Source organism: Virgisporangium aurantiacum (assembly GCF_016863635.1).
Lineage (GTDB): Bacteria > Actinomycetota > Actinomycetes > Mycobacteriales > Micromonosporaceae > Virgisporangium > Virgisporangium aurantiacum.
The window spans coordinates 114,535-171,277 of sequence record NZ_BOPG01000017.1 but is presented as its reverse complement, the minus strand read 5'-3'; the positions used below and the strand labels follow the sequence as shown (position 1 = coordinate 171,277).

The 56,743-nt window shown below is 71.9% G+C and carries 49 protein-coding genes (2 of these 49 running past the window's edge); 23 read left to right on the top strand and 26 right to left on the bottom strand.

Annotation, left to right across the window (positions count from 1 at the left end):
- Positions 1-828, bottom strand: partial view of a MurR/RpiR family transcriptional regulator gene (locus Vau01_RS14705; RefSeq protein WP_203992263.1) — the 5' portion only. Its footprint begins 120 nt before the window's first position; the window shows 828 of its 948 coding nt (coding positions 1-828); the start codon lies at positions 826-828; its stop codon lies beyond the left edge, outside the window.
- A gap of 80 nt (positions 829-908) precedes the next feature.
- Here Vau01_RS14705 and Vau01_RS14700 point away from each other — a divergent pair, with 80 nt between their 5' ends.
- Positions 909-1,892: an N-acetylglucosamine kinase gene (locus tag Vau01_RS14700; protein WP_203992261.1), complete on the top strand. Its 984-nt coding sequence runs from the start codon at positions 909-911 to the stop codon at positions 1,890-1,892.
- Between the two features lie 221 nt (positions 1,893-2,113).
- Here Vau01_RS14700 and Vau01_RS14695 read toward each other — a convergent pair whose 3' ends face one another.
- Complete coding sequence (locus Vau01_RS14695) at positions 2,114-3,418, bottom strand: exo-beta-N-acetylmuramidase NamZ family protein (protein WP_203992259.1); 1,305 nt, start codon at positions 3,416-3,418, stop codon at positions 2,114-2,116.
- On the bottom strand, positions 3,415-5,244 hold the full coding sequence (locus tag Vau01_RS14690; RefSeq protein ID WP_203992257.1) for a glycoside hydrolase family 3 protein: 1,830 nt from the start codon (positions 5,242-5,244) through the stop codon (positions 3,415-3,417). The genes Vau01_RS14695 and Vau01_RS14690 overlap by 4 nt, the downstream gene beginning before the upstream one ends.
- A 110-nt stretch (positions 5,245-5,354) precedes the next feature.
- Between Vau01_RS14690 and Vau01_RS14685 the strand changes: the two genes are divergently transcribed.
- The 4 genes from Vau01_RS14685 to Vau01_RS14670 are packed head-to-tail and all read left to right on the top strand — an operon-like array spanning position 5,355 to position 10,539.
- Positions 5,355-7,214 carry a serine hydrolase domain-containing protein gene (locus Vau01_RS14685; protein WP_203992255.1) on the top strand — a complete coding sequence of 620 codons (1,860 nt, stop codon included), beginning with the start codon at positions 5,355-5,357 and terminating at the stop codon, positions 7,212-7,214.
- Positions 7,215-7,271: 57 nt separating this feature from the next.
- Positions 7,272-8,681 (top strand): N-acetylglucosamine/diacetylchitobiose ABC transporter substrate-binding protein, encoded by a 1,410-nt coding sequence (gene ngcE / locus Vau01_RS14680; RefSeq protein ID WP_203992253.1) that lies wholly within the window; start codon positions 7,272-7,274, stop codon positions 8,679-8,681.
- Positions 8,681-9,601 (top strand): carbohydrate ABC transporter permease, encoded by a 921-nt coding sequence (locus Vau01_RS14675; RefSeq protein WP_203992251.1) that lies wholly within the window; start codon positions 8,681-8,683, stop codon positions 9,599-9,601. Before ngcE ends, Vau01_RS14675 begins: the two co-directional genes overlap by 1 nt.
- Positions 9,601-10,539 carry a carbohydrate ABC transporter permease gene (locus Vau01_RS14670; RefSeq protein ID WP_203992249.1) on the top strand — a complete coding sequence of 313 codons (939 nt, stop codon included), beginning with the start codon at positions 9,601-9,603 and terminating at the stop codon, positions 10,537-10,539. Before Vau01_RS14675 ends, Vau01_RS14670 begins: the two co-directional genes overlap by 1 nt.
- A 58-nt stretch (positions 10,540-10,597) precedes the next feature.
- Here Vau01_RS14670 and Vau01_RS14665 read toward each other — a convergent pair whose 3' ends face one another.
- Entirely contained in the window at positions 10,598-11,107 is a 510-nt protein-coding gene (locus Vau01_RS14665; protein ID WP_203992247.1) for a hypothetical protein, read from the bottom strand.
- 208 nt (positions 11,108-11,315) lie between these two features.
- Between Vau01_RS14665 and Vau01_RS14660 the strand changes: the two genes are divergently transcribed.
- The gene (locus Vau01_RS14660) at positions 11,316-11,648 is read left to right on the top strand and encodes a PadR family transcriptional regulator (RefSeq protein WP_203992245.1); all 333 of its coding nucleotides are present in this window, start codon (positions 11,316-11,318) and stop codon (positions 11,646-11,648) included.
- 51 nt (positions 11,649-11,699) lie between these two features.
- A complete protein-coding gene (locus tag Vau01_RS14655) occupies positions 11,700-12,572 on the top strand; it encodes a hypothetical protein (protein ID WP_203992243.1) in 873 nt (290 codons plus the stop codon).
- A 46-nt stretch (positions 12,573-12,618) separates the two neighbouring features.
- Here Vau01_RS14655 and Vau01_RS14650 read toward each other — a convergent pair whose 3' ends face one another.
- Positions 12,619-13,572: an aldo/keto reductase gene (locus Vau01_RS14650; RefSeq protein ID WP_203992241.1), complete on the bottom strand. Its 954-nt coding sequence runs from the start codon at positions 13,570-13,572 to the stop codon at positions 12,619-12,621.
- A 34-nt stretch (positions 13,573-13,606) separates the two neighbouring features.
- Positions 13,607-14,752, bottom strand: coding sequence for a transcription termination factor Rho (gene rho, locus Vau01_RS14645; RefSeq protein ID WP_203992238.1), 1,146 nt, complete (start codon positions 14,750-14,752; stop codon positions 13,607-13,609).
- 296 nt (positions 14,753-15,048) lie between these two features.
- On the opposite strand from rho, the gene Vau01_RS14640 reads away from it, so the two are divergent.
- Positions 15,049-15,444, top strand: coding sequence for a hypothetical protein (locus Vau01_RS14640; RefSeq protein ID WP_203992236.1), 396 nt, complete (start codon positions 15,049-15,051; stop codon positions 15,442-15,444).
- Here Vau01_RS14640 and Vau01_RS14635 read toward each other — a convergent pair.
- The 9 genes from Vau01_RS14635 to Vau01_RS14595 are packed head-to-tail and all read right to left on the bottom strand — an operon-like array spanning position 15,422 to position 23,485.
- The gene (locus Vau01_RS14635; RefSeq protein ID WP_203992234.1) at positions 15,422-16,045 is read right to left on the bottom strand and encodes a maleylpyruvate isomerase family mycothiol-dependent enzyme; all 624 of its coding nucleotides are present in this window, start codon (positions 16,043-16,045) and stop codon (positions 15,422-15,424) included. The genes Vau01_RS14640 and Vau01_RS14635 overlap by 23 nt on opposite strands.
- Positions 16,042-16,605 carry a TetR/AcrR family transcriptional regulator gene (locus Vau01_RS14630; protein ID WP_203992232.1) on the bottom strand — a complete coding sequence of 188 codons (564 nt, stop codon included), beginning with the start codon at positions 16,603-16,605 and terminating at the stop codon, positions 16,042-16,044. The genes Vau01_RS14635 and Vau01_RS14630 overlap by 4 nt, the downstream gene beginning before the upstream one ends.
- A gap of 44 nt (positions 16,606-16,649) precedes the next feature.
- Positions 16,650-18,014 (bottom strand): alkaline phosphatase family protein, encoded by a 1,365-nt coding sequence (locus Vau01_RS14625; RefSeq protein ID WP_203992230.1) that lies wholly within the window; start codon positions 18,012-18,014, stop codon positions 16,650-16,652.
- Positions 18,011-19,159 carry a metabolite traffic protein EboE gene (gene eboE / locus Vau01_RS14620; RefSeq protein ID WP_203992228.1) on the bottom strand — a complete coding sequence of 383 codons (1,149 nt, stop codon included), beginning with the start codon at positions 19,157-19,159 and terminating at the stop codon, positions 18,011-18,013. Before eboE ends, Vau01_RS14625 begins: the two co-directional genes overlap by 4 nt.
- Complete coding sequence (locus Vau01_RS14615; RefSeq protein ID WP_203992226.1) at positions 19,159-20,010, bottom strand: TatD family hydrolase; 852 nt, start codon at positions 20,008-20,010, stop codon at positions 19,159-19,161. Before Vau01_RS14615 ends, eboE begins: the two co-directional genes overlap by 1 nt.
- Positions 20,010-20,618, bottom strand: a complete 609-nt coding sequence (locus Vau01_RS14610) for an EboA domain-containing protein (protein ID WP_203992223.1) — start codon at positions 20,616-20,618, stop codon at positions 20,010-20,012. The genes Vau01_RS14615 and Vau01_RS14610 overlap by 1 nt, the downstream gene beginning before the upstream one ends.
- Positions 20,608-21,465, bottom strand: coding sequence for a sugar phosphate isomerase/epimerase family protein (locus Vau01_RS14605; protein WP_203992221.1), 858 nt, complete (start codon positions 21,463-21,465; stop codon positions 20,608-20,610). Before Vau01_RS14605 ends, Vau01_RS14610 begins: the two co-directional genes overlap by 11 nt.
- Positions 21,462-22,343: an SCO3242 family prenyltransferase gene (locus Vau01_RS14600; protein ID WP_203992219.1), complete on the bottom strand. Its 882-nt coding sequence runs from the start codon at positions 22,341-22,343 to the stop codon at positions 21,462-21,464. The genes Vau01_RS14605 and Vau01_RS14600 overlap by 4 nt, the downstream gene beginning before the upstream one ends.
- Positions 22,340-23,485 (bottom strand): inositol-3-phosphate synthase, encoded by a 1,146-nt coding sequence (locus Vau01_RS14595; protein WP_203992217.1) that lies wholly within the window; start codon positions 23,483-23,485, stop codon positions 22,340-22,342. The genes Vau01_RS14600 and Vau01_RS14595 overlap by 4 nt, the downstream gene beginning before the upstream one ends.
- Before the next feature lie 257 nt (positions 23,486-23,742).
- On the opposite strand from Vau01_RS14595, the gene Vau01_RS14590 reads away from it, so the two are divergent.
- The 4 genes from Vau01_RS14590 to Vau01_RS14575 all read left to right on the top strand — a co-directional run bounded on the left by Vau01_RS14590 (position 23,743) and on the right by Vau01_RS14575 (position 30,462).
- Positions 23,743-27,168: a galactose-binding domain-containing protein gene (locus tag Vau01_RS14590; RefSeq protein WP_203992215.1), complete on the top strand. Its 3,426-nt coding sequence runs from the start codon at positions 23,743-23,745 to the stop codon at positions 27,166-27,168.
- A gap of 405 nt (positions 27,169-27,573) precedes the next feature.
- Complete coding sequence (locus tag Vau01_RS14585) at positions 27,574-28,476, top strand: ABC transporter ATP-binding protein (RefSeq protein ID WP_203992213.1); 903 nt, start codon at positions 27,574-27,576, stop codon at positions 28,474-28,476.
- Positions 28,473-29,666, top strand: a complete 1,194-nt coding sequence (locus Vau01_RS14580; RefSeq protein ID WP_203992200.1) for an ABC transporter permease — start codon at positions 28,473-28,475, stop codon at positions 29,664-29,666. Before Vau01_RS14585 ends, Vau01_RS14580 begins: the two co-directional genes overlap by 4 nt.
- A 25-nt stretch (positions 29,667-29,691) precedes the next feature.
- Complete coding sequence (locus Vau01_RS14575) at positions 29,692-30,462, top strand: alpha/beta hydrolase (protein ID WP_203992197.1); 771 nt, start codon at positions 29,692-29,694, stop codon at positions 30,460-30,462.
- Here Vau01_RS14575 and Vau01_RS14570 read toward each other — a convergent pair.
- From Vau01_RS14570 to Vau01_RS14560, 3 genes are all read right to left on the bottom strand, one after another.
- Entirely contained in the window at positions 30,446-31,216 is a 771-nt protein-coding gene (locus tag Vau01_RS14570) for a class F sortase (protein WP_203992194.1), read from the bottom strand. The genes Vau01_RS14575 and Vau01_RS14570 overlap by 17 nt on opposite strands.
- A complete protein-coding gene (locus Vau01_RS14565) occupies positions 31,213-31,797 on the bottom strand; it encodes a hypothetical protein (protein ID WP_203992191.1) in 585 nt (194 codons plus the stop codon). The genes Vau01_RS14570 and Vau01_RS14565 overlap by 4 nt, the downstream gene beginning before the upstream one ends.
- A 74-nt stretch (positions 31,798-31,871) precedes the next feature.
- Positions 31,872-33,149 carry a hypothetical protein gene (locus tag Vau01_RS14560; RefSeq protein WP_203992188.1) on the bottom strand — a complete coding sequence of 426 codons (1,278 nt, stop codon included), beginning with the start codon at positions 33,147-33,149 and terminating at the stop codon, positions 31,872-31,874.
- Between the two features lie 118 nt (positions 33,150-33,267).
- On the opposite strand from Vau01_RS14560, the gene Vau01_RS14555 reads away from it, so the two are divergent.
- On the top strand, positions 33,268-35,745 hold the full coding sequence (locus Vau01_RS14555) for a glucosidase family protein (protein ID WP_203992185.1): 2,478 nt from the start codon (positions 33,268-33,270) through the stop codon (positions 35,743-35,745).
- Here the strand turns inward: Vau01_RS14555 and Vau01_RS14550 are convergent.
- From Vau01_RS14550 to Vau01_RS14540, 3 genes are read right to left on the bottom strand one after another with little or no spacing between them, the layout of a single operon-like run.
- On the bottom strand, positions 35,718-36,911 hold the full coding sequence (locus Vau01_RS14550; protein WP_203992182.1) for a cytochrome P450: 1,194 nt from the start codon (positions 36,909-36,911) through the stop codon (positions 35,718-35,720). The two genes, Vau01_RS14555 and Vau01_RS14550, sit on opposite strands and share 28 nt — an antisense overlap.
- Positions 36,908-38,365, bottom strand: a complete 1,458-nt coding sequence (locus Vau01_RS14545) for a M20/M25/M40 family metallo-hydrolase (RefSeq protein WP_203992179.1) — start codon at positions 38,363-38,365, stop codon at positions 36,908-36,910. Before Vau01_RS14545 ends, Vau01_RS14550 begins: the two co-directional genes overlap by 4 nt.
- A 9-nt stretch (positions 38,366-38,374) precedes the next feature.
- The gene (locus tag Vau01_RS14540; RefSeq protein WP_203992177.1) at positions 38,375-39,565 is read right to left on the bottom strand and encodes an MFS transporter; all 1,191 of its coding nucleotides are present in this window, start codon (positions 39,563-39,565) and stop codon (positions 38,375-38,377) included.
- Between the two features lie 82 nt (positions 39,566-39,647).
- On the opposite strand from Vau01_RS14540, the gene Vau01_RS14535 reads away from it, so the two are divergent.
- Positions 39,648-40,082, top strand: a complete 435-nt coding sequence (locus tag Vau01_RS14535; RefSeq protein WP_203992175.1) for a hypothetical protein — start codon at positions 39,648-39,650, stop codon at positions 40,080-40,082.
- On the opposite strand, the gene Vau01_RS14530 is transcribed toward Vau01_RS14535, so the two are convergent.
- Complete coding sequence (locus Vau01_RS14530) at positions 40,064-42,169, bottom strand: MMPL family transporter (protein WP_203992173.1); 2,106 nt, start codon at positions 42,167-42,169, stop codon at positions 40,064-40,066. The genes Vau01_RS14535 and Vau01_RS14530 overlap by 19 nt on opposite strands.
- Positions 42,170-42,199: 30 nt before the next feature.
- On the opposite strand from Vau01_RS14530, the gene Vau01_RS14525 reads away from it, so the two are divergent.
- From Vau01_RS14525 to Vau01_RS14505, 5 genes are read left to right on the top strand one after another with little or no spacing between them, the layout of a single operon-like run.
- Entirely contained in the window at positions 42,200-42,661 is a 462-nt protein-coding gene (locus Vau01_RS14525) for a nucleoside deaminase (protein ID WP_203992171.1), read from the top strand.
- Positions 42,658-43,527: a TIGR03619 family F420-dependent LLM class oxidoreductase gene (locus tag Vau01_RS14520; protein WP_203992169.1), complete on the top strand. Its 870-nt coding sequence runs from the start codon at positions 42,658-42,660 to the stop codon at positions 43,525-43,527. The genes Vau01_RS14525 and Vau01_RS14520 overlap by 4 nt, the downstream gene beginning before the upstream one ends.
- Positions 43,528-43,581: 54 nt before the next feature.
- Complete coding sequence (locus Vau01_RS14515; protein ID WP_203992167.1) at positions 43,582-44,823, top strand: hypothetical protein; 1,242 nt, start codon at positions 43,582-43,584, stop codon at positions 44,821-44,823.
- Complete coding sequence (locus Vau01_RS14510) at positions 44,820-45,725, top strand: ABC transporter ATP-binding protein (RefSeq protein WP_203992165.1); 906 nt, start codon at positions 44,820-44,822, stop codon at positions 45,723-45,725. Before Vau01_RS14515 ends, Vau01_RS14510 begins: the two co-directional genes overlap by 4 nt.
- Entirely contained in the window at positions 45,722-46,561 is an 840-nt protein-coding gene (locus Vau01_RS14505) for an ABC transporter permease (protein ID WP_203992163.1), read from the top strand. Before Vau01_RS14510 ends, Vau01_RS14505 begins: the two co-directional genes overlap by 4 nt.
- Here Vau01_RS14505 and Vau01_RS14500 read toward each other — a convergent pair.
- A complete protein-coding gene (locus Vau01_RS14500) occupies positions 46,558-47,274 on the bottom strand; it encodes an esterase/lipase family protein (protein ID WP_239151583.1) in 717 nt (238 codons plus the stop codon). The two genes, Vau01_RS14505 and Vau01_RS14500, sit on opposite strands and share 4 nt — an antisense overlap.
- 144 nt (positions 47,275-47,418) lie before the next feature.
- Positions 47,419-48,336 (bottom strand): type IV toxin-antitoxin system AbiEi family antitoxin domain-containing protein, encoded by a 918-nt coding sequence (locus Vau01_RS14495; RefSeq protein WP_203992157.1) that lies wholly within the window; start codon positions 48,334-48,336, stop codon positions 47,419-47,421.
- Positions 48,337-48,666: 330 nt separating this feature from the next.
- Between Vau01_RS14495 and Vau01_RS14490 the strand changes: the two genes are divergently transcribed.
- Complete coding sequence (locus Vau01_RS14490) at positions 48,667-50,646, top strand: elongation factor G (protein WP_203992154.1); 1,980 nt, start codon at positions 48,667-48,669, stop codon at positions 50,644-50,646.
- 120 nt (positions 50,647-50,766) lie between these two features.
- Positions 50,767-50,970 (top strand): hypothetical protein, encoded by a 204-nt coding sequence (locus Vau01_RS14485; protein ID WP_203992151.1) that lies wholly within the window; start codon positions 50,767-50,769, stop codon positions 50,968-50,970.
- Here Vau01_RS14485 and Vau01_RS14480 read toward each other — a convergent pair.
- Complete coding sequence (locus tag Vau01_RS14480; protein WP_203992149.1) at positions 50,967-51,893, bottom strand: MBL fold metallo-hydrolase; 927 nt, start codon at positions 51,891-51,893, stop codon at positions 50,967-50,969. The two genes, Vau01_RS14485 and Vau01_RS14480, sit on opposite strands and share 4 nt — an antisense overlap.
- Positions 51,894-51,919: 26 nt before the next feature.
- Between Vau01_RS14480 and Vau01_RS14475 the strand changes: the two genes are divergently transcribed.
- Positions 51,920-53,242 carry an Hsp70 family protein gene (locus Vau01_RS14475; protein WP_203992147.1) on the top strand — a complete coding sequence of 441 codons (1,323 nt, stop codon included), beginning with the start codon at positions 51,920-51,922 and terminating at the stop codon, positions 53,240-53,242.
- On the opposite strand, the gene Vau01_RS14470 is transcribed toward Vau01_RS14475, so the two are convergent.
- Positions 53,223-55,169, bottom strand: coding sequence for a beta-galactosidase (locus Vau01_RS14470; RefSeq protein ID WP_203992144.1), 1,947 nt, complete (start codon positions 55,167-55,169; stop codon positions 53,223-53,225). The two genes, Vau01_RS14475 and Vau01_RS14470, sit on opposite strands and share 20 nt — an antisense overlap.
- 53 nt (positions 55,170-55,222) lie before the next feature.
- Here Vau01_RS14470 and Vau01_RS14465 point away from each other — a divergent pair, with 53 nt between their 5' ends.
- A protein-coding gene (locus Vau01_RS14465) for a glycosyl hydrolase family 95 catalytic domain-containing protein (RefSeq protein WP_203992141.1) crosses the window boundary here: on the top strand, positions 55,223-56,743 show its 5' portion. It continues 627 nt past the right edge of the window; only the first 1,521 of its 2,148 coding nucleotides appear in the window; the start codon lies at positions 55,223-55,225; its stop codon lies off the right edge, out of view.

Genomic DNA, 56,743 nt, shown 5'->3' with positions numbered 1-56,743 from the left:
GACGGTGAGCTGGGCGAGCCGGCTCGCCATCGCGCCGGACCGGAACGTGGTTTCCCGCGCCGCGGTGGTGAGCACGTGATCGGCCGCCTTGGTGATCGGTGACTTCGGGAAGTTGGTCAACGCGACGGTACGCGCGCCGTGCCGACCCGCCTCGGTGAACGCCTCGATCGTGTCCATCGTGGTGCCCGTGTGCGAGATGCCGAACGCGACGTCGCGCTCGTCGAGCAGCGCCGCGCTGGTGAGGGCGAGGTGCATGTCGCTCCACGCGTACGCGATGCGCCCGATCCGGTGCAGCTTCTGCTGGAAGTCCAGCGCCACGAACGCGCTCGCGCCGACGCCGTAGATGTCGACCCGCCGCGCCGCGACGACGAGATCGACCACCTGCTCCAGGACCTCGATGTCGATCTGCACGGCGGTGTCCTCGACCGCCCGCGCGTCGGCGAACGCGATCTTCTTCACCACCTGGGCGAGGTCGTCGGTCTCGCTGATGTCACCGACCGGTTCGTCGTTGCCGGCGCTGTCGTGCGCGCGTCCGGCCTCGGCGGCGAGCGTGAGCCGCAGCTCCGAGTACCCGCCGAAGCCCATCGCGCGGCAGAACCGGATCACCGTGGTCTCCGAGGACGCGGCGCGCTCGGCGAGGTCGCTGATCGTCAGGTGCGCGGCGGTGGCCGCCTCGTCGATGATCACCTGCGCCACGCGGCGCTCGGCCGGGGACAGGCTGGGCAACAGGCCGCGCGCCCGCACCGTCGTGGGCGAGCGGTCGGCGAACCTGCGGTCCGCCGGTTCTGTTGCGGGGGGACGCGGCGCGCTGCGCCTCCGGCCTGTCATGTAGGAAACTTTCCTTTGCCTCGGTTGCACGGTCAATCGGTGCCACGCCCTAGCCGTGGAACCGGTACGGTCAGCGGATTATGAGCCGAACGTTGGTGGTGGGTGTCGACGCGGGCGGCACGTCGACACGATGCGTGGTGGCGGCGCTCGACGGCACGGTCGTGGGCCGGGGTCGCGCCGGTGGCGCGAACAAGAACAGCAGCGGCGGGCGGCTCGCCGAGACGCTCGGCGCCGCGCTCGGCCCGGCTCTGTCCACAGTGGACGCCGATGCGGTGGCCCTGGGCGTCCTCGGCGCCGCCGGTGCGGCCGGCCGGGGCGGGCCGGTGTTCCGGGCCGCCGCCACCGAGGCGTGGGCGCGGGCCGGCCTGGGCGGCGAGGTCGTCACGGTCACCGACCTCGAGGTGGCCTTCGCCGCGGGTACCGCCGCGCCGGCCGGCACGCTGCTGATCGCCGGCACCGGCGCGGTCGCGGTGCGGTTCGCCGGCGGCGTGCCGGTGCACCGGGCCGACGGGTACGGCTGGCTGCTGGGCGACGAGGGCTCGGCGGTGTGGATCGGCGTCCACGCGCTGCGGGCGGTGCTCGCCGCGCTCGACGGCCGCGGCGAACCGAGCGCGCTCGTCGAGCCGGCGTGCGCGTGGCTGGGCGTCGCCCCGCCGGCCGACTGGTCGCGGGCGGCCCGCGAGGAGTGCGCGCAGGGCGTGCTCGCCGAGGGGTTCGCCCGGCAGCCGGCCGAGCTCGGCCAGTTCGCCCGCGAGGTCAGCGCGATCGCCGACGGGGGAGACGAGGTGGCGGAGCGGATCTGCCACGCCGCCGCCGACCGGTTGCTGAACACGCTGTCGACGGTGGAACCCCCGCCGGGCGCGCCGGTGGTTCTCGGCGGCTCGGTGCTGCTCTCGCCCGGGCCGGTGGCCCGCGAGGTGCGCGAGGGGATCTCCGCCGGGCTGGGCATCGAGCCGCGCGAGGCCGTCGACGGCGCGGCGGGCGCGGCCGCGCTGGCGATCGCCCGCCTCACCGGAGAACCGGTTCCGGCCGACGTCCACAAGCGACTGACCGGTTCCGGCTGACGCAACGCCCTGGACCGCGCCGGTGCTGACCCCACCGGCGCGGTCCAGGACTGGGACCGAGCCTGATGCGCGCGCCTCCGCGCGCGCGGGCCCCAGCGCCTCTGAGGCGCCGCCTTCCCTCGTCGCTCCGGTCGCTGCGCTCCCTGCACTCCTCAGTCCAGGCGGCGCCGGCGCCGAGGCCATCCGGGCCGTGAACAGGTCGGGCATCGCGAGCACGATGTTCATGACCCGAGCCGAGAGTAGATCAGATACTTCCTGCGCCGGGCGTCGAACGCGGCAAGTTCAGCCGACCAGGCGCCGACGACCTCGTCGGTGGGCGCGCCGGCGTCGATCATCGTGCGCATGCGGGTCGACCCGGTGAGCAGGTCGATCCAGTACGGCCGGCTGGTGTTGTCGACCCGCCACTGGAACGCGGCGAACTTGCGGGCCTCGACGAGCATCGCCACGCCGGTGCGGATCGGGTCGAACGCGGCCTGGTCGGTGACCTTGACCTCGATGCCGGCGCACATCTGGTTGGCGAACTTGTTGAACGTGGGCGTGAAGTACGCCTCGCGGAACTCCACGCCGGGCAGGTTCTGCGCGACGACGGCGTCGCACCAGTGGTAGTCCCACGCCGGCCCGCCGATCAGCTCGAACGGACGGGTGGTGCCGCGGCCCTCCGACAGCGACGCCACGCCCTCGAACATCCCGGTGCCCGGGTACACCACCGCCGTGTCGGGGGTGGGCATGTTGGGGCTGGGCAGCACCCACGGCAGGTCGGTGTCGCCGGCCCGCAGGCGGCCGAACCAGCCCTGACAGGTGACGACCTCCAGGTCGACCGAACGGCCCGCCTCGGCCGGCAGGAACTCGCCGTTGTAGAACTTCGCCAGCTCGCCGACCGTCATGCCGTGCTGCTGCACGATCTCCTTGCGTCCCACGCCGGACGTGTAGCCCGCGGTCATCATCGGGCCGTACGCGCGTCCACCGATGGGGTTCGGTCGATCGAGCACGATGTAGCGCAACCCCAATCGCGCGGCCGCGACCATCGAGTCGTAGAGCGTGTAGATGTAGGTGTAGAAGCGGACCCCGACGTCCTGGATGTCGAACACCACGACCTCCGCGCCCGACGCGGTGAGCATCTGCGCCCACTTTGCCTGGCTGGCGACGTAGGCGTCGTAGACGGTCAGGCCGGTGCGGGCGTCGATGCCCGTCCCCTCGCTGCCGCCCGCCTGGGCCGAGCCTCGGAACCCGTGCTCCGGGCCGAAGACGCCGCCGATGGTGATGCCGTCGGCGTGCATGCGGTCGACCAGGTGCCGGTACTCGCGGTCGACGCCGGTGGGGTTGGAGACGACGCCGACCCGCTTGCCGCGCAGCTCGCCCCAGTTCTTGGCGGCCAGCCGGTCCATTCCGGTCTTCACCGGGATGCGCGGGATCAGCCCGGGCCGGGCGGCCGCCGGCGCGACACCACCCAGCCCGCCGGCGGCCACCCCCGCGACGCCCACCGCACTCGTTTGCAGCAGGCGCCGCCTGTCGAGACCCGAACTCATGAAGTCCTCCAACTGAGACCATGGCCGAACGGGTACAGCTCGGTGCCCGGATCACCCGCGACGGGGATCGGGACCGGAAGCCTTCCGTGCGGCGCCGTGACACCGAGCAGGACCTTGGCCAACGATTCCATCGCGACCGCGGTGAAGCTGTACGTCGAAAGATAGGTGGTGACGCCCGGCAGGTGGGCGATGTCGTAGGGATCGCGCACCGCGACCACCACAACCGGGCGTCCCGTCGCCACCAGCGCCCGAATCAGCGCCTGCTGGCGTCCACCCGGATCCGCCGTCGTCGTGTCCCACGCCCGGGAGGTGAGGACGACGGTCAGATCCGTCGTGCCGGCGGCTGTGACCGCCGCGGTGATCTGTGCGTCGGTCGGCAAATTGGTGACGAGTGCCGACGCGCTGGCCCCCCGTGCGGCCAGCGAGCCGGCGAGTGCCGGCACGTTGTTGTAGACGGAGGAGTTCCATCCGGTGACGAGCACCGATTTTCCGGTGCCCGGGTAAGGCAGCAGACCCGCGTCGTTGCGGATCGCCGTGACCGTGCGGTCGGTGACGCCTTGCGCCGCGCGCTGGTGCGCCGGTTGCCCGACGGTGCGCTCGGCGGCTCCCGGGTCGAGCGGCGTCCACGACAACCGGCCGCGCTTCTGTTTGAGCGTGAGGATCCGGCGCACCGACTCGTCGATGCGGGCCTCGGTGAGTTCGCCGTCGGCGACGGCCGTGAGGACGGCGTTGTAGGCGACGTCCAGGTTCGGCGGCATCAGCAGCTGGTCGACACCGGCCTTCAGCGCCAGGACGGGCACCCGGTCGTCGCCGTACTTCTGCCGCACGCCCTCCATCGCGAGCGAGTCGGTGACGACGACGCCCCGGTAGCCGAGTTCGCCGCGCAGCAGGCCGGTGACGATCGGCCGCGACAGCGTCGCCGGATCGCCGGACGGGTCGAGCGCCGGCACCACGATGTGCGCGGTCATGATGGCGTCGACCCCGGCGGTGACGGCCGCGCGGAACGGCGGCGCGTCGACGCGGTTCCACTCCGCGCGGGTGTGGTTGATGACCGGCAGGCCGGTGTGGCTGTCGACGTTGGTGTCGCCGTGCCCGGGGAAGTGCTTGGCGGCGGCCGAGGTGTTCGCGCCGAGCTGGAGCCCGAGCACCTGGCTCGCGGTGAGGCCCGCGGTGAGGATCGGGTCGCTGCTGAACGAGCGCACCCCGATCACCGGGTTGGCCGCGTTCACGTTCACGTCGGCGACCGGTGCCCACGCCTGCCCGATGCCCACCGCGCGCAGTTCCCGCCCGGTGATCTGCGCGGCGGTGAAGGCGTCGAGCACGTTCCTACCGGCGCCCAGCGCCATGTTGCCGGGGAACTGGGTGGCCGGCGCCGGCAGGCGCGACACGACCCCGCTCTCCTGGTCGGTGGAGATCATCAACGGGACGCCGCCGGCAGCCGCCTGCAGCCCGTTGCTCAGCGCCGTGACCTGGCGCGGGTTCTGCAGGCTGTTGGTCCACGCGAAGTAGATGACCCCGCCGAGGTGGTACTTGGACACCACCTGCGCTGGCGTGTCGACGCCGTAGAGGCGACGGTTGGTCGCGGCGTCGGCGGCGGCCGGCGCGTCCGCGTCGGCACCGTAGGCGTAGACGGTGAAGAGCTGGCCGACCTTCTGCGGCAACGTCATGCCGGAGAGAAGACGGTCGATGGGGGACGCGATGGGGCCGGCCGCCGGTGTCGTGCGGTCGGCGACCGGCACAGGGGTGCCGGCCGCCGCTGGGGGCGGCGAACCGGCACCCGCCAACGCGACGGCGAGGGTGAGAACTGCGACCGATCGCGTCCGCATGGCAGCAGAACGTACTAGGGTCACCGTTCGATGGCAATAACCTTCGACCCACTTGAAACTCACGAAGGAAACATTCATCCTGGCCATCGACATGTGGAGAGGTGTTGATGATGCGTCGATGGTCGGTACCGTTGTGCGTGCTCGCTTGCCTCACCGTCGGCGTCACCGCCGCGGGCCCGGCCGGCGCCACCCCGATTCGCGAACCCGTGGGGCCTGACGTGGCCGCCGGGTTTGCCGGACCGGAGGCGGCCGCGCTCGCGGAAGGGCCGCCGACGGTCACCCCCGACGAGATCCGGTTCCGGCGCGACACGCTGCGTCCCGGCACCGCGAGAGACGCCGGCCTGCTGGCCGAGCCGGTCAACGCGCTGCGCGGCATCGCGGAGTCGTACCTGCAGCCCACGCCCGACCACCAGAACTGGCCGACCTACGCCGGCGCCGTGGTGCTCGCGGCGCACAACGGCGTTGTGGTGCAACGGTTCGCGGTCGGCGACGCGGTGCGCTACAGCGCGGTCGGCGCGCCGCCGTTGCGCGTCGGCACCGAACTGCCGGAGTCGGAGCAGATCCCGGCCCGGGTCGACACCATGTACGACCTGGCGTCGATCTCGAAGCTGTTCACCACGATCGTGCTGCTGCAGCAGGTCGAGCGGAAGAAGGTCGACCTCGACGCGCCGGTCGCCACGTACGTGCCGGAGTTCGCGGCCGGCGGCAAGGCCGCGATCACCGTGAAGAACCTGCTGACGCACACCTCGGGCCTGCCGGCGTTCCTGCCGTTCTACAGCACGTACCCGACCCCGGAGACGCGGCTCGCGGCGGCGCTGGCCACCCCGCTCGTCGCCGGCACGTCGCCCGGTAACCAGTACGTGTACTCGGACATCGGGCTCATCGCGCTGGGCGAGCTGATTCAGCGCGTCACCGGAAAAGACCTGGCGACGGCCGTGCGCGACGGAATCACCGCGCCGCTGGCGATGCGCGACACCGGCTACAACCCCGGCCCCGAGAAGCGGAACCGGATCGCGGCCACCGAGTACCAGCCCTACGTGGGGCGCGGCATGGTCTGGGGCGAGGTGCACGACGAGAACGCCTGGGCACTGGGCGGCGTCGCCGGACACGCCGGGCTGTTCTCCACCGCCGACGACCTCTCGATCCTGTGCCAGATGCTGCTGAACGGCGGCACGTACAAGGGCAGGCGGATCCTCGCCGAGGCCACCGTGCGCCAGGCGCTGGTCAACTACAACGCCGGCATCGAGGAGCGCTACCCGGAGAGCGACCGCGGCCTCGGCTTCGAACTCGCCAAGCACTCCTACATGGACGCGCTGGTGACGCCGGTGACGTTCGGGCACACCGGTTTCACCGGCACGTCGATCGTCATCGACCCGCTCCAGCATTCGTTCCTCATCGTGCTGAGCAACCGGGTGCACCCCGACCGGGGCTGGGGAACGAACACGGTCGCCCGGCGGGCGCTCGCCCGGTCGTTCGCCGACGCGCACGCGGTGCGGCCGGTGCTCGGCGGCACCGCGTGGCGCACCCAACGGCGCGACAACGCCACCGTGACGCTCACCGCGCCGCTGCGGAAACCGGCCGGCGCCGCGGCCGTCGCGTCGTTCCTGCTCTGGTACGACACCGAACCGCGCTACGACAGCGTGCTCGTCGAGACCTCGCCCGACGGCGGGCAGAACTGGGTGCCGGCCACACTGTCGCTGCGGACGTTGACGCGTCGCTTCTCCGTCACCACCGGCAGCCTCACCGGCTACGGCGGCCGGGAATGGTGGTACGTCACGGCTCCGGTGCCGACGGGCACCACCCACCTCCGCTGGAGCTACAAGACCGACGTCGCCGCACAGGGCCGCGGCGTCTACACCGACCACGTCCTCGTGCTCGACCCCCGTACATCCGGCGGTGTGTTGTTCGCCGGTGAGGGCGCCGACGCGGGCAGGTTCGTCGCCGACGGTTGGGCGCCGGCGAACTCCTGAGCCCCACCTGCAAAATCCAGACTCCCAGGAACCACCACATAGGGCAGGAGCAACGACATGGCACAAACGATCAGTCGGCGCGGCTTACTGCACGCGGGGGCCGCTGTCGGCGCGATGGCCGGCGCGAGCGCGCTGACCGGTTGCGCGATGGGCGGCGACGACAAGAAGGACGACGCCAAGGCGGACGCCAACGCCGCCAACCCGTTGGGCGTCAAGGAGGACGCGCCGCTGGAAGTGGTCATCTTCAACGGCGGCTTCGGCGAGGAGTACGCGAAGTCGCACGAGGCGATGTACAAGGAGCGCTGGCCGAAGGCCGAGATCAAGCACTCCGCCACCCAGCAGATCTCGCAGACGCTGCAGCCGCGGTTCGTCGCCGGTGACCCGCCGGACGTCGTGAACAACTCGGGCAGCAGCCAGATCGACTTCAACGGCCTCGTGTCGCAGGGCGCGCTGGCCGACCTCGGCGACCTGCTCGCCGCGCCCAGCCTCGACGACCCGAAGAAGACGGTCAAGGACACGATCCTGCCCGGCGTGGTCGACGCCGGCTCGTACGACGGCAAGTTCCTGTCGCTCAACTACGCGTACTCCGCCTACGGCATCTGGTACTCGCAGAAGCTGTTCAACGACAAGGGTTGGCAGTACCCGAAGACCTGGGACGAGATGATCTCGCTGTGCCGCACCATCAAGGCGGCCGGCATGAACCCGTGGACCTACACCGGCGTGCACGCCCGCTACATGAGCTGGCCGATCCTCATGGCCGCGGCGAAGCTCGGCGGCACCGACGTGCTCAAGGCGATCGACAACCTCGAACCCAACGCGTGGAAGCACGAGGCGGTCAAGGCCGCCGCCGACGCGTACTACCAGCTCGCGGTCGACGGGTTCCTCCAGCCCGGCGCCGAGGGCATGGACCATATCAAGGCGCAGACCGAGTGGTGCAACGGCAACGCCGTGTTCATCTCGTGCGGCTCGTGGCTGGAGAACGAGCAGAAGGCGGTGACGCCGCCCGGGTTCAACATGGCCGTCGCGCCGCCGCCCAGCCTCACCAAGGGCGACAAGCTGCCGTTCGAGGCGTTCCGGGGCACCGGCAGTGAGCCGTTCATCGTGCCGGCCAAGGCGAAGAACGGGCGTGGCGGGCTGGAGTACCTGCGGGTCATGCTGTCGAAGAAGGGCGCCTCCGACTTCACCCGGAAGGTCAGCAGCCTCACGGTGGTCGCCGGGTCGGCGGAGGGTATCGAGCTGGGACCCGGTCTCACCTCGGTGACCAAGATGATCCAGGGGGCCGGGAAGAACACGTTCAACTGGCTCTACAACTCGTACTACCGCAAGCTGGAGCGCAACCTGGTCAACTCCGCGTGCGCCGACCTCCTTGCCAAGCGCATCAACTCGGCGCAGTTCGTCGACCAGTGCCAGAAAGGCGCCGACGAGATCGCGAAGGACGACACGATCAAGAAGTTCAAGCGGGTCTGATGTCGGTCAGGAACAGGTGGAGCAGGCGGCTGTTCGTCGCGACCTTCCTCGTGCCGCCGCTGCTGCTGTACGGGATCTTCGTGGTGTCGCCGTACGCGCAGGCGTTCCAGATCGCCGGCACGAACTGGGGCGGGCTGTCGCCCGACTACGACTTCGTCGGTCTCGACAACTTCCGGCGGATCGTCGACGACAAGTACTTCTGGAACGCGTTGAAACACAACGCGATCCTGCTGGTGCTGCTGCCGGTGGTGACGATCGTGCTCGGCCTGTTCTTCGCGTCGATGATCAGCGTCGGCGGCCGGCGGGACCGGGTGGGAGTGCACGGGGTGCGCGGTGCCGGCGTGTACCGCGTCGTGTACTTCTTCCCGCAGGTGCTGTCGGTCGCCATCATCGGCGTGCTGTGGAAGGAGATGTACTCGCCGAACAGCGGCCTGATCAACGGTGCGCTGGAGGCGGTGGGGCTGGGCTCGTTGGCCCAGCCCTGGTTGGGTGACCCGCGGTTCGCGTTCTGGTGCGTCGCGCTGGTCCTCCTGTGGAGCAACGTCGGGTTCTACGTGGTGCTGTTCAGCGCCGCGATGCAGTCGATCCCGCGGGACATCTACGAGGCGGCCCTGCTCGACGGCGCGAACCGCGTCACCACTCTGCTACGGGTCACCGTTCCGCTGGTGTGGGACACGATCCAGGTCGCGTGGGTGTACCTGGCGATCCTCGCCATCGACGCGTTCGCCGTGGTACAGATCATCACCGACGGCGGCCCCGGGTTCTCCTCCGACGTGGTGGGGCTCCGGCTGTACGACACCGCGTTCAAGGAGGCACACTTCGGATACGCGTCGGCGATCGGGGTCGCGATGTTCTTCCTCACGCTGACGGTGGCGGCGATGTTCTTGCGGGTCACCCGCCGAGACCGGGTGGAGCTCTGATGGCTGAAGCAGTTGATTTGTCGCCGAAGGAGGCGACGGGGCTCACGACGTCCACAAAGGACGAACAGACGGAGCGCGAGCCGACCCCGAAGCCGGCGCGCGACGGCGGCCGTATCGTTCCCCTTCTCTCGCACGGTTTCCTGATCGCCTGGGCGCTGCTCACCACGCTGCCGCTGCTGTGGGCGGTGCTCAGTTCGTTCAAGAGCGACCAGGAGATTCTCACCGACCCGTGGGGGCTGCCGGGCGAACTGCGGTGGGAGAACTGGGGCCGGGCGTGGAACGAGGCGCACATCGGCCGGTACTTCCTCAACAGCGCCATCGTGGTGATCGGTGCGCTCTTCCTGACGATGCTCTTCGGCGCGATGGCGGCGTACGTGCTGGCGCGGTACCGGTTCCGCGGCAGCCGCGTGGTGTACTACGCGTTCGTCGGCGGCATGATGTTCCCGGTGTTCCTGGCGCTGGTGCCGCTGTTCTTCGTGGTGAAGAACCTCGGGCTGCTGGGCACGCTGCCGGGGCTCATCCTCGTGTACGCGGCGTACTCGTTGCCGTTCACCGTCTTCTTCCTCACCGCGTTCTTCCGCACGCTGCCGAACTCGGTGGCGGAGGCCGCGATGGTCGACGGCTGCGGCCACTATGGACTGTTCTTCCGCGTGATGCTGCCGATGGCCCGGCCGGGGCTGGTGAGCGTCGGCATCTTCAACTTCCTGTTCCAGTGGAACCAGTACGTGTTGCCGATCGTGCTGATGCAGGGCGAGGGCGCGGAGAAGCGTTGGGTGCTGGCGCAGGGGCTCACGGCGCTCGCGGTGAACGAGGGCTACCAGGGCGACTTCAGCGGCCTGTTCGCGGGAATGTCGATCGCGATGCTGCCGGTGCTGATCGGGTACATCGCGTTCCACCGCCAGGTGCAGAGCGGGCTGGCGGCCGGCCAGTTGCGGTAGCCGGTTCGCGGTGTGGGGCGGAGCACCTGCTCTGCTCTGCCCCACACCGAACATGCGTTCAGTTGTTGGAGAACTGTCCGAGGGAGGTGATGCTGTAGTTCTCGTACGAATAGCGGTAACCGCCCGACACCTGCTTGAGGGTGTCCTCTACCCAGTCGAAGTTGCACATGACCCAGAGGTTGTGCCCCAGTGAGTTGCGGCACCACCGGGCATTGACGTTGCCGCTGCCGCTGTGGATCCTCGCCAACGCCGAGTTGCCGTCGGCCTCCAGATCCTGGACGTACACGAAGTCACCGGCGTAGACGATGCACACCTTGACGCGGAAGATTGCGTTGGAATAGCACCTCGCGTCGCTCGGTGGTGCGGTCGTCGCGACACCGGTCTGACACGACACCGACGCGTACACGCATTCGGGCAGGTAGTTGTCACCGGAGGCCATGCTCGGTGCGGGTGTGGCGAACACGGCGGCGGCGGTGGCCACCAGAGCGAGGAAGGCCGCCCGGACCGGGCGGCGGCGGCCGAGCCGAGACCGGGAGGGGGTCGTCAGGGCCGTTTTCACATGACTCACTAGCAAGAATCCTCCACGAATTCGGGTGAGGGCACCCCCGGACCCTCGGCGACAGAGAGGGACATTCTCGTGCGGAACGGCCATTGATAGTGCGTTTTCGATGTGTGAGATGAGCCGGTGTGCCGGCGCCCGGTGATCAGCGACGAGCGGCCGTCTGGCATGATCATCTGCGGCTTGCATAGTCGCGTAACGCGTATATAGTTCTCGCATGAGTATAAGTTTGCGGGCGCCGAGCTACTTCGTGCTGGCGGCGCTGCTCGACGGGCCGCGGCACGGCTACGTGATCCTCGGTGCCGTGGAGGCGTTGTCGGAGGGGTCGGTGACGCTGGCGACCGGCAGTCTCTACGCGGTGCTCGACCGGCTCAGTGGCGCGGGGCTGGTCGAGGTCACCAGCGAGGAGACCGTCAACGGGCGCACCCGGCGCTACTACGCGCTGACGTCCGCCGGGCGCGAGGCCGTCACCGCCGAGGCCGCGCGGCTCGCGTCGGCCGCGAAGATGGTGACGGACCCGAAGGCCCGGGCCCGGGTGGCGTTCGCATGACGCGCGACGACACGGATCCCTGCCTCCACGACCGCGGAGCGGGGTGCGGTCATGAGTGACGTCCTCGCCCGCCGGTACCTGGCCGTGATGCGCGCCTATCCGGAGGGCTACCGCCGGGAACGTGGCGAGGAGATCCTCGCGACCCTCATGGAGCGCGCCGGGCACCGGCGCTGGCCACCGGCCCGGGAGGTGCTGGGACTGTTGTCGGGCGCGCTCCAGGCCCGGTTGTCGCCGGGCGGTCCGGTTGTCCGCGCATGGGCCGGCGGACTACGCGTGGCCGTGCTCGTGTTGCTCGCACTCGAACTGGCCGAGCACGCCGTCCGGTTGACGGATGCGTACCCACGAGGGCGGATCAACCTGGTACTGCTGGCGTGCGGCCTGGTGGCGTTCCACGCGGTGCTGCGCGGCCGCGGCGTCGTGGCCGTGCTCGCCACCGTGGGCTGGCAGGCCGCGGTGATCCGGGCCGGACACTGGTCGCCCGCGTTGGCGGTCGCGACGGTCCTCCTTCTGGCATTGATCGCGGTCGGGCTCCGGGAGCGGCCAGCCGCGCTGAGTGCGGGGTGGTGGTCCATGGTGCCCGCCGCCACGCTGGTGCTGCACTGGCCGGAGCTCTCGTGGCCGGAGCTCGCCTGGGTGGGCTCGATGAACGGTTGGGACTACCGGCAGGCGGTGACGATCACGGTGATCGCGCTGCTCGCCGTGGCGACGCTGCTCGACACGCGGGCCGCGTTCGTGGCGGCCGGGCTTGCGGTGTGGCAGAGCGTGCAGGAGGTGCTGCTCATCACCTGGGCCGGCGACAACCCGGCGAACACCATCTTCACCGACCTGTACGTCACCACCTGGGGTGTCGTCGCGGCCCTCCTGGCCGTGGCCCTGCTCCTGGGTGGGCACCTGCTCGCCCGTCGCCGGGCGTCGCTGGTCTGAGTTCGCGGCGGGCGGGCCGTCCACTGTGGACCGGCCCGCCGCCGTCCTACCCGCGCAGCGCGTTCACCGCAGCCAGTTCGTCGGCCGACAGTGGACCCTGCTCGGCGGCGGCCACGCACTCGGCCAGCTCCGCCCGGTTCTTGACGCCCAGCACCACGGTCGCCACGCCGGGAACGCTGAGGGCGTAACGGTGGGCGAGCACCGCCGCCGGTTGGCCGAGTTCGGCGGCCAGCTTGCGGAACGGCTCGGCCCGGGCGAAGTCGCGCACCGCGGGGTGGTCCGTCTCCAGTGGACGGTCGAGAGCGGCGCACAGGGAACCCGCTGCCACCGCGCGGATGGCGATCACCGGCACGCCCGCATCCGTTGCGGCTGAAGCGATCTCGGGGTTGCGCGGCCTGTCGACGTCACCGTACGGCCACATGTCGCCGCTCATGTCGAGCGCGTTGACGATCACCTGTGCCGCGTCGGGTCTCGGGTCGGTGCCGACCGCGTCGAGGACCTGGCGCGGAACACCGACCCCGGTGATGCCCCACGCGCGGATCGTGCCCGCGGCGCGCAGCCGCTCGAACTCCGGCACCACCACGTCGCGGTAGCGGCTCCAGCCGAGGTTGTCGGGCGCCGACACCGACCGGTCGTCGGGGTCGAGCTGGGTGTGCAGGAGATACAGGTCGAGGTGGTCGCGGCCGATGCGCTTCAGGCTCGCGCGAAGGCTCTCCCGCATCTCGGCGACCGGGTCGTCGATCCGGCGTTCGGAGAGCTGCACCTTCGTGGTGATCAGAATATCGGACGCGGGACGCGCGTCGCCGACCACGCGCTCCGACTCGAAGTCCGTTCCGTAGCTGGGCGCCAGGTCGAGATGGGTGATCCCGGCGTCGATCGCCGCGTGCACGGTCGCCACCGCCTCCGCGCGGTCGGTGGTTCCCCACACCTGACCGATGCCGCCACCGCCGAGGGTGAGCGCGCTGACCGTGCCGAGCCGTCCGAAGTTCCGCGTCTCCATGCCGGAGACGGTAGGACTTCGAGTTCGCTCGAAGTCAAGCCGCGATGAGGCGGTACAGGAACTCGGCGTTGGATCCGGTGCGGCGCAGGCGGTCGAGCAACTGGTCGAGGGCCTGGGCGGGGGGAAGCTGGGCGAGCGCGCGCCGCAACGCGTGGGTGGCGGCCAGCTCCTGCGGGTCCATCAGAAGGTCGTCGCGGCGGGTGCCGGACGCGGTGATGTCGATCGCGGGGAACACGCGGCGTTCGGCGATGCGGCGGTCGAGCCGGAGTTCGGCGTTGCCGGTGCCCTTGTACTCCTCGAACAGGACGCCGTCGCCGACCGAACCGGTGTCGACGAGCGCGCTGGCGATGACCGTCAGCGAACCGGCTGATTCGGTGTTGCGCGCGGCGCCGAGCAGCCGCTTGGGTGCCTGCAGCGCCGCGGAGTCGATGCCGCCGGTGAGCGTGCGGCCGCCGCCGGGCGCGGCGTTGTTGTGGGCGCGGCCGAGCCGCGTGATGGAATCGACGATGACGACGACGTCGCGGCCGAGTTCCACCATGCGCTTGGCGCGCTCGATGGTGAGGTCGGCGACCGCGATGTGGTCGGCCGGCGACCGGTCGAACGTCGACGCCACGACCTCGCCCTTGACGACCCGCCGCATCTCGGTGACCTCTTCGGGCCGCTCGTCGACGAGCAGCACGATGAGGTGGCACTCGGGATGGTTGCGCGACACCGCGTCGGCGATCTCGCGCAGCACCGTGGTCTTGCCCGCCTTGGGCGGCGACACGATGAGCGCGCGCTGGCCCTTGCCGAGCGGCATCACGAGGTCGATGACGCGGGTGGACATGAGGTGCGCGTCGGTTTCGAGGCGGATCCGCTCGTCGGGGTGGGTGGCCGACAGCGACTCGAACTCGGGGCGCTTGCGCCCGCCGGGCTCGCGGCCGTTGATCGACCGTACCTCGGTGAGGGTGTGGTCGGTCGCGGTGCCCGCGACGTGGTCGCCGGGACGCAGGTCGAGGCGCTCGACGAGAGCCGGCGGGACGCGGACGTCGCCGGGCTCCGGGAGGTAGCTCGTGGTGCGCAGCGACGCCTTGCCGCGGTGCAGTGCCAGGGTTCCGGTGACCGGTGTGGCACCGGTGGTTTCGGGTGGTGCGGCGGTGGGCCGGGTGCGGCGCCGCCGGGGAACGTCGGTGATTGTCATACGGTTCTCCGTTGCGCGTGGGTACGGTGAGCCAGCCGTGCGCCTCTCGACGGTCGCACGGTGTCGTTTCAGGGCGGTTTCGCGAAACAGAGGATTTTCGCTGCCCGGCTCAAGAGAGATGACCAACCCGGGGGAGCGCTCAACACGCGCTGAACATCCGGTGGTACTGGCAACTGCTGATTTGTCGCCGAGAGAGGCGACTGCGCCGAGAGTAGCTCGCCGATCGCGGGTTGTCCAGTTATGTAAGTGCGGACACGCGTCGGCTGTGCGACGGTTGCGGCGTGACGGATCCTTTCGTGACAGAGCCGCCCGCGCCCGTCATGGTGCCGCTCGCCGAGCCGCGGCCGCCCACCCCGGCCGAGGCCGCGGTCGTCACCGCGCTGGTCGCGCACACCGGTAACGCCGCCCTGCGCGCGCAGGGCGAGTCGGTCACGGTCGTGTCGACGTGCTCGTGCGGCTGCGCGTCGGTCGGGCTACGAACCGACGGCCCGCCACTGTCCACCGTCGACATGCTGGCGCTGAGCGGCCTCGGCCGCGACGACTGGTTCGCCGTGCGCGCGTCCCATGACGGCACAGACGTCGTGGTGCACGTGCTGAGTGGCCGGCTGGGCGAGCTGGAGGTGTACGCGGGGGACGGGGTCGCGGTCCCGTTGCCGGAACCGGCCGGGCTCACCGACGTCGAAGTGTACTGACGCCGTCGCCGGTCAGCCGGGCCAGACCCGCCGGGCGGCCGGTGAGCAGCAGCACCACGGCGTCGATCGGGCCGCGCACCTCGGCGCCGTCGCCCACCGTCCAGTCCACGTCGGACGCCGCGATCCGGTAGCCGGCCAACCGTTTCCGGGCGTGGAACGGCCAGCCCAGCCGCCACACCCGGTCGGCCACCGCCCGCGTCGCCGCCGGATCCGTCTCCAGTGGACGGTCCAGCGGCACGGCGATGTCGAGCCCGTGCACGGTGATGTCGATGAGCGTCTCGCGGAACGTCACCCCGACGTTGTGCCGCCGCGAGCCGACCATCGCGCGGATCCCCGCGACGAGGTCGCCGGTGGGCAGCTTCGCGCGGTCGCGGGCCATCTCGAGCGTCAGCCGGGTCACGCCGGTCCGGTGCCGGAGCAGTGCGCGGAGGCCCTGTCCGATGGTGATCTGCTGCAGGGTCAGGTGTGCGGCCACGTCGCGGACGGTCCACCCGTCGCACAGCGACGGCCGTCGCCACTCGTCGTCGGTGAGCGATTCGAGCAGGGCCATCACGCGTAGCCGCTGTGCGTCGATCGCCGCCCAGCCCTCGTCCTCGTTCATGGTCTCTCCTCGATGAGCGCGGTCAGGAGCGCGTCGAGCCGGGGGAACGGGTCGAACGCGGGGTCCGGGATCGCGAGCTCGTGGAGCACCACCCCGGTGTAGTAGTTGGCGACGAGGTGCATGTCGCGTTCCGGGTCGGTGGAGCCGGCCAGCCGCAGCCACGCCATCACCCACGTGTTGATCCGCGCGCCGGTCTCCATCAGCTGGGCGCGCAGTTCCGGGCGCCGGGCCGCTTCCACGAGCATCGAGTACCGGCACAGCGTCAGGGTGCGGTGCGTGCGGGTGGCGTCGTGGGCGACGCGGGCCAGCACCCAGGCCAGTTCCGCGGGCGTGGTCGGCGGGGTGCCGGCGCTCACGGTGTCCCAGTGGGCGCGTTCCCGGGCCGCGACCCGCTCGACGATCCCGTCGAACAGCGCGTCGCGGCTGCGGAACACGTTCGACGTCGACCCCGCGGGCAGCCCGGCGGCGGCGTCGACCGCGCGATGGGTGACGGCCCGCACGCCGCTGTCGCCCAGCAGGGAGATGGCGGCGTCGAGCAGTTCCTCGCGGCGGTTACCCACGAGGTGAGACTACACTTGTAGTCCTGTTAACAACAGGTGTAGTTTCAGATGAGACCCAGGAGGAGATCCTTCACCTCGGTCGCGGCCACCGACCCGCGCGGGTTCGCTGGATCGGAGCAGATGATGACCGGCGCGTCCCGCGGGTCGTCGGGTAGGCGGCCGTGCGACCCGCGGACCGCACGGGCGCCCGCGTCGAGACCGACCACCGACATCAGGTAGCGCATGCCGATCTTCTTGCGGAGCAACGCCTTCGCCGCGCGGGCCTTCGCCGCGCCCGGGTTCGCCGGGTCGAAGAACAGCTCGGCCGGGTCGTAGCCGGGCTTGCGGTGGATCTCCACCAGCTTCGCGAAGTCGGGCGCGCGGTCGTCGTCGAGCCAGTAGTAGTACGTGAACCACGCGTCGGGCTCGGCCACCAGCACCAGCTCGCCGGACCGTTCGTGGTCGAGGCCGTGCGCCGCCTTTCCGTCCGCGTCCAGTACTTCCGCGACGCCCGCCACGCCCGCGCACAGCTTGGCCACGGCGGGGACGTCGGCCGGATCCTTCACGTACACGTGCGCGATCTGGTGGTCGGCGACGGCGAACGCGCGCGACGTCCACGGGTCCAGGTACTCCATTCCGGCCTGGGTGTAGACGGTCAGCAGCCCCTCGGCGCGCAGCGCCCGGTTGATGTCGACCGGCCGCGACACCGGCGTGATGCCGTACTCCGACAGCACCACGACCGTCGCGTCCGTGGCCGAATCGAGCAGCGGCGTCAGCGTCTCGTCGAGATCGCCGGCCGCCTTCGCCGCGGCGGGGGAGTCGGGGCCGAACCGCTGCAGGTCGTAGTCGAGGTGCGGGACATAGACCAGCGTCAGGTCGGGGTTGTGCGTGTCGCGGATGCGCCGGGCCGCCTTCACGATCCAATCGGACGACGCGATGCCGGCGCCCGCGCCCCAGTAACTGAACAACGGGAACGTGCCCAGGGCGTCCGTCAGGTCGTCGTGGAGCGACGGTGGATCCGTGTAGCAGTCGGGATCCTTGCGCCCGTCGGCGTGGTAGACGGGACGCGGCGTCACGGTCCAGTTGACGTCGGCGCCCATCGCGTACCACCAGCACACGTTGGCGACGGTGAAGTCGGGCTTCCGCCTGCGCGCCGCGTGCCACAGCTTCTCGCCGCCGACGAGCCCGTTGTGCTGGCGCCACAGGAAGACCTCGCCGAGGTCCCGGAAGTACCAGCCGTTGCCGACGATCCCGTGTTCGGCGGGCAGCGCGCCGGTGAGGAACGTCGACTGCACCGAGCAGGTGACGGCGGGCAGCACCGTCCCCAGTGGAGCCTGCCACCCGCCGTCGGCCAGTTTCCGCAGCCGCGGCATGTGTTCCAGCAGTTTCGGCGTCAGGCCGACCACGTCCAGTACGAGCACGGGCGTCACGACGGCAGCTCCTTCAGGTCGAGGTCGGTGAGGCGGTCGCGGGCCCACGCCAGTTCGGCGGCGATCCCGGCGGCCAGTTGGGCCGGCGTCTCCGGGCGCGAGCCGGGTGGCAGCACGTGCCAGGTGTAGGTCTCGACGTCGAGGTGGTCGCAGCCGGCCACGGAGCCGCCGACCAGTTCCTCCAACGCCTCCGTGAGGACGCCGGTGGTCGCCCGCAGCGGCGGCACGGGATCGGCGTGCAGGGGGACGTGGTAGTGCACCCGCCACGGCGATCGCGCCGCCTCACCCAGTGCTTCCGGCAGGTCGTCGGTCGACAGCCCGTCCCAGCCGCGGGTCTGGTGCAGGAACCGCGGTTCGACGTAGCCGCGCAGCGCGTCGAGGTCGCCCGCCGGGTCGGTGCTCTCCAGCGCCGCCGACACCTGGGTCTTCACGACGGGAAGCCCGGCGGCGCGCAGCCGGCCCAGCGCGGCCGCCGGTTCCTCCCACGCGCACGCCAGGTGCGCGAGGTCCAGACAGACACCGATGTACCGGGTGTCCACATCGGACAGTTCGGTGACGGCCTGCGCCGTGCTCTCCACGACGCAGCCGGGTTCGGGCTCGACCGCGATCCGGATGAGCCGGCCGGTGCGGCTCTCCAGCGCGGCCAGTTCGCGGGCCAGCATGCCGAGGGACCGTCGGCAGGCGTCGGAGCGCTCCGGTGACCACGGCTGCCGCCAGGCCAGCGGCAGCGTCGAGATCGAGCCGCGGGCGGCGTCGGCCGGCAACAGGTCGGCCAGGACCGTCGCCAGGTTCACCGTGTACCGCAGCCGCTGCGGCTCGGTCCAGTCGGGCCGGTACACCGCGTACTTGACCACCGGGTCCTGGAACGCGGCGTAGGGGAATCCATTGAGCGTCACCACTTCCAGGCCGCGCTCGTCGAGCGCGGTCCGCAACCACCGGCGGGCGGCCGGATCGGCCGCGAGTTCCGCCGCGACCGGTGCCGCGAGCCACAGCCCGAGCCCGAGCACCGCGCTGCCCAACCGCAGCCGCACCGGTAGCGCGTACGTGTCGAGCTGGGCGACGATGCCGGCGAGATCCTCCGCGGCGTGCACGTTGGTGCAGTAGGACAGGTGCACCACGGTGCCGTCGCGGTGGTGCAGGCGCATCAGCCGCCGCCGCGGGCGATGGAGCTGCCCGCGAACGTCGCCGCCGGTGCCTCGATGTCGGAGAGGTCGAGCCGCCCCGACTGGCCGTAGAACTCGACCGGGTTGCGCCACAGCACGCGGTCGACGTCGTCCTCGCTGAACCCGGCGGCCAGCATCGCCTTCGCGGTCTCGACGGTGAGTAGCGGGTCGGAGTGGCCCCAGTCGGCCGCGGAGTTCACCAGCATCCGCTCCAGGCCGTGCTCCTTGAGGATCTGCACCATGCGCGGCGGCGACATCTTGGTCTCGGGGTAGATCGAGAAGCCCATCCAGCACCCGGTGTCGCGCACCAGCGGCACGGTGACCTCGTTGAGGTGGTCGATCAGCACCATGCCGGTGTCCATCGTGGACTCGTCGACGACGTCGAGCGTCCGCCGGGTGCCGGCGGCCTTGTCGCGGTGCGGGGTGTGCACGAGCACCGGCAGTTCCGACCCGAGCGCCATCGCCAGCTGGGTGGCCAGCGCCTTGTCCTCGGCCGGCGTCATCGAGTCGTAGCCGATCTCGCCGACCGCGACCACACCGTCCTTCTCCAGGTAGCGCGGCATCAGGTCGAGCACGCCGAGGCACCGCGGATCGTTGGCCTCCTTGGGGTTCAGCGCGATCGTCGCGTGGTGGCGGATGCCGAACTGCGACGCCCGGTACGGCTCCCAGCCGATCAGCGAGTCGAAGTAGTCGACGAACGAGCCGGTGTTGGTGCGCGGCTGGCCGAGCCAGAACGCCGGCTCGACGACCGCGCGCACGCCGGCGTCGGCCATCCGGCGGTAGTCGTCGGTGGTGCGGGAGGTCATGTGGATGTGGGGGTCGAAGATGCGCATCACCGCTCCTTTTGCAGTGCGAGCCGGTCGAGCAGCGCCACCGCGTCGGCCGGCATGGTGCGTCCGGCGGCGAGGCGCTCCTCCGCGAGCGCCGCGAGCATCGCCGCGAGTTCGCCGTCGGCGCGTTCGTCGAGGGCGTCCACATGGGACAGCGGGACGCCCATGAACACGCACTTGATCACACCCTGCCGCCAGGTCGCGACGTCGAGGTGCGTGGCGTAGGGGCCGAGGGCGGCGGCCACGAGCCGGGTGTCGTTGGTGCGCAACGCGTCGTGCAGCACGGGCGCGGCGGCCGCGCCGATCGGCAGCAGCGGCAGGGCCAGCAGGACCGCGAGCCGCTCGGCGGCGTCACCCTGCTGGTACACGGCGACGATCCGCTCGACCTTGTCGGGCGTGCCGGTGAGCGCGGCGAGCAGCAGCGCGCGTCCGGCCCGGCCACCGGTCCATTGTGGACACCCGGGTAACGGCTCGCGGCCGAGCCGGCGGTCGGCCTGGGCGAAGAAGCGTCCGATGGTGTCGGGGTCCGCGCGGACGCTCGCCTCCGCGCCGGTGAGCCAGGAATAGTTGGGGACGCCCGAGAGCGTGGCCCGCAGGTCGTCAAGCGTCATGCGCACCTCCTGCTTGTCTCAGGAACTCCAGCGACCGGCGCGCGACCTCCGGTGCGGCGTGCGAGTGCCGGGGGAGTTCCACCGCGACCAGGCCGCGGTACCCGCCCTCGCGCAGGGCACGCAGCACCGGCGGGAAGTCGATCTCGCCGCTGCCGAACTCCAGGTGCTCGTGCACACCCCGCACCATGTCGTCGATCTGGACGTTCACCAGATGCTCCGCCACGTCTGCCACGCACTCGGGAACACCGATCGGCTCCAGGCACCGGCAGTGTCCGATGTCGAGGGTCAGCCCGAACGCCGGTGGCGCGCCGAGGTCCGCGCGCAGCCGCCGCCAGCCGGCGATGTCCTCGACCAGCATGCCGGGCTCCGGTTCGAACCCGATCGGCACGCCTGCGCCGGCCGCCGCGTCGACAACCTCGGCGACGCCGTCGACGAGCCGCTTCCACGCCGTGTCGGCGTCCACATCGGACGGTCGCACCCCGGCCCAGCACGAGACGGCCTCGGCACCGAGGTCGGCGCCGATCGCCACCGCGCGGCGCAGGAAGTCGATCCGCACGGCGCGGTCGTCGTGCAGGAACGTCGGTGCGTGCTTGCGCCACGGGTCGAGCAGGTACCGGGCCCCGGTCTCGACGACCACGCCGAGGTTCCGGTCGCGCAGGAGGTCGGCGGTGCGGGCGATCTCGCGGGCCAGGCCGGGGGAGAACGGGTCGAGGTGGTCGTGGTCGAGGGTCAGCGCGACGCCCGTGTAGCCGAGGTCGGCGATGACCGTGATCGCGTCGGCCAGCCGGTGGTTGGCGAACCCGTTGGTCCCGTAGCCGAACCGTAGGCCGGGGGCGCGCGTGCTCATGTCGGCGAGATCCAGCGGGCGAGTGCGCGGCCGATCGGTGCGGCGGCGGCCACGAGCACGCCGGCGAGCGGTGCGCCGGCGCGGGCGGTCAGCGCGCCCTGGAGGGCGGGCAGCGCGGTGATCCCGGCGCCGACGGCGGCCCGGACCGTAGGCGCCGCCGGGTCGGTGAGCACGCGTGCCTGTGCGACGCCGTACTGCCGGGCGTAATCCGCCACGAGGACCGTCGCGGTCGTCGTACCCGGAGGGGGCTGTGCGCGTCTCAGATAAGGGATGTGGCCCGGAACGGCCGCGACCGCGCCGGCCACCGCGGCGGTCGTGACCAACGTCGCGGCGGCGACGCGCGGCCTCGTGCCACCGACCTCGCCGCGCGACAACGCGGTGACCGTGTACGTGTGGACGCCCACCGCCAGCGCCGCCGGAACCGCGCGCGCGACCCGCCCGGTGCTCGCACCGAGGAGCACGTCGAGCGCCCGGCAGGCGGCCATCGCGAGCGGACCGGCGTTGGTGTTCTTGGCCTTCAGGTCGTACGCCCACACCGCCGCGGCGAGCGGGCCGGCCACCGACAACGCGCGCCGGCCACCGGTCGCACCGGCGATCGCGATCCCGGCGGCGGTCAGTCCGGCGGCCACACCGAGCGCGGCGGGCGCCGAAACGCGGCCGGACGGGATCGGCCGGTCGGGGCGCTCGGTCGCGTCGAGGTCGCGGTCGGCCCAGTCGTTGGCGGCCATTCCGGCCCAGTACAGGCAGACCGAGGCGCACGCGAGGCCGGCGGTGCGGCGGTCGAGAACGCCGGCGGCGGCCGCACCGGCCACGACGTCGCCGGGCACCGAGAGGGCGGCGGGGGCGCGGACGAGTTCGGCCAGCGCGCCGGGTCTCATGTGGACAGTCCCCGGGCGAAGTCGACGAGGGTCGTCCACTGCTCGGTCAGCCCGGCGGAGGAGGAGCCGAGCGGATCCTTGAAGAAGAACGCCAACTCCGGCAGCGGACCGGCGCGCCCGGCCAGCTGCGCGGCGGCGGTGAGCCGGCCGAGGTCGAGCACCAGCGGCGCCGCGAGCGCGGAATCGCAGCCGTGCCAGGTGAATTCGACGCGCATGCCGGTGCCCAGGAAGCCGGAGAACGTGATGAGGTCCCACGCGGTCTTGAAGTCGCCGATGTCCTCGACGTAGTCGATGCGGCTGGTGCCCTGCGGCTGGTAGCCGAGCACGTCGCTGAGCACGCGCTGCTTGCTGGCCACCTTCGCCGCGTTGGCGGCCGGATCGGCGAGGTTGGCGCCGTCGCCGCCGCCGAGCAGGTTGATGCCGCTCCAGGTGTTCACGCGCAGGTTCCGCAGCGCGAACATCGGCGCCAGCACCGACTTGACGAGCGTCTCGCCGGTCTTGCCGTCGTTGCCGGCGTAGGGGACGCCGTTCGCCAGCGCGAGTTCGTGCAGCGCCGGCAGCCGCGCGCCGGTGGACGGCGTGAAGTCGACGTAGCCGCAGCCCGCCGAGAACGCGGCGTACGCGGCGAGCGCGCTGGGCGGGAGCACCGGTTCGCGTATGAGCGCGGACCGCAACGACGCCAGGTCGGCGTGGGCGGGGTGCGGGGGCGGCGCGGGCTCGGTGGTGGACACGTTGATGACCGCCACGCTGTCGAGCGCGTGCCGCTCGCGGAACGCGGTGACGTCGGCGGCGATCAGGCCGGCCGTGTCCGCCTGGGCGGCCCCGGCCGGCAGCGCGCGGAGATCGTCCTCGTGCGCCGTGAGTTCGGCGGCGAGCGCGGCCACCAGCCGGGCCGGCACCACGCCGGCCGCGCCGAGCGCCTCGGCCTTCTTGAGGACCGGGGTGGGGACGACGTCGTGGCCGCCGATCACCAGATCGGACCAGCCGGCCAGCCCGGCCGCTGCCAACAGGGGTGCCAGCGCGGGTGACTCGGTGACGCATCCGGTCGGCTCGACGAGTCGCGCCCGCAGTGCGAGGGCACCGACCGTGGCGGTGACCGCCACCGACCCGCGCGCTCCGATCAGCCAGATGCCCGTTCGCATGTCGTGCCTTTCACTGGGCGGGACCGAACGCTATCTCAGGGTCGGGCGGAAAGAAAAGAGTGATGAGTGGCCAACTTTCGATATAGACCGACAAAAGTTCGTAGATCTTCGATGGAAGTCCTGGACACGCGGTTCGGCGCCTCCTACGCTGACCCGCAGCGACCGGCTTATCGGCGAAGTCGTCGCCGATGCTTCAGGCATCGGCACGTCGCGTTTGTGTATGGAACCGCCCACCATCACGACGCTCAGGAGCCTTCATGCACCGACGCTGGTATCGCCGTGCGCTCGCAGCGGCAGCCTTCCTTCTCGCCGTCACCGCGCAGGCGCCACCTGCCCTCGCCGCCGCCCCACCGCCGCAGGAGCCGGGCCTGACCCTGCGCGTCTTCGATGTGCAGACCTCGCTCACCAAGCTCTGCACGCTGAAGCCCGGTCAGACCCCCAACATCGACCGGCTCGTGCCGCTGGCGGACGTCACCGACTTCGGGATCGCCGACAACTTCGTGTCGCAACTGCTGGGCAACATCAACATCGCCACGGCCGGCACCCACACGTTCCGGCTGCTCAGCGACGACGGGTCCCGCCTGATCATCGACGGCGCGACCGTGATCGACCACGACGGCCTGCACGGCGTCACCGCCAAGGACGGCGCGGTCGCCCTCACCACCGGCTACCACTCGCTGCGCATCGACCACTTCGACGCGACCGTCGACCAGCAGGTGACCCTGCAGTGGCAGCCGCCGGGGGCCAGCGGGTTCGTCACCGTGCCGAACTCGGTGCTCAGCACCGACGCGGGCGTCGTGCGCGTCACCGCGCCCGGACGCAAGGAGTGCGAGGCGAGCGGTGACTCGCCGGGTGACGGGCTGCCGCTCACCTCGGTGCACCCCGGCTACACGCTGACCAACCTGCGGCCCAGCGGCTTCGAGCCGCAGGTCACCGGCATGGACTTCTTCGCCGACGGGCGCCTGGCCATCACCACGTGGGGCGGCACCGACAACCTGCTCGGCGAGGTCTGGATTCTCGGCAACGTCACCGGCGCCACCAGCCCGGCCCAGGTGACGCGCACCCGCTTCGCGTCGGGTCTCAAGGAACCGATGGGCATCAAGATCGTCGACGGGATCATCTACGTCTCCGAGAAGCAGCGGCTGACCGAACTGACGGACACCAACGGCGACGGCGTCGCCGACGTCTACCGCCAGGTGGCGACGTGGCCGTTCGGCGGCAACTTCCACGAGTTCGCGTTCGGGCTGCTGTACCAGAGCGGGTTCTTCTACCTGAACCTCTCCGTCTCCATCAACTACGGCGGCGCCACCACCGACCCGCAGCCGGCGCCGAACCGCGGCACCACGATCCGCGTCAACCGCTCGACCGGCGCGGTCGAGTACATGGCCGGCGGCCTGCGGACCCCGCACGGCATCGGCTTCGGGCCGGAGGGCGGCATCTTCGTCACCGACAACCAGGGTGGCTGGCTGCCGTCGTCGAAGCTGTTGCACATCAAGCAGAACCGCTTCTTCAACCACTACATGAACCCGGCCGGCCCGTTCGACAACCAGCCGGTCACCAAGCCGGTGCTGTGGATGCCGCAGAACGAGATCGCCAACTCGCCGAGCACGCCGCTGTGGGTCCAGAACGGCCCGTACGCCGGGCAGATGCTGATCTCCGACGTCACGTACGGCGGGATCCAGCGCGGGTACCTGGAGAAGGTCAACGGCGAGTACCAGGGCGCGCTGTTCCGGCTCACGCAGGGCCTCGAGGCGGGCGTCACCGAACTGATGCAGGGTCCCGACGGCGCGATCTACGCCGGCGGCCTCGGCGCCGACGGCAACTGGGGCCAGGAGGGCAAGCTCAAGTTCGGCCTCCAGAAGATCACCCCGAACGGCGCCGCGGTGTTCGACATGCTCGCGATGCGCGCGCTGCCCAACGGGTTCGAGATCGAGTACACCCAACCGCTCTCGACCGAGACGGCCACCGCGCTGGCGTCGAAGTACAAGATCTCGCAGTGGCGGTACCAGCCGACCGCCGCGTACGGCGGACCGAAGATCGACGAGCAGACGCTGTCGGTCTCGTCGGCGTCGGTGTCCGCCGACGGCCGCAAGGTGACGCTGGTGATCCCCGGCCTGCTGCCCGACCGCGTGGTGTACGTGCGCTCGCCGAAGCCGTTCTCCTCGTCGACCGGCCAGTCCCTGTGGAGCACCGAGGCGTGGTACACGCTCAACGCGATCCCCGGCCAGGTCGCCGAGACCAACCTCGCGCTCGGCAAGGCGGCCACCGCCGACTCGTCGTGCAGCGCCACCGAGGGCCCGGCCAAGGCCGTCAACGGCAGCGTCGCGCAGGGCAACAGCGACAAGTGGTGCTCGCTGGGCGCCACGAAGTGGCTGCAGGTCGACCTCGGCTCGGCGCAGACCGTGAACCGGCTGGTGGTCAAGCACGCCGGTGCCGGCGGCGAGGACGCCGCCTGGAACACGCGCGACTTCAACCTCCAGGTCAGTTCCAACGGGACGACGTGGAGCACGGTCGCCACGGTGACGGCGAACACGGCGTCGACGACCACGCACACGATCACGCCGGTGTCGGCCAGATACCTGCGGTTGAACGTCACCACGCCGACGAGCAACGGCAACGCGGCCGCGCGCATCTACGAGTTCGAGGCGTACGGCGGCGGTACGCAGCCGCCGCAGACCACGAACCTGGCGCTGGGCAGGGTCGCCACCGCCGACTCCTCGTGCAACGCCAACGAGGCACCGGCGAAGGCGGTCAACGGCACCGTCAACGGCGGCAACACCGACAAGTGGTGCTCCACCGGGGCCTCGAAGTGGCTGCAGGTCGACCTCGGCGCGGCGCGGAACGTCTCCCGCTTCGTGGTGAAGCACGCGGGTGCGGGCGGCGAGAACACCGCCTGGAACACGCGGGACTTCACGCTGCAGGTCAGCTCCAACGCGTCCACCTGGACCACGGTCGCGACGGTGACCGGCAACACGGCCTCGACCACGACGCACGACTTCACCGCGGTCTCGGCCAGATACGTGCGGCTGAACATCTCGTCGTCCGGTTCGGACGGGGCCGCGCGCATCTACGAGTTCGAGGCGTGGGGCACCGGCGGCGCCGGCCGGGTGACGCTGTTCGACGGCACGAACCTGAACGCCTGGGAGCACACCAACGGCGCGGCGGCCACCTGGCCGGTGTCCGGCGGCTCGGCCGAGGTGCTCGGCGGCGACATCCGGTCGAAGCAGGCGTTCGGCGACTTCACGCTGCACGTCGAGTTCTGGATCCCGAACCTCCCGCCGGAGGTCACCGGGCAGGCGCGCGGCAACAGCGGCGTCTACCTTCAGGACCGGTACGAACTGCAGGTGCTCGACTCGTTCGGCAAGGCACCGGCGACGAACGAGTGCGGCGCGTTCTACGAGAAGCGGGCGCCCGACAGCAACCGGGCCACCGCACCGGAGACGTGGCAGACGTACGAGCTGACGTTCCGGGCCGCCCGGTACAACGGCACCACGAAGACCGAGAACGCGCGCGTGACGCTGACCTGGAACGGCGTCGTCGTGCACAACAACGTCGAGATCAACGGCTCCACCGGCGGCGGCGCGGCCGAGAGCCCGGCCGTGGGCCCGATCCGCCTCCAGGACCACGGTGACGCGGGCGCCAACGTCCGCTACCGCAACATCTGGGTCGATCCCGTCGTCTGAGCATCGCCCCGCCCCCGAGCGACGGCGGCCACAGCTCCTGTGGCCGCCGTCGCCCGTGCTCGCCGGCCGCCTACCGGTTCCCGCGGCGGTAGATCGAGCGTCGTTTGTCGCGGCGGGTGGGCGCGGTGCCAGACAGCCTTCGAGATCAGAGTTCCGCGTCCATGATCCAAAGCGGTGCGACGTTTTCGCGGACAAATCAGACACGGGACAGCAGAAACGTCGCACCGCTTTCGATCATGGAGCCCTGGAACCCTGACCGCGAACTATGGCGGCGGCAGCCGCCGTCGCCCGTTAGGGAAGGTGTCCCTCGTTCTCCGGTGTGAGGCGGCTCGTCCTCAGTGCCGACGCGGCGCGCCTCCTCAAAGCCGACGCGTCGGCGCCGGACAAAAGGTTGAATGTCCGGTGATGGGCACACTCGAGATCTCACACCTGTCGAAACGCTTCGGCGACGTGGTCGCCCTCGACGACATGACGTTCGACGTCCGCGCGGGCGAACTTCTCGGGTTCGTCGGCAGCAACGGTGCCGGGAAGACCACCGCGATGCGGGTCGTGCTGGGGGTGCTCGAACCCGACGCCGGTGAGGTGCACTGGGAGGGCCGGCCGCTCACGCTCGACACCCGTCGCCAGATCGGGTACATGCCCGAGGAGCGCGGCCTGTACCCGCGCATGAAGGTCCGCGACCAGCTCGTCTACCTGGCCCGGCTGCACGGCATGTCCACATCGGACGCCCGGGCGTCGACCGACCGGTGGCTCGACCGGCTCGGGGTGACCGCCCGCCGCGACGACGAGGTGCAGAAGCTGAGCCTGGGCAACCAGCAGCGGGTCCAGCTCGCCGCCTCGCTCGTGCACGACCCGCGCATCCTCGTCCTCGACGAGCCGTTCTCCGGGCTCGACCCGGTGGCCGTCGACGTGATGAGCGAGGTGCTGCGGGAGAAGGCCACCGAGGGGATACCGGTGGTGTTCTCCTCGCACCAGCTCGACCTCGTGGAGCGGCTGTGCGACCGGGTCGGGATCGTCCGAAGTGGACGGATGGTGGTCGTCGGCCGGGTCGACGAGTTGCGGGCCGCCGGCCCGCGGCGGCTCGTGGTCGAGGGGGCGCAGCCCGCGTCGCGGTGGACCGCCGGGCTCGCCGGGGTGCGCGTCCTCGCGTCCGACAACGGCCGTACGGAGCTGGAACTCACCGACGGCGCCGACGACCAGGCGGTGCTGCGCGCCGCGCTGGCGGCCGGACCGGTGCGTGGCTTCGGTGACCGGCGGCCCTCGTTGACCGACCTGTTCCGCGACGTGGTGAGTGAGGCGTCCCCGTGAGTCCCCTGAGTTCGCAGGCCGCTGTGCGGCTGGTGGCCGGGCGGGAGATCCGCACCCGCGTCGCCTCGAAGGCGTTCAAGGTCACCAGCATCGCGATGGTGCTCGTGGTGGTGGCGTTCGTGGTCGTCGCGAAGCTGATCAGTGGCAGTGACAGCAGCAGCAAGGTCGGCTTCACGCCGTCGACGGAACCGCTCATGGCGCCGTTCCAATCGATCGCCGCCGCGGTCGGCGAGAAGGTCACCACCAGCAGGGTCGACGAGGCGGACGCCGAACGGCTGGTCCGCGACGGCGACCTCGACGCGGTGGTCACCGGCGGCCCCCTCGACCAGCGGGTGATCGTCAAGGATGACCTGCCGGACGACCTGCGCACCGTGTTCACCGTGCTCGCCCGGCAGATCGCGCTCGACGACCAGATCCAGCGCGCGGGCGCGGATCCGGCCGCCGTCAACGCCGCGGTCGCCGCGGCCGCGTTCGACGTGCAGACGCTGGAGCCGCCGCGCGACCACCAGGCCGCGCGCATCCTGCTCGGCATCATGGTCGGCGTCTTCGTGTACATCGCGATCCTCATGTACGGCACCACCGTCGCGCAGGGCGTGGTCGAGGAGAAGGCGAACCGCATCGTCGAACTGCTGCTCACCACGATCCGGCCGTGGCAGCTCCTGGTCGGCAAGGTGCTCGGCATCGGCGTCGTCGGGCTCGGGCAGATGGTGCTGACCGTCGGCGTCGGCGTGGCGGCCGGGTTCCTCACCGACGCGTACACGTTCCCGTCGTCGATCGCCAGCGGCCTGGCGGCGTGGGCGGTGGTCTGGTTCCTGCTCGGCTACCTGATGTACGCGCTGGTGTTCGCGTCGCTGGGCGCGCTGGTCTCGCGTCAGGAGGACGTCGGCGGCGCGACCGCTCCGGCCATCATGCTGATCGTGCTGCCGTACATCGCCGGCATCACGATCCTGCCGGCCGACCCCGACAACGAGTTGATCGCGCTGCTCTCGGTCATCCCGTTCTTCGCGCCGATGCTCATGCCGATGCGGATCGCGTTGAACGTGGCGCCGGCGTGGGAGATCGCGCTGGCGCTCGGGTTGACGGTGCTGACGATCGCCGCGCTGGCCTGGTTCGCCGGCCGGGTGTACCGCAACGCGGTGCTGCGCACGGGTGCGAAGATCAAACTGTTCAGCGCGCTCCGCGGATCCTGAAGCGCCGGCGGATAGCCTGACCTTCATGGCGCTGATCCACTGTGACTTCTACTCGGAGACGCTCGAGCTCAGCACGTCGATGACCGTGCTCCTGCCGCAGCAGACCCGGACGCAGATCGGCATGACGGGCGCGGCGGCCGGCGAGCACGGCGCGCCGGTGCTGTACCTGCTGCACGGTCTCAGCGACGACCACACCATCTGGCAGCGACGCACGTCGATCGAGCGGTACGCGGCGCCGCTCGGCCTCGCGGTCGTGATGCCGGCCGTGCACCGCAGCTTCTACACCGACGAGAGGCACGGCGGCCGATTCTGGGCGTTCCTCAGCGACGAGTTGCCGGCGCTGGTCGGCGAGTTCTTCCGGGTGTCGGCCCGGCGCGCGGACACGTACGTGGCCGGCCTGTCGATGGGCGGGTACGGCGCGTTCAAGTGGGCGCTGCGCCAGCCGGAGCGGTTCGCGGCGGCGGCGAGCATGTCGGGCGCGGTCGACGTGGTCGACCTGTCGCGGCGGTCCGACCGGTCGGCGCTGTTCGAGCGCGTGCACGGCGGCCCGATCGCCCCCGACGAGGACCTGTTCGCGCTGGTCGAGGCGGCCGACCCGGCGAGCCTGCCGGCGCTGCACGTCAGCTGCGGCACCGAGGATCACCTGTTCGCGGCCAACCAACGGTTCGTCGGGGCGGCGGAGAAGGCGGGCGTGCCGCTCACCGTCGACTTCCGGCCGGGCGAACACGAATGGCAGTTCTGGGACGACGAGATCCGCACCGTTCTCGACTGGCTGCCCCTCACGCCACGGAGCTGAGGCTGGCGAACGCGATCACGTTGCCCTTGTACTCGCGGCGGTACCGGTCGAACTCGCCGCCGCACGTCACCAGCCGCAGCCCGGAGTGGTCGAGGCTGCCGTAGACCTCGGCGGTGGGGAACGCCGCCTTCGCGTACTCGGCGACCCGGTCGACCGTGAACACCGCCGTCCGGCCGTCGGCCCGCTTGACCGCGACCCGGTCACCGGCCCGCAGTTCGCGCAGCCGGAAGAAGACGGCCGGGCCGTCCCGGGCGGAGTCGACGTGCCCGAGCACCACCGCCGGCCCCACCTCGCCGGGCGACGCGAGGTTCCGGTACCAGCCGGCCGGCGCGCCGCCGGCGACCGGCGGGGTCTCGATGGTGCCGTCGGCGTGGAGGCCGAGTTCGAGCAGGGGCGTGTCGACGCCGATGGCGGGGATCGTCAGGCGGACGGGCGTGGAGCGGCCGAGCGGCGCGGGTCCGAACCCGTCGAAGCCGGAGGTGGCCGGCGCGGCGGCCGCGGGTGCGGGTGGCCCGGGTGGTGGTGGCGGCGCGGAATCCGCCGGCGTGCCGGCCCCGGCCGCATTCGGCGCGCCCGCGGAAGGCGTGCCGGTGCCGGCGGGGGGCGCGCCGGCGGGAGCCGCGCCGGCGCTTGCGACATCGGCGCGTTCGGGCCGCACCGGTGGACCCCCGCCGATCACCACCAGGGTGACGCCGGCGGCGGCGAGCAGCACGGTCAGCGCGTCGAGCGCAAGCCGTCGCCGGTCGAGGATCATCCGCGGGGGACCGACGGCCAGACGCGGACGAGCAGCAGGACCGCCGCCGCCAGCAGGAGCACGATGCCGCCCGCGAGCAGCAGCGGGTTGCGGACGCCACCGCCGCTGCCGCCACCGGTGCGGGGGGCGCCGCTGGGGGTGGAGCCGGCCCCCGGGCTGGTGGTGCCGGTGCCGCCGCCGTTGCCGTTGCCGCCGGGTGCAGCCGCGCCCGTGCCGGTGCCGCCGCCCGGCGCCGTCGTACCGGCGCCACCGGGTGCCGCCGTGCCGGTGCCGCCGGGGTTACCGGGAGCGGCCGTGCCGGTGCCGCCGGGAGCCGGCGTGCCGGTGCCGGCACCCGGCGCACGCTGGGTAGACGTGCCGCCGCCCGGCGGCGACGTCGCGCCGGAGCTGCCGGACGCGGCCGAACCCGAACCCGACGATGTCGGGCCGGGCGCCGGTCCGCCGCCCTGGTTGTCGTCGTCGGAGGTGGCGCAGTAGGCGGCGAGCAGGAGGACGAGAAAGACAAGTACGACGGACGCCGCCACGGCGGCCGCCCGATTGATATTGGACGGTCCCCTGGCATGGGCGGCCCGGTCACTCATCGGCGCGGCTCCCGTCGGCATCGACGCTGGTCGTGCCACGCAGGGTACCCAGCCGATCGCAACGGCACACCCCGTCAGCGGGCGTCGATCTTCACCGCGGTCACCGGGCCGACGGGGTCGAGATCCAGGTCACGGCCGTCCTTCCAGTCCGTGGGAAGATCATCGGCGATCGCGCGGAGAAGACCCTGAAGGGTGACGACGTCGTGGTCGCCGCCGGTGGCCTCGGCCAGGGCGCGGGCGGTCTCGGGGTCGCGCAGGAGCGCCGCGCCGCCGCGGGCGCGGGTCAGCAGGTTCGTCTCACCCGCGGACCGCACCACCACCAGGCCGCCCAGGAACCGGCCGAACGCACCGACCGCGCGAACCTCCAGGAAATCGGGCTGCCAATTCTCCGGGACGCGCTCAGGCAGCACGCCGTTGAATCGTCCGATGTATCGCGTGACGGTGACCTCGGCGGGCTCCTCGAGGGCGTCGCGCCGTTCCAGGTCGGCGAACACGGCCCGGGTCAGTTCCGCCTCGCGGTACCAGTGGCTGCGCCGGGACGACCGCTCGTGCCCGCCCGCCGGCACCGGCGCCTCCGGATGCCCGGCGATCCTGGCGAGCGCGGCCAGCGCCGGGTCGAGCACCGGTCGCACCGCGAGGGTGAATACATCGGACGCCGCCCAGCCGAGCCGCACCCGCTCGACGTATGTGCCGGTGGCGGCGACGCGCACGGTGGCGTCGAGGTCGAGCAGCGGCCGGGTCTTCCGCTCGGGCGACGCCTCCGGCGCCGGGCGGCCGAGCAGGGCACGCAGTTCGCGCCGGTCACCGTCCGTGGGCGGGTGCAGGGGGACGGGCGTGTGGACGGCGGGCACGGGCCGCCCGAGCACGATCCGCTCCCAGGCGCCGTCGGCCGTGGACGGCCGGGCCGTGAGCAGCGCGTCCTCCGAAAGCGGGTCGCTGATCCAGAACCCGGACACGGGTGCGCCGTCGAGCGCCGGCCAGCGCGGGTGGACGGTGCGTCGCAGCAACAGCCGCCCGTGCGGGTCGGCGAGCCGGGGATCGGGAATCCAGACCAGGTCGATGTTGACGGCGTACCGCTCGGTCGCCTCGGGGCCGGCGGGAACGGGCGGCGCCAGGCGGTAGACCTCGGTGAACTCGGGCTCGGCCGGACGCATGGCGCTCAGCGCGCGGAGGACGTCGAGGAGCCGGTCGTCGGGCTGGACAGGCGTCTTCGGCGGCTCGTCCGCCAACCGGGAGAGCCGCTGCTGCAGGATGCGGATCTCCCGGTTGAAGAGCACCGTGAGAACCGGCACCGCGACGACGACGAGTGCCACGGCCATCCAGATCCATTTGACGTCGGCCTGGCCGGTCATGCTCCCAGACTGCCCTCAAGCCGGCGACCTGCAAACGTCTGCCCCCTGAAGTTGCGGGATCCGTCGATCGGGATGAATCTGAGACCGGCAGTCAGCGCCGACCCGCCGAGGAGCTGTCATGCGTCGTCACCTGGTCATCGCCACGATCGTCGCCACCGTCGTCAGCCTGATGCCCGTCGCGGCCAAAGCAAGCCCGGCAAGCCCGGTAAGCCCGGCAAGCCCGGCAAACCAAGCCGGCCCGGCCGGGCCGGGCGAACTGTCGGAGACCCGGCGGTTGCCGGACCGCCGCACGGTCGTCTCCGGCGACCGGATGTACCAGGTCGGTGCCGCCGACGGCAGCTACCCCGCCACCGGCTGGCACATCCGCGGCGAGATGGGCGGCTTCTGGACGCCGCCGGTCAAGCTGCTCGACGGCATCTGGTTCGCCGTCGACGGCCGGTGGCTCACGGCGTCGCGGTTCACCGCCGGGCCCGGCTACACGACCACGGTCGTCGGTGACGGCATCGAACGCACCGACGTGTCGCCCGACGGCCAGCGGGCCGCCCTCGTCCGGCTCCGGTTCCGGGGACCGGCGCGGACGGTGACGCTCACCGCGCAGGCCCACTCGGAACTGCTCGCCGCGTACCCGTGGGGCTGGACCACCCCGAACGCCGGCGACACCAACCGACCCGACACCGGCGCGTTCGACGGCCGGAACCTGCTGTTCCGCGACGGCGGATATACCGCGGTGGTCGGCTCCAGCGAGCGCCCCGACGGCCACCGCCTCGGCGCCGGCATGCGCGGCCCGCAGGAGCCGCCGGTGGTCTGCCCGGCCACGGATCCCACCCCGCCGCGCTGCGACGACGGCCCGTACGGCAAGGGGACCGGCGGGGAGCTGACGTACACGGTGGACATTCCGCGGACCGGTCGGGACATCTGGTTCGCCGTCGCGGGCGGCGACGCCGGTGTGCGTCCCGCCTACGCCGAACTCGCGACCGCCCTGCGCGACCCCGCGAAGGCCCTGCGCGACAAGGCCGCGGCCCGGAAGGCGATCGCCGGACGGACCCGGGTGGAGATCCCCGGCGACCCGTTGCTGGCGCGCAGCGTCGAGTGGTCGAAGCAGAACCTGGCCGACTCCGTGCAGCAGGCCCGCGATCTCGACGTGTTCGCCAGCCACGAGGGCCGCGAGAATCCGCCGCCCGTGGGCACGGTGCGGAGCGCGACCTGGTTCGGCGCCGGCTGGCCGGACTACCCCTGGATCTTCGCGACCGACGGCGAGTACACGGCGTTCGCGGCGGCGGCCGCCGGCCAGTTCGAGACCGCGAAGGACCATCTGCGCGCGCTGCGCGACATCAGCGACCTCGTGAACGCGCGCTCCGGCAAGGTGGTGCACGAGGTGACGCCGGACGGCCAGGTGTACTTCGGCGCCAACGCCGACGCGGGGAACACCGACGAGTCGGCGAAGTTCCCGAGCGCGGTCGCGTTGCTGTGGCGGTGGTCCGGCGACGACCGCTTCCGCGACGAGATGTACGACTTCAGCGTGCGCGCGATGCGGCATGTGCTCTCGCTCGACGCCGACGGCGACGGCTGGCCGGAGGGGCTGGGCAACGTGGAGCGCCCGGGGATGGCCGAGGAGAAGCTCGACGTCGCCGTGTACACGATCCGCGGCCTGCGCGACCTCGCCGACCTGGCGAACGGCCGCGGCGACCGCGACACCGAGCGCTGGGCGACGGCGCAGGCGCAGAGCCGGTTGCAACGGTTCGAGCGCGAGTGGTGGTTCCCGGCCGGGATCTCCTACGCCGACTCGTACGGCACGTTCCAGCGGCACTGGACCGGCCTGACCCCGATGGAGACCGGCCTCGCCACGAAGGAGCACGCCCTGCCGGCGCTCGAACAACGCGAGAGGCCCTGCTACACGGGCGAGTTCGGGCTGTTCCACACCGGTACGGGTCCGACCAGCGCACCGGCCGGAAACCCGGGCCCCGCCTGCGATCCGGTGGTGTCGACCGTGCCGTCGGAGCGCTCGACGTTCTCGCTCAACACCGCCGTGATGGCCGTGGCGGAAGGCAACTACGGCCGGCTCGACGCACAACGCCGGTACACCACCGGAAACGCGCGCGTCCAACTCGATCCGGCCGTGTGGGAACTGCCCGGTGCGATGCCGGAGATCGCGCCGTCGCCGGACTTCGTCGCGAACATCGACCAGAGCTTCCTCACCCGGTCGAGCGTGCTGCAGGCGTGGGGCGCGTACGGCGTCCTCTGGCCGGTGGTGCACCAGTACCTCGGCGTCGACCCGGATCTCGGTCGCGGAAAGGTGAGCATCGTTCCGGACGGCCGGGTCGGCGTCACCGGGCGGGACATCCGGCTCGGCAACGGCTCCGCCGACGTCGAGGTGTCGCGGTCCGGGCGCGCGGTGAAGGTCGCGGTCGACGTCCGGGTCAGAGTCGAGGTGACGATCGGAGCGGTGCTCCCCGCGGGCGCGTCCGTCGACCGGGTGACCCTCGACGGTCGCCCGGTCCGGTACTCCACAGTGGACACCAACCGTGGGCGGGAGATCCACGTGGTGACCACGGGCGGTCGACACGTGCTTCAGGTGGTGACGGGCACCGCCAGGTAGCCGCGGATGCTCAGGCTGTCGCGGCGGACCGGGTCTCCGTCGAGGGCGAGGCCCGGGAACCGCCGCGCCAGCGCGGGCAGCGCGATCTGCGCCTCCAACCGGGCCAGCGGTGCGCCCAGGCAGTAGTGGATGCCGCCGCCGAACGAGAGCGGCGCGTTGTCGGCGCGGTCGAGCAGCAGGCTTTCCGCGTCGTCGAACCGTTGCGGGTCACGGTTTCCGGCGCCGAGGTAGCCGACCACGCGCTCGCCCGCCTCGATCGCGACGCCACCGAGTTCGACCGGCTCGTTCACCAGCCGGCTCACGATCTGCACCGGCGAGTCGTACCGCAGCAGTTCCTCCACGGCGGACGGGGCCAGGCCGGGCTCGTCGCGCAGCCGCTCCCACGCCCCGGGATGGCGGAGCAACGCCACCACGCTGTTGGCCAACAGGTTCGTGGTCGTCTCGAAGCCGGCCGCGAAGAGCAGCGCGGCCATCGTCAGCACCTCGTCGTCGGTGAGCTCCTCGACGGCGACCAGCGCGCTGAGCAGATCGTCGCCCGGATGACGCCGGCGTTCGGCGGCGAGCCCGGCCAGGTACCCGCGAACGGTCGCGGCGGCCGGGTCGGCGGTCGCCAGCACGTCGGTGGTGATGACCTCCAGCACCTGCGTCCAGTCGCGGATGAGCGTCTTGAACTGGGGCCGGTCGGCCGCCGGGACGCCGAGCAGCTCTCCGATCACGGTGACCGGCAACGGAAACGCGAACGCGTCGACGAGATCGGCCTTGCCCGACAGCCCGTCGAGCAGGTCGTCGACCATCGTCTCGATCGCCGGGCGGAGCGCGGCCACCCGGCGGGCGGTGAACGCCGAGCTCACCAGCCGCCGCAGCCGCGTGTGCTCGGGCGGGTTCGCGACGAGCATGCTGGTGAACAGCATGCGCAGCGCCGGATGCTCGGACCAGTTCGGAAACCCGAGGAACGCCAGCATGTCGGGCGGCATGTGACCGAGCCGCTGGTCGCGCACCAGCGCGGCGCAGTCGGCGTGGTGGGTCACGACGAGCGCGCCGTCGTCGGCCCGCAGCACGGGTGAGATCCGGCGCATCCGGTCGAACCGCGGGTACGGATCCTCGCGTCCGGCGAGCGTGGTCAGCTCGGCCAGCAGGGTCAGCACCTCGTCGTTCTGGACGATCATCGATCGGATTCCATTTCGGTCGTCAGGAGCGTGGCGAACAGGTCGACGCCGTACCAGAGGTTGCCCAGCCGCAGGTTCTCGTTCGGGGCGTGCTGGTTGTTGTCGTTGTTGGCGATCGGCAGCGCGACGGTGGGCGCACCCAGGATCTCGGCGACGTGGTGCAGCGGCACCGACCCGCCCAGCGTCGGCATGACGATCGCCGGCCGGCCCGCCGCCGTGCCCGCCACCCCGGCGAGGTGGGCGACGATCGGCTCGCTCACCGGGGTGCGCATCGCCGGGTAGCCGAGCTCGGCGTCGAGCCGGACGATCCGCGGGTGCTCGCGACGCTCGGCCGGCGTGGGCTCGCGGTCGACGACGTGGTGACCCTGCTTCCGCAGGTGCGCGCCCACCAGCTCGACCATGTGCCCGGCGTCGTTGCCGGCGGCGAGCCGGATGTCGATGCTCGCCGTCGCCGTGGCCGGTACGACGTTGCGGGCGCCGGCACCGACGTCGGCCGCCCGGATCCCCTTGACGTTGAACGACGGCCACATCAGCCGGTCGACCAGGCGGCTGCCGGGCACCTCGGCCGCGGCGATGCCGAGCTGGCCGAGAAGCTGCTCCTCCACCGGCGGCAGCCCGGCGAGCGCCGTCCGCTCGGCGTCGGACGGCTCCCGGGTGGTGTCGTAGAAGCCGTCGATCGTCACCCGACCGGCGTCGTCCTTGCAGGAGGCGAGCAGGTGGGCGAGCGTGAGGGCGGGGTTCGGTGCCCAGTTCCCGTAGTGTCCACTGTGGAGCTCGTGGGCCGGTCCGTAGACGGTGAGCTCGATGCCGCAGTAGCCGCGCACGCCGAGCACCACCTGCGGCGCCCCGCTGTGGTGCACCGGACCGTCGCAGAGCAGCCACGCGTCGGCGGTGAGCCGGTCGCGGTGGCGTTCGAGGTACTCCCGCAGGTGCGGCGAGCCCGACTCCTCCTCGCCCTCGAAGCAGAACACCAGGTTCACGCGCGGCTCGATGCCGGCGCTCCTGAGGGCATCGACCGCGATCAGCAGCGCCGCCAGCGGCGCCTTGTCGTCGGCGGCGCCGCGGGCGTACAGCCGCCAGTCGTCGTCGATCTCCTCGCCGGCGCCCGGAAGCGGGATCGTGCCGCCGTCCGCCGCCTTGAGCGTCGGCTCGAACGGCGGGGTGTGCCACCCGGCCCGGCCGGCCGGTTGGCCGTCATAGTGGACGTACACCCCGATCGTCGGTCGCGTCGGGTCGGTGCCCAGCCGACCGGTGACCAGCGGTGCCACGTCGTCGCGCAGGTGGAGCACCGCCATTGCCGCGCCCCGGGCGGTGAACAGCCCGGCGACGGCGTCGGCGTTGCGCCGCAGGGCGTCGACGTCGTGCGTCTGATTGTCGAGCGCGAGCAGGTCGGCGAACTCGGCGAGCCCGCGCCACCCCTCCGCCCGTCGGTACCGCCTGACCTCATCCAGCATCCCCCAACCCTACGACCCGTCGATCCGGGCCGAGCGGGCTCCGCACACGGTTGTGGCGGCGGCGCACGCGGCGAACGCGATGAACGTCACCGGGCGGCCGGTCCACTCGAAGAGCGCGCCACCGGCCAACGGGCCGAGCGGCGCGGCGCAGCCGGCCACCAGCATCGCGGCGCTGATCACGCGTCCCTGCAGGTGCGGCGGGGTGACGTTCATCTGCGCGGCAACCAGCATCGCGTTGGCCGGGGTGGCGAAGAAGTACACGACCCCCAGCAGGACGCCGGCCGCGTAGACGTGCGGCAGCACCGCCATGAGCGCGAGGCAGGCTGCGCTCGTCCACCCGAACATCCGTACCAGGGCGACCAGCGGGAGGCGGCGCTGCACGCGCGGCGCCGCCCACGCGCCGAGCAGGCCGCCGACGCCGGCGAGCGCGAGGGCCGTACCCACGTGCACGGCCGGCGTGCCGGCCGCCGCCGCGCCCGCGATGATCACGAGACCGAGGCCGGCGAACACGAACTGGAACGCGGCGGCGACCAGCAGCGTGGACCGCAGGAACCGGTCGCCCCACAGGTGCCGCAGGCCGGTGCGCAGGTCCGTCCACAGTGGAGTGTCGACGACCCGGCCGGTGCCGAGCGGACGCCGGATGAGCGCCACGGTGAGGCCACCGGCCACATGGGACAGTGCGTGGGCGACGAGCGGCAGCCCGACGCCCAGCCCGTACAGCCACCCGCCGAGCGGCTGCCCGCCGAGGCCCGCGAGGTGGCCGCGCGCCTCGTTCTGCGCCAGCGCGTGCGGCAACTGCGCGGCCGGCACCACGTACCGCACGGCGATGGTCTGTGCCGGCTCGGCGCAGGCCGCGCACGCCGCCGTGACGACGGTCGCCACCATCAGGTGCGCGAACGTGAGCCGCCCGGCGGCCACCGCGGCGACCAGCGTCCCCGTGACCACGGCCCGGACGGTGTCGGACCAGATCAGCAGCGGACGCAACGCCCACCGGTCGGCCAGTACCCCGCCCGGCAACCGCAGCAGGGTTCCGGTGGCGAGGCCGGCGAAGGCCACCGCACCCGCCCCGGCGGCCGACCCGGTGGCGAGCAGGGCCAGGAACGGATAGGCGACCGCGGCGACGCTGCCGCCGAGCGACACCGCCGCCTGCCCGCTCCACAGGAGCAGGAAGGCGCGGTTGCGCCGCAACGGCTTCGTCATGATCGCACCGTAGCGACGATGCTCGATCGGTGGACCGGGTTCAGCTGAGCGCTGAGTTGCGCCGGCCGGTCATCCTGCTGTCATGGATCCACGCCTCTCCGTCGCCCTGCCGGTGCTGCCGGCCCTCGCCCACGCCCTGGTGCTGCGGTGGGAGGCCGCCTACCTGGCGGAGACCTGGGGCGCGGGCTGGGCGGACGTGGTCGACGGGCTGCGGGTGCTGTCGGTGTGGGTGATCCTGTTCGCCGTCGTGCTGGGGGTTCTGGCGTACGCGGCGCGGCATCCCGAGGCGGCGTGGGCGGCCAGGTGGTTCCTCGTCGTGAGCCTGATGGTGGAGGTCGGGTGGCTGGCCGTCCTCGGGTTCCTGCGCTTTGCCGACGCGTCGGACGCCTCCGACATGGGCGAGCCGTCGTTGGCGATCGCCATCGCGTCGCTCGGCACGATGATGGTGTTCGTGGCGGCCACCGCCGCGGGGGTCGCGACCCTGCGTAGAACCGCGGTTCAGTCGCGGAGGGCGTAGCGGCCGTAGAGGCGGCCCAGCGGGCCCGGCGCCCACCAGTTCCACCGCCCCAGCAGCCGCATCGTCGCCGGCACCAGCAACAACCGGACCAGCGTCGCGTCCACCACGATCGCCACGATCATGCCGATGCCGATCAGCTTGATGAACACGATTCCGCCGCTCGCGAAACCGGCCACCACCACCACGAGCAGCAGCGCCGCCGCGGTGATGATCCGGCCGGTGTGCTGCAGGCCGGTCGCCACCGAGGCGGTGTTGTCCCCGGTGCGGTCCCACGCCTCGCGGACCCGCGACAGCAGGAACACCTCGTAGTCGGTGGCCAGCCCGAACAGCGCCCCCAGCATGATGATCGGGTTGCTCGGCTCGATGAACCCGGTCGGCGTGAAGCCCAGCCACGACGACAGGTGCCCGTCCTGGAACACCCACACGATCACGCCGAACGAGGCACCGATCGACACCAGGTTCATGAGCACGGCCTTGACCGGCAGCAGGATCGAGCCGAACGCGAAGAACAGCAGCACCAGCGTCGACAGTGCCATGATCAACGCCATCCAGGGCAGCCGGCCGCCGAGGCTGTCGAGCATGTCGACGTCGGCGGCGGGCCGCCCGCCCACCAGGACCTCGCTCCCGGCCGGCGCGGGCAGGGAACGGATCTCGCGGACCAGGTGCTGCGCACCGGAACTCGTCGGCTCGCCGGGGTAGGTGACGCTCAGCAGGGTCGACCGCTCGTTCGCGGCGGTCACCTGCACGCCCGTCACGCCGGGCAGGCCCTCGACGGCCCGGGTGACCTCCGCGGCGGCCGCCGTGCCGCCGCCCGACACCAGCACGTCGATCGGCCCGACCGAGCCGGCCGGGAACTCGGTGCGGATCCGCTCGGCCACGGCCCGCGGCTCGGCGCCCCGCGGCAGCACCCGCTCGTCGAAGCCGCCCCACTGGACCCGCAGGAACGGCAGCGCCAGCAGGACCAGCACGGTCACCACGCCCAGCACGTACAGCACGGGCCGCCGCATGACGCTGTGCGCGATCCGCGCCCACCCGCCGTCCCCCGAAAAAGCGACCGGCCGGCGCCGGAAGATCCGCAGTGCGTTCACCCGATGGCCGAGGACGGCCAGGAGCGCCGGTAGCACCGTGAGCGCCGCGAGCATCGCGACGAGCACCGCGAACGTTCCGCCGAACCCCATCGACCGCATGAACACCTGCGGAAAGATCAGCAGGCTGGCCAGCGCCAACGCCACGGTCAACCCCGACACCAGCACGGTGCGCCCGGCCGTGGCCATCGTGCGCGCGACGGCGGTCGGGACGTCGTGGGAGACCAGCTCCTCCCGGAACCGGCTCACCACGAACAGCGCGTAGTCGATCGCGAGCCCCAGCCCGATCAGCGTGATCACGTTGACCGCGAACACCGACACGTCGGTCACCGTGTTCAGGAGCCGGATCGCGATGAACGCTCCCAGGATCGCCAGTCCTCCGATCACGAGCGGCGTCGCGGCGGCCACCAGCCCCCCGAAGATCACGATCAGCAGGACGAGCAGCACCGGCAACGACAGCGTCTCGGCGCGGGCCAGGTCCTTCGAGGTCTGCTCGTTCGCGACGTCGAGGAACGGCACGTTGCCGCCCACCTGCGTGCGTACCGGAGAAGCCGCGGCGAGCACCGGACGGACCCGGTCGAGCGCGGCGACCTTGGTGTCCTCGTCGGGCGCTTTCAGGCGCACCAGCACGTAGGTGGCCCTGCGGTCGGTCGACACGAGAGCGGGTGAGGGGGCGTCGTACCAACTGGTCACGGCGGCCACGTCGGGGTGGGCGCGGACCGCGGCCAGCGCCGCGGTCACCGGGCCGCGCAGCGCCGGGTCGTCGACCGTCGCGGTCGGGCTGGAATAGAGGACGAGGATGTCGACGTCCTGGTTGCCGATCTCCGCCGCGATCCGGGCCCGGGCCCGCGTCGACTCGCTGGCCGGGTCGTCGAACCCGCCGCCGGTCAACCGGCCGAACACGCCGAGCCCCCACAGCGCACCGACCAGCACCACGACTGCGCCCGCCGCGAGCACCGCCCACCGCCAGCGCACGACCGCGCGTCCCCACCAGGCGAACATCCCTGCATGATCGCATTAGGCTCGACGACCATGAGCGAAGAGGAACTGCTGCGGGAGGCGCTGCGGCTGGCGGCGGAGAACGCCGACGCCGGTCAACTGCCGTTCGGCGCGCTGGTCGTCCTGACCGGCGAGATCATCGCGACCGGCGTCAACACGGCGCTGCGCGATCACGATCCGAGCGCGCACGCCGAGGTCGCGGCGATCCGGGCCGCCTGCCGCACACTGGGGACGCTGCACCTCGGCGGCGCCACGGTGGTGTCGAGTTGCGAGCCCTGCGCGGTGTGCCACAGCGTCGCCGCGATCTCCGGCGTCGACCGCATCGTCTACGCGGCGCCCAAGGAACTGGTGCCCGATCTCGGCTACCCGGCCCCGCCCGACCCCACCGACCTCGCCGGCCGCATGCAGGCGAGCATGCGCGCGCTGGCCCCGCACCAGATCGTCCACGTTCCCACCGACGGCGCGGGCGAGCCGTTCGCCAGGTACAAGGCATGACAATTCTGGGCGTCAACGTCCGCAACTTCGGGCCGCAGGCCACCCCCGAGAACCTCCTGGGCTGGGCGCGGTTCGCCGAGGAGCACGGGTTCGGCATCGCGATGATCTCCGACCACATCGCGCTCACGCCCGAGGTCAACGAGATCTACCCGGCGCCGTTCTACGACCCGTTCGCCACGATCGCCTGGCTGGCCGGCGCCACCACCACGCTCGAACTCGGCACCGGCGTCACCGTGCTGCCGTACCGGCATCCGCTGCTCACGGCCCGGATGGCCGCGAACATCGACCGGTTCAGCGGTGGCCGGTTCGTCCTCGGGGTCGGCGTCGGCTGGTCCGAGCAGGAATACGCCGCTCTCGGCGTCCCCTTCGCGAAGCGCGGAAGGGTGACCGACGAATACCTCGCCGCCGTCACCGCGGCCTTCACCGACGACGTGGTCTCCCTCGACGGCGAGTTCGCCGGCTATCGCGACGTGCACACGGGCCCCCGCCCGGAGCGCCCGCGGGTGTGGGTGGGCGGGTCGAGCCCGGCGGCGATCCGGCGCGCGGTGCGCTTCGGCGCCGCATGGCACCCGATCAACCAGGAGCCGGCGTGGCTGCGCGAGGTGGGCATCCCGGCGCTGCACGCGGCGGCTTCGGAGCAGGGGAGGCCGGTGCCGGCGGTCGCGCCGCGCATCCGCGCCCGGCTGGGCACCGAGCGGCGCACCGGCCAGGGGACGCCCGAGCAGATCGTCGCCGACATCCGCGAGTTCATCGACCTGGGCAGCGCGTACGTCATCCTCGACCCGAACCCCGACCACCCGAAGGACGAGAAACCGCTGGCTGACGACTGGAACCTGCTGGCCATGATCGCCGATCACCTACGGTAGGCAACCTGATCCGCCTCCCGACGCGTGTCATCTTTGAGCGATGGGAGGTTCGGCATGAGCGTGGTCCGGCGCGAGGCGCGCCGGCGGTGGGCGATCGTGCTGGCGTCCGTCGCGGTGCTGTGCGCGGTGCCGGTCGCGCTCTCCGCGTGGCCGGTGAAGAACATCCGGGTGGACGCACGTGAGCTGCGCGATCTCATCCGGCGCTCGGCCGACCGGCCGTACGAGGGGTACGCGGAGAGCGTCGGCACCCTCGGGCTGCCCGAGCTGCCCCGGTTCGGGCAGGTCGCGGCGCTGGTCAGCGGAAACACGCGGATGCGGGCCTGGTACGCGGCGAAGGACCGGTGGCGTGTCGACGTCATCGAGACCGGGCAGGAGCGGGGCGTCTACCGGACCCCGGACGGCATCGTGAACTGGGACTACGGCGCCAACCAGCTGGCGGTGGTGGGTCTGGCCACCGTCGCCATGGTCGTGCTCAACCGCGACGACGTCGCGATGGAGGCCCGGTACACGGGGGTCGAGGGTGAGTCCTCGAACCGGCTGCCCCGCGGCGCCGACCTGCTGCCGCCCGACCTGGCCCGCCGCCTGCTCGACCTCGCGGAGGGCGACCCGGCGACCCCGATCCGCGGCCGGCGGATCGCCGGTGTCGACGCGGCCGGGCTGCGGATCACCACGAGCGCGCCGCAGAGCACGATCGGGCACATCGACATCTGGGCCGACCCGCGCACCGGGCTGCCGCTGCAGGTGTCGGTCACCGCGCGTAACGCCGAGCGGCCGATCCTGGAGACGCGGTTCCTCGACCTGCGGCTGTCGCGGCCGTCCGACGCGGTGCTCACCCCGCCGGAGCCGCGCGACGGGATGTCGGCGACGAACGTCAATCCCGAGGACTCGTTCAACATCTTCGACCCCGGCTACCCCGACCTGCCCGACACGATCGCCGGCCTGGAGCGGTGGGCCGACGCCGAGGTGGTGACGCCCGACGGGCCGGGGGAGCGGTGGGTCATCCGGCGCGAACTCGGCACCGCGTACGGCACAGGGCTGACCCGGGTCGCCGTGCTGCCGCTCAACCGCCGCCTCGGCAACGACGTGCTGCGCAACGCCCGGGCCTGGGGCACCGAGATCACGCTGCCCGACACCGCGGCGGTGCTGATCGCCGCGCCGCTGCTGTCGGTGATGGTGGTGCACAAGCACTCGCGGAACCAGACGTACCTGATCGCCGGCATGGTCGACGGGGTGTACATGCAGCGGTTCGGCGAGGCCCTGGCCGCGGCGCGGACGTCGAACCGGGCCGGCCGATGATCACGACGACCGACCTGGTCAAGCGGTACGGCAAGGTGACGGCCGTCGACGGCGTCAGCCTCGACGTGCGGGAGGGGGACAGGTACGGCCTGCTCGGGCCGAACGGGTCGGGCAAGACGACGCTGGTGCGGCTGCTGCTGGCGCTCGCCTACGCCACGAGCGGCTCGATCTCCGTGTTCGGCAAGCCCGTGCCGCGCAGGGCGCACGAGGTGCTGCCGTTGATCGGGGCGATGGTGGAGGCGCCGGCCGCGTACCCGCACCTGTCCGGGCGGTCCAACCTGATGCTGTTCGACGCGGCCGGGCCGGGGTCCTCCCGGCGCACACGCAAGGTCCGGGTCGGCGAGGTGCTGGAACGGGTCGGGCTGGGCGGGATCGACCGGCGACCGGTGAAGGCGTACTCGTTGGGGATGCGGCAGCGCCTGGGCCTGGCGGCCGCGCTCCTGCGGTCACCCCGGATGTTGATCCTGGACGAGCCCACGAACGGCCTCGACCCCCGCGGCATCCGGGAGATCCGGGACCTGTTGACCGAGCTGAACGAGGCCGGAACCACGGTGTTCCTGTCGAGCCACCTGCTCGGCGAGGTGGAGTTGCTGTGCACGCGGGTGGGCGTGATGGACCGCGGCCGGCTGGTTCTCCAGGATTCCCTGGACGCGTTGCGCGCCCCGACGGGTCTCGTCGCGGTGTCGACGCCGTCCCCCGATTCCGTTCGTTCCCTGCTGGACGGGCAGGTTGTGTCGTCCGACGATTCCTCCGTGCTGGTGCGGCACGACGATCCGGCCGAGCTGAACGCGTTGCTGGTGTCGAAGGACGTCCGGGTGACGTCGCTGGGTGTGGTGACGCGCTCGCTGGAGGACGTGGTGCTGGAGGCGACCTCGGCGTCATCGGATCGGATCGACAAATGATCTATGTCGAATTGTCGAAGCTTTTCCGGCGTCCCCGGATGTACGTGATCGTCGCGCTGCTGTGCCTGCTGCCGTTCATCGTGGCGATCTTCCTGGCCACCACGCGGATCCCGCCGCCGCCCGGCCAGGGTGGCGCGTTCCTGGCCGCCGTGCTCGGCAACGGCGCGCTCTACCCGGCCGCCGCGATGGCGCTGGTGCTGCCGGTGTTCCTGCCCGTGGCGGTGGCCGTGCTCGCCGGTGACGCGGTGGCCGGCGAAGCCACCGGCGGCACGCTGCGCTACCTGCTGATCCGGCCGGTCGGCCGCACGCGTTTCCTGGTGGCCAAGCTGGTCGCGATGATCGCGTTCGTGCTGTTCGCGATCGCGATGGTGGTGCTGACGTCGTACGTCACCGGCATCGCGCTGCTTGGCACCGGCCCCGCCACCACCGGCGGCGTCGTGGTGCTCCCGCCCGACGTGACGTCGCTGTCCGGCGGCGTCATCAGCCCCGGCGAACTCGTGCTGCGGATGCTCGGCACGATCGGCTACATCACGCTGTCGATGCTGGCGGTCGCGTCGATCGCGCTGTTCCTGTCGACGCTGACCGACTCGGCGCTGGGCGCCGCGATGGGCGCGCTGTCGGTGCTGGTGACGAGCCAGGTCCTGGTCACCCTGGACGCCGCGGAGTCGGTGAAGCCGTACCTGCCCACCCGCTACTGGCTGGCGTGGATAGATTTCTTCCGCGAGCCGATCCTGTGGCGCGACATCGAGCGCGGCGTCCTGTTGCAACTGGTCTACGTGGCGGTGCTGCTCGGATTCGCGTGGGCCAACTTCAAGACCCGCGACATCACGTCCTAGGCGGTTTCACAGCTGGTGGGCGGTGCGATCGGATCGGTGCCGATCGCCTTGAGCACCAACGCGGTCACCTGCGGATCCGCCGGCAGCGCCGAGTGCGAGACGGTGAGGCCGGGGCAGATCCCCTGCAGGGAGACGTTGGTGGCGCCGTCGAGGCGGGCGGAATCGGGTGGCTGCACCGTCTCGTCGTTCTCCGTCCAGAGGCTGAGCCAGGGTACGGGGGCGGGATCCTCGTCGAGGTCGTCGAGCAGGTCGCTGCCCGGGGCGAGCTGCCGGCAGGCGGCCGGGCAGGCGCCGGGGGCGAGGGCGGCACCGGCGGCGGCGAGTTTGGCCCCGTGCAGCGGCGAGCCGAGCGTGATGACGCGGCGGGTCCTCGGGATGCCGTCGTACTCGCGGAGGAACAGCCAGGTCACCACGCCTCCGGCCGAGTAACCGATCACGTCGACCGACGGGGCACCGTCGTCGATGGCCTTCCGCGCGGCGTCACCGAGGTTCTTCGCCTGTGCCCGCAGATCGCCCGTCCCGTCCCCGGGCGGCGCGACGACGGTGGCGGTACGCCCGGTGGCCCGGATGCGCTCGGCGAGCCGTTCCAGGCTGCGCGTGTTGCCCCCGTAACCCGGCACGAGCAGGACGGTGCCGGGGGTCGCCTGATCGGCGGGCTCCTCGGTGCTGGTCCTGTCTACGACAAACCAGACAATTCCCCCGATGCCGAGCATCAGAACCACCGCAAAGACCACTCCGACAAGAAGCCGACGACGAGGCGACACCACTCCATGGTTACGCACCGCGCGGGCAAATGTTGATCGAGGAAGAAAGGGCCGGTCATAGCGGGCCTCTTCTTCCTCGATCAACATCACCGGTCACAGCACGCAACCGGCACCACACCGTCGCGGCACGCCCCGCCATCCGTTCGCGCTGAGCACCGTCGCCACCTCGGTCGCCACGGCGCACGGCCGCTGGGTCACGTCGGCGTGGCCGTACCGGAGCACCCGTGCGCCGGCGACGGTCGCGGCGTTGTCCCGCCGGTGGTCGCGGAACCGCTGATCGACCGGGTGCGCGAGCCGGCCGTCGAGTTCGACGCACACGCCGAACCCGGCGTAGTGCACGTCGTCGTACCAGGCGTTCCGTCGTTGCTGCCGGCTGCCCGACGGGAGCCCGTGTGAGCGTTCGACCAGGCGGAGATACCGCAGTTCCAGCATCGAATGACAGCCCGCCGCGACGTCGTCGAGTGCGGTCAGAACGTCCCGACGCCAGCGCAGCCGGTACCGGGCCCGGACCGCCGTACGCAACCGGGCGGGAGTCGTCAGCCGTGCGCCCACCGCGCGGGCGAGCCAGGCGATGGCGTGATCGGCGTCGCGACTGGTGTGCACAAGATCGATCACCGTCTCCTCGACGCGGGTCCGCGGAGGCTCCAGCGCCGGGTGCCGGCCGTGTTCCGCACGGGTGGACCGGTGAATCACCACTCCCGGAGGCGCCACAACGCGTCGCGCTGCCGGCACCGACACGTGCACGGTCGGATCCGGTCTCTCCGCGAGCCCGTACAGTTCCGCGGCGGTCTCGTGGCTGAGAACGGCACCCGGGCCGGCGCTCAGCACCGCGGCCCACAGCTGCGCCGGGCGGGGAAGGGGGCCACCGAACGTCGCGAGGACGCCGTAGTGGACGCGTTGCCAGCGGCCCGTAGCGAGGCGGGCGTGGATCGCGGCACGGGTCAGGCCCGCGCGCAGGGCCTGGGCGCGGGTGAGGATGCCGGCCTGGGTCGCCGCGGGTTGCTGCCACACGACGGCGAGGATGCGTCCCGCGGACGACCGGCGGAAGGCCCTGTGGACAACGGGCGCGTTGTCCACAGGAGCGGAATTGTGCTTGGCGGGGTTGACGGGAGTGCGTAGCCTCTGGCGGAGAGATCGTCCGGCGCTTCGCGCGGGACACGAGCGAGGAGGGCCGGCCATGTGCACCGCTCTCCGTCCGCGTTCCCGGGTGATTCTGGTGTTTCCGGCACGGTCCGATGCTGGCTGGCGTGGCCGGCACCGGCTGCTCCTGATGGTGGGCTGAGCTCCTCCGTCGGGGAATCGCGCTGTCCGCAAACACGCGATCCTGAGAGGCGCAGCACCGTGCGCACCAACCGAAACGACCTTGCCCGCGTCCGCAACATCGGCATTCTCGCCCACGTCGACGCCGGCAAAACCACGACCACCGAACGGCTTCTGTTCGCCACCGGCGCCACCTACAAGCGGGGCGAGGTGCACGACGGTACGACCGTGACCGACTTCGACCCGCAGGAGCGCAAGCGTGGCATCACCATCTTCTCCGCGGCCGTCACCTGCCACTGGGCCGGCCATCGCATCAACCTGATCGACACACCGGGCCACGTCGACTTCTCCGACGAGGTCGAGCGGTCGTTGCGCGTCCTCGACGGCGCGGTCACCGTCTTCGACGGCGTCGCCGGCGTCGAGCCGCAGAGCGAATCGGTGTGGCGTCAGGCCGACCGGTACGGCGTGCCACGCATAGCGTTCGTGAACAAGCTCGACCGCGCGGGCGCGGACTTCGACGCGGCGGTGGAGTCGATCCGGCAGAAGCTGCACCCGAAGCCGTTGGCGGTACAGCTGCCGATCGGCGTCGAGGATACCTTCACCGGCGTCGTCGACCTGGTCGCGATGCGGGCGTACGTGTGGGCCGATGCCGACGGACCGATGACGGAAACCGACGTCCCGGAAGCGGCGCGCGCACACCGGCACCGGCTCGACGAAGCCGTCGCCGAACTCGACGCCGCCGCGTTGGAGGAGTTCGTGGCCACCGGCGCGGTCAGCGACGTGACGCTGAAGAACGCGCTGCGCGCCGTCACGCTGAACGGCAGCGGCGTGGTGGTGCTGTGCGGCGCGGCGTTCAAGGGCCGCGGCATCGAACCGTTGCTCGACGCGGTGGTGGCGTACCTGCCCGCGCCACCCGGAGACCCGGACAAGCCGTTCGCCGCCCTGGTGTTCAAGGTGAACTCCACCAACACGGGCCGGCTCACGTTCCTGCGGGTCTACGACGGAACCATCACGAAGGGGAGCCACGTCATGGACGCGGCGCCGGCAAAGGGGGCCAACCGCACCGAGCGGGTGGCCCGGATCCTGCGGGTGCAGGCCGACCGGCACATCGAGGTCGATCGCGCGGTCGCCGGCGACATCGTCGCGGTGGTCGGGCCGAAGGCCGCGAGACCCGGGGCGACGCTGTGCGCACCCGACACGCCGGTGGTGCTGGAGCCGCCGCGCACGGCCGATCCCGTCGTGTCGATCGCGGTGGAGGCGAACGACAACGACCGGCTCGCGACCGCGCTCGCGCGGTTGGTGGAACAGGACCCGTCGCTCGCCGTCCGCACCGACCCCGAGACCGGGCAGACGCTGCTGTCCGGCCTGGGCGAACTGCACCTGGAGGTCGCGGTGGAGAAGATCCGCCAGACCGACGGGCTGACCGTCCACATCGGACGGCCGCAGGTCGCCTACCGGGAGACGGTGGTGCGCGGCGTCACCGGGTTCGTCTACCGGCACGCCAAGCAGGACGGCGGGTCGGGCCAATGGGCGCACATCGTCGTCGACGTGGAGCCGGGCGACGGTGAGGAGTTCGCGTCCACTGTGGTCGGTGGCCGGGTGCCGAGGGAGTTCGTGCGGGCGGTCGAGGCCGGCTGCCGCGACGCGCTCGCCGACGGTCCGCTCGCCGGGCACCCGGTGGTGGGTGTGCGCGTCACGCTCACCGACGGCGCCACGCACGTGAAGGACTCGTCGGAACTGGCGTTCCGCACCGCGGGCCGGCTCGGGCTCCGCGACGCGCTCCGGGCCTGCGTCGTGGTCCTGCTGGAACCGGTGGTCGAGGTGACGGCGACGGTGCCGGCGGACGCGGTGGGCGGCGTCCTCGGTGACCTCGCCGCACGCCGCGGCCGGGTGACCGACTCGGTGGCCCGGGGCACCACGATGGTCGTCACCGCGACCGTGCCGCTGGCCGAGCTGTTCGGCTACGCCACGGTGCTGCGCAGCCGCACCCACGGGCGTGGCTCGTTCACCACCCGGCCGCTCGGCTACCTGCCGGCACCCGAGCGGACTACCACGGTGTGAGGAGGACCGCCAGGGGCGTTACCCGTACCGGGTGACGCCCCTGGCGGCACGGACGCGAGGCGACCTACCGTATCGGGGAACCACCACCACGGAAGGGGGTCGGTCGCGATCTCGGGCGGGATGCTTCTGACACTCGTCATCGGTGTCGGGTTCGGCATGGTGCTGCAGCGGTTCCTGCGGTCGCGACGCGACCTCAGGGGCGCGCGGGCGTTCGTGAAGACGGCGTCGAAGGCGCACTGGCGCGGCTCGTTCCCCCGGCTGCTGATCTGGGGGTTCGTCGCGGTGTGCGCCGTCGTCGGCGCCGTGCGCGCGATGGGTGGCTAGTGCTGGTGCTGTTCGGGGAGGAGGCTCTCCGGGTGGGCCCACACCGTCACGTTGGGCAGATTCTCCTTGTCGAAGAACGCGATGACGTCGGCGTCGGAGTGGCGCAGGCTGAAGTGCGTCAGCACGAACCGCGTCTCCGGATGGGCGGTGACCACCGGACGTAGGCGGCTCCACACCGTGTGCCCGACCTGCTCGGCCCGCTCCGCCTGGTCGTCATCGAGGAACGTGCATTCGGTGACGACCACCGGGTAGTCGAAGAGCCACGGGTTCTCGTCGAACACGCGGGGGTGCGTGTCGCCGAGGAACGCGAACAGCGGCGTGCGCACCTCGTGGTCGACCGGTTCGCCGGCCTTGCGCCGGCCGGCCAGCAGCTTGCCGAAATCGGCCGGTGCCATCGTCGGCCGCAGCGCCGCGAGCTCCGGCAGCAACGCGCGGCCGTGCGACGAGAAGCAGTACCCGACGCACGGGATCTTGTGGTGGCAGGCCACCACCCGCACGGTGTGCGTCCCGCGCCGGCCGACCGCGAACTCGTCGCCGTCGACCATCCCGTGCAGCCGCATCCCGCCGGCCAGCGCCGGGTCGAACGGCGTGGCGTTGTTGAGGGCGAACGACGCCTCGATGAACGCCCGCGCGGCGGGCAGCGACGCGGCCGGCAGGTGGATGTCGACGCCCGCCGGCCGCGCGGCCAGGTACGCCAGGTCGGCGGCGTGGTCGGCGTGCGCGTGGGTCAGCAGGACGGTCTCCGGCTGCCGGCCCTCGGCCAGCCCCGCATCGAGCGAGCAGCGCAGTTCGGGCAGGTGGAAGAACGTCTTGTCGTTGGACCGCGAGTAGCCGGTGAGCGTCAGCCCGGTGCCCGGGATCGGCCAGGTCTTCCACTGGCGGAACGGGTGGCCGCGGTCGAGCCGCTCGGGATACCGGTTCACGGCGAGGAGAGTACCCTCCTGGAACCATGTACAGGCTCGCCGTGGACGTCGGTACCTGCAACACCGTCGCGGTGGTGTCCCGCCCGGGCGCCGCGCCGCGGGCGCTGCTGTTCGACGGGTCGCCCGTCCTGCCGTCGGCGGTGTTCGTCGACGGGTACGGAACGGTGCACGCCGGACGCGACGCGGAACGGCTGATGGCCGACGACCCGGCGCGCTTCGAGCCGTTCCCGAAGCGCCGCGTCGACGACGGCGCGGTCTGGCTGGGCGACCGTGCGGTGCCGGTGGCCGAGCTTCTCGCGGGCGTCCTGCGCCGCGTCGCCGCCGAGGCGGCGCTGGCAGGAGGCGCCCCGGACACCGTCGTGTTCACGGCGCCGGTCCGCTGGGGCACCGCGCGGCGCGGCGTCCTGCGGCAGGCGGCGGCGATCGCGGGATTCACGGCGGTGACCATTGTGGACGAACCGGTCGCCGCCGGCTGGTACTGCGCGTCGGTGCTCGGGCAGCGGCTCGATCCCGGCCGGCTGCTCGTGGTGTTCGACTTCGGCGGCGGCACGTTCGACGTCACGGTGGTGCGCACCGACCCGTCCGGGCTCACCGTGCTCGGCGCCGGCGGCCTCGACGACCTCGGCGGCGCCGACATCGACGCGGCGCTGGCGTCGTACCTGGCCCCGGGCGTCGCCGACCGGACACTGTGGACGGAGGTGCGCGCCGCCAAGGAGATGCTCTCCCGAACCACCGTCGCGCCCGTTCGCCTGCCCGGAGGCCGGTCCAGCCACCTGACCCGCGACGAGTTGCAGCACGTGGCCGGGCCGCTCGTCGAGCGCGCCGTCGACGAGACGGCCCGGGTGCTCGGCGGGCTCGGCGTGCGTCCCGACCAGATCCTGCTCGTGGGCGGCACCAGCCGGCTCCCGTTGGTGGCGAGCCGGTTGCACGCCCGCTTCGGCGTCGTGCCCGTGGTGCCCGAGCAACCCGAGCTGCCGGTCGCCTACGGCGCGGTGATCGGCCCGGTACAAGCGATCCAGCCGGTGCAGCCGCAACCCGTCCCGTACCAACCGGCCCCGCAGCAACCGGCCCAGCAGTATCCGGCGCCGCAGCAACCGGCCTCCGTCGTGATCGGGCCGGGCGTGCGGATCGAGGGCGCGGTGCACATCCGCGGCGCCGGCGCGATGCCCGACGACGACGATGACGACGATCACGAGCCGGTCGAACCGGTGCGCCGCGAGCGGACCGTGCGGCCGATGAGATGGATCGGCCGCACCGTGCGTCAACTCGTGCTGATCGCCCTGCCGATCACCATCATCCTGATCGTCAACGAACCCGCCCGGACGTTCGTCACGAACCTGTTTCGATGACCGCCACCGCGCCGGCCGGCACGGTCAGCGCGCCGTCGACCGGTGCTCCGGTGAGAACGTCCACTCCGGACACGTCCACCCGACGGTCCACAGTGGAGTTGTTGATGGCGAACAACAGGGCACCGCGCCGCACCAGGTCGAGGCCGTCGGCCGGCTGCGGTCCGTCGTCACCAAGGGCTTCAGCCAGGACGCGCGTGAGCGCGGCCGGTTCCAGCCGCGTCGACACGTACCAGGCCACCCCGTCGCCGTACCGGTGCCGGGTGATCGCCGGCCCGCCGTCGGGGTAGGTGGCAACGGCCTCGGCACCGGCGAGCTCCACCACCTCCGTCCACGCGCCGGCGCTGTCCCCTGTGGACAGTTCGACGGCGGAACCGGGCGGCAGCGGGTCTACCTCGGTCACCCGGAGCCCGAGCACGTCGCGGTACGCGCCGGGATAGGCGCCGGGCCAGACCCGCAGCGTCTCGTCGACGATGCCGCTGAAGTACCACACGACGAGGGTCCCGCCACCGTCCACATAGGACCGTAGCGCGGACGCCGTTTCCGCCGACGCGATGTAGACACCGGGCACGAACACCGCCCGGTAGCGGTCGAGCGCCGCGTCGGTGCACAGACCGACCGGCAGCACGTCGACGGTGTGGCCGAGCCGCCCGAGCGCGGCGTGCACCTCGGCCACCCGGCCGGAGTGGTCGAGATCGGGTGCGGGCAGGCCGGGATGAGCCAGCGCCCACGCCGACTCCGCGTCCCGCAGAACCGCCACCGCGGCCGCGACCGGCGCATCCACCACGGGCAGCCGGCGCAGCACCGAACCGAGGTCGGTGACCTCGCGGAAGACCCGGCTGTCGGCACCCGCGTGCGGCACCATCGCGGCGTGGTACATCTCGGCGCCGCCGCGCGGTGCCCGCCACTGGAAGAACATCGCGCCCCGTGACCCGCGCGCGACGTGCGAGAGGCTGTGCCGCAACAGCTGTCCCGGTGGGCGGGTGCGCATCCGGCCGTCGACGTAGACGAGGTTGGCGGCGGTCTCCATCAGCAGCCACGGCCGGCCGCCGGCCCAGCCCCGCGCGGTGTCGGCCGCGAGCGCCGTCTGTTCGTCGGCGACCGCACCGGTTCCGGACGGGTAGTGGTCGATCGCCACCAGGTCCAGTTCGCGCGCCCACCGCGCATGGTCGACCGGAACCCAGTCGCCGAGGGCGAAGTTCGTGGTGACCGGAACGTCGGGCGTGGCCGCCCGCAGCACGTCGCGCTGCTCCACGAATCCGGCGAGCAGTTCGTCGGACCAGAAGCGCTTGAAGTCCAACACGTGCGCGGGGTTCGGCAGGTACTGCGTGGCCCGGGGCGGATGGACCTGCGTCCAGGACGAGTAGTGCTGGCTCCAGAAACTGGTGACCCACGCGTCGTTGAGCGCGTCGAGGGTCCCGTAGCGGTCGCGCAGCCACCGCCGGAACGCACCGGCCGCGTGGTAGCAGTGGCAGGTGGTGCCGTACTCGTTGTGCACGTGCCACATCGCGAGCGCCGGGTGGTCGGCGTACCGCTCCGCGAGCGCCGTCGCGATGCGTCTCGCCGCGCTCCGGTACGCGGGCGCGGCGCCGCAGTAGGTGTCGCGGCTGCCGTGCAGCAGGCGGGTGCCGGTGGCGGTCACCGGCAGCGCGTCGGGATAGGCGAGGGAGAACCAGGGCGGGGGCGACGCGGTGGGCGTCGCCAGCGCCACGCCGATGCCCGCGGCGGCGAGCCTGTCGAGCACCCGGTCGAGCCAGCCGAACTCGTACCGGCCCTCGTGCGGCTCCAGCCGCGACCACGCGAACACCCCGACGCTGACGAGGTTCACCGCGGCGCGCTTCATCAGCGCGATGTCCTCGGCGCACACGGGGTCGGGCCACTGCTCCGGGTTGTAGTCGCCGCCGTAACTGAGACCGCCGGGCCACCGCATCGACGGGCCACCCCTCCTTGCAGTTCGTTTGAACTCCGGCCAAAGTAGGTCGGGTGACGGTGCCTGTCAACGGGCTGTCCTCGCGCACGGCCACAGACGATTGGGAAGAGGCGCTGATCGTCGGCAACGGGCGCCAGGGCGCGCTGTGCTACGGCGGCCCGGCCCGGTTGCTCGTCACGGTGTCGCACGAGCGCCTGTTCCTTCCGGTCCGCCCGCAGACGGCGCCGGGCATCGACCCCTTCGTCGGTGCCGCGACGCTCACGTGCACCCCGGAGCCGAACGTCCCCGGCCGCGACTACGTCCGCTCCACCGACTTCAGCACCGGCGTGGTCACCCAGCGCTGGACCACCGACGCCGGCCCGGCCGGCATGGCCGCGTTCGTGTCGCGGGCGCACGACGTGGTCGCGCTCCGCCTGCACGGTCCGGGCCGCTGGGCGCTGGCGTTGGAAAAGATCGGTGGACGCCCACCGCGTCCCGTCGACACGGTTGTGCGTCGCCGCGGCGACCGGATCACGCTGACCGCCCGCTTCCCGGATCCGCCGCCGGGGGGCCTCAGCGGGTACACCGTCGTGTGCCGGTTGCACGGGCCCGATCTCGTGCTGCTGCGCACCGTCATCGGCGGAGAGACCGCGCTCGATGACGTCCCTCCGAATTGGACGGAGCTGCTGCGCGCGCACGCCGCGCTGCACCGCGACCTGTACCACCGCGTGCATCTCGAGCTGGGACCGGTGCAGGCTCGGCAGACCGAGGACCTGCTCGCCGCCGAACCCGGGCCGGACACGGTGCGGCGCCTGTTCGACGCCGGCCGCTACGCGGTGATCAGCGCCACCGGCGACCTGCCGCCCGTGCCGGCGGGGGTGTGGAGCGGCGCCTACGAGCCACCGTGGGCGAGCGGGTACCGGCTCGACGGCAGCCTGGCGGTGGTCGTCGCCGCGCTGCACCCCACCGGCTGCCCCGAGCTGATGCCGCCGCTGTTCGACCTCGTCGAGTCGGTGCTGCCGCACCCGCGCCGCAACGCCTGGCTGGCCCGGCTCTACTACGACCATTGGTGCTACACCGGCGACCGGGATTTCCTCGCCACCCGGGCGCTACCGTTCATGCGGCGGGCGGCCGGATTCCATCTCGGTATCGTGAGCCGCGACGACCCGGCCGCCGCCTTCGCGACCATGGACGTCGCCGTCGTGCGCGACCTGCTCCGGAACCTGCTCGCCGCCACCGCGGAACTGGGCCTGGCAGACCCCGCCGAGTCCGCCTGGCGCGACCTCCTGCACGCCCTCCCGCGCCACGGCGTCGCCGCCGCCGGCGAACTCGCCGGGTGGACCGCGCCCGGACACGCCGACCTGTACCCCCTGTGGTACGAACCCGATCCGGCCATCGTGGACGATCCGGCCCTGCGCGCCGCGGCAACCCGCACGGTACGGCGCCGACTGGAACTCTGGCGCGACGACCGCTCCGGCGGGACGGGCCACGGCCTGGCCCAGTTGGGGCTGGCCGCGGCCGCGCTGGGCCTGGCCGACGAGGCGGCCGAGACGCTGGCGCTGATGGCGTCCCGCTACTGGCGCCCGAACCTGGTG

Bases quoted from the DNA above. Each gene is read 5' to 3' on its own strand.
- Vau01_RS14500 (WP_239151583.1), bottom strand. From the start codon at position 47,274: ATGCTCGGCATCGGGGGAATTGTCTGGTTTGTCGTAGACAGGACCAGC.
- Vau01_RS14595 (WP_203992217.1), bottom strand. From the start codon at position 23,485: ATGCGAACGGGCATCTGGCTGATCGGAGCGCGCGGGTCGGTGGCGGTC.
- Vau01_RS14535 (WP_203992175.1), top strand. From the start codon at position 39,648: ATGGATCCACGCCTCTCCGTCGCCCTGCCGGTGCTGCCGGCCCTCGCC.
- Vau01_RS14700 (WP_203992261.1), top strand. From the start codon at position 909: ATGAGCCGAACGTTGGTGGTGGGTGTCGACGCGGGCGGCACGTCGACA.
- rho (WP_203992238.1), bottom strand. From the start codon at position 14,752: ATGACAATCACCGACGTTCCCCGGCGGCGCCGCACCCGGCCCACCGCC.
- Vau01_RS14575 (WP_203992197.1), top strand. From the start codon at position 29,692: ATGGCGCTGATCCACTGTGACTTCTACTCGGAGACGCTCGAGCTCAGC.
- Vau01_RS14515 (WP_203992167.1), top strand. From the start codon at position 43,582: ATGAGCGTGGTCCGGCGCGAGGCGCGCCGGCGGTGGGCGATCGTGCTG.
- Vau01_RS14590 (WP_203992215.1), top strand. From the start codon at position 23,743: ATGCACCGACGCTGGTATCGCCGTGCGCTCGCAGCGGCAGCCTTCCTT.
- Vau01_RS14530 (WP_203992173.1), bottom strand. From the start codon at position 42,169: ATGTTCGCCTGGTGGGGACGCGCGGTCGTGCGCTGGCGGTGGGCGGTG.
- Vau01_RS14685 (WP_203992255.1), top strand. From the start codon at position 5,355: ATGCGTCGATGGTCGGTACCGTTGTGCGTGCTCGCTTGCCTCACCGTC.
- Vau01_RS14695 (WP_203992259.1), bottom strand. From the start codon at position 3,418: ATGAGTTCGGGTCTCGACAGGCGGCGCCTGCTGCAAACGAGTGCGGTG.
- Vau01_RS14600 (WP_203992219.1), bottom strand. From the start codon at position 22,343: ATGAGACCCGGCGCGCTGGCCGAACTCGTCCGCGCCCCCGCCGCCCTC.
- eboE (WP_203992228.1), bottom strand. From the start codon at position 19,159: ATGCGCCTGCACCACCGCGACGGCACCGTGGTGCACCTGTCCTACTGC.
- Vau01_RS14475 (WP_203992147.1), top strand. From the start codon at position 51,920: ATGTACAGGCTCGCCGTGGACGTCGGTACCTGCAACACCGTCGCGGTG.
- Vau01_RS14670 (WP_203992249.1), top strand. From the start codon at position 9,601: ATGGCTGAAGCAGTTGATTTGTCGCCGAAGGAGGCGACGGGGCTCACG.
- Vau01_RS14610 (WP_203992223.1), bottom strand. From the start codon at position 20,618: ATGACGCTTGACGACCTGCGGGCCACGCTCTCGGGCGTCCCCAACTAT.
- Vau01_RS14505 (WP_203992163.1), top strand. From the start codon at position 45,722: ATGATCTATGTCGAATTGTCGAAGCTTTTCCGGCGTCCCCGGATGTAC.
- Vau01_RS14570 (WP_203992194.1), bottom strand. From the start codon at position 31,216: ATGATCCTCGACCGGCGACGGCTTGCGCTCGACGCGCTGACCGTGCTG.
- Vau01_RS14550 (WP_203992182.1), bottom strand. From the start codon at position 36,911: ATGATCGTCCAGAACGACGAGGTGCTGACCCTGCTGGCCGAGCTGACC.
- Vau01_RS14655 (WP_203992243.1), top strand. From the start codon at position 11,700: ATGAGTGACGTCCTCGCCCGCCGGTACCTGGCCGTGATGCGCGCCTAT.
- Vau01_RS14660 (WP_203992245.1), top strand. From the start codon at position 11,316: ATGAGTATAAGTTTGCGGGCGCCGAGCTACTTCGTGCTGGCGGCGCTG.
- Vau01_RS14555 (WP_203992185.1), top strand. From the start codon at position 33,268: ATGCGTCGTCACCTGGTCATCGCCACGATCGTCGCCACCGTCGTCAGC.
- Vau01_RS14635 (WP_203992234.1), bottom strand. From the start codon at position 16,045: ATGAACGAGGACGAGGGCTGGGCGGCGATCGACGCACAGCGGCTACGC.
- Vau01_RS14615 (WP_203992226.1), bottom strand. From the start codon at position 20,010: ATGCGCATCTTCGACCCCCACATCCACATGACCTCCCGCACCACCGAC.
- Vau01_RS14565 (WP_203992191.1), bottom strand. From the start codon at position 31,797: ATGAGTGACCGGGCCGCCCATGCCAGGGGACCGTCCAATATCAATCGG.
- Vau01_RS14650 (WP_203992241.1), bottom strand. From the start codon at position 13,572: ATGGAGACGCGGAACTTCGGACGGCTCGGCACGGTCAGCGCGCTCACC.
- Vau01_RS14585 (WP_203992213.1), top strand. From the start codon at position 27,574: ATGGGCACACTCGAGATCTCACACCTGTCGAAACGCTTCGGCGACGTG.
- Vau01_RS14545 (WP_203992179.1), bottom strand. From the start codon at position 38,365: ATGCTGGATGAGGTCAGGCGGTACCGACGGGCGGAGGGGTGGCGCGGG.
- Vau01_RS14510 (WP_203992165.1), top strand. From the start codon at position 44,820: ATGATCACGACGACCGACCTGGTCAAGCGGTACGGCAAGGTGACGGCC.
- Vau01_RS14520 (WP_203992169.1), top strand. From the start codon at position 42,658: ATGACAATTCTGGGCGTCAACGTCCGCAACTTCGGGCCGCAGGCCACC.
- Vau01_RS14540 (WP_203992177.1), bottom strand. From the start codon at position 39,565: ATGACGAAGCCGTTGCGGCGCAACCGCGCCTTCCTGCTCCTGTGGAGC.
- Vau01_RS14605 (WP_203992221.1), bottom strand. From the start codon at position 21,465: ATGAGCACGCGCGCCCCCGGCCTACGGTTCGGCTACGGGACCAACGGG.
- Vau01_RS14675 (WP_203992251.1), top strand. From the start codon at position 8,681: ATGTCGGTCAGGAACAGGTGGAGCAGGCGGCTGTTCGTCGCGACCTTC.
- Vau01_RS14525 (WP_203992171.1), top strand. From the start codon at position 42,200: ATGAGCGAAGAGGAACTGCTGCGGGAGGCGCTGCGGCTGGCGGCGGAG.
- Vau01_RS14470 (WP_203992144.1), bottom strand. From the start codon at position 55,169: ATGCGGTGGCCCGGCGGTCTCAGTTACGGCGGCGACTACAACCCGGAG.
- ngcE (WP_203992253.1), top strand. From the start codon at position 7,272: ATGGCACAAACGATCAGTCGGCGCGGCTTACTGCACGCGGGGGCCGCT.
- Vau01_RS14560 (WP_203992188.1), bottom strand. From the start codon at position 33,149: ATGACCGGCCAGGCCGACGTCAAATGGATCTGGATGGCCGTGGCACTC.
- Vau01_RS14485 (WP_203992151.1), top strand. From the start codon at position 50,767: ATGCTTCTGACACTCGTCATCGGTGTCGGGTTCGGCATGGTGCTGCAG.
- Vau01_RS14690 (WP_203992257.1), bottom strand. From the start codon at position 5,244: ATGCGGACGCGATCGGTCGCAGTTCTCACCCTCGCCGTCGCGTTGGCG.